Genomic DNA, 57,671 nt, shown 5'->3' on the forward strand with positions numbered 1-57,671 from the left:
TATCAATTCGAAATTAATAAAGAGAAAGCCATGCTTTATGGTGTTGCGCCACAGCAAATTGCTTATACCATGAATATGGCCTTATCCAATAGAGCTATCACCACTTTATATGATGAAAATGCGAGTAATCAGGTAGGTTTGGTATTGGCTTTAGATGAAAAGGAAAAATCAACGCTTACAGATATTTCGCAGTTAAAAGTGAAATCTAAGCAAGGCAATATGGTACCAATTGCAGATCTGGTAACTATAAATGAAACAACAAGCGCAAAAAGTATTTATAGAAAAAACCAAAAACGTGTGGTTTATGTCTTGGCCGATATGGCTGGAGAATTAGAAAGTCCTGCCTATGCTATTTTGGGCATGGAGGAGAAATTAAAAGACATTCCTTTGCCACAAGGCTATGAATTGAATGAATTGTATTTAGGACAACCAGATTTTGAAGATAATTATACGGTAAAATGGGATGGCGAATGGCAAATTACTCTAGAAGTATTTAGAGACTTAGGTATTGCCTTTTTAGGTGCTATTATTCTAATCTACATCTTAATTGTGGGCTGGTTCCAAAACTTTAAAGCTCCAATTGTTATGATGGTGGCTATACCATTATCCTTAATAGGAATTATTTTAGGTCACTGGATCATGGGCGCCTTCTTTACAGCAACATCATTTATTGGTATGATTGCTTTGGCAGGAATTATGGTTCGAAACTCGGTGTTATTAATTGACTTTATAAATCTGCGTACAGCCGAAGGGGTGCCTCTTAAGCAAGCAGCTATTGAAGCCGGAGCTGTTAGAACAACCCCTATTTTATTAACAGCAGGAACGGTTGTTATTGGAGCTTTCGTGATTTTATTTGATCCAATTTTCCAGGGATTAGCTATTTCATTAATGGGTGGTACTATTGTTTCAACCGTATTAACCTTGTTGGTTGTACCATTAGTGTATTATATGATTGAAAAGAAGAATTATAAATAAAAGAGAAGCATATGAAATTAGTTATAGTTACCTCAGTCGAAGAATTTCAAAAAGATATTTTGAAACTTTTTAAAGATGCCGATATCCATAATTTTAGTAGTTCGGAAATTGATGGATACAAAAACGGATCTTCCTTATTAATGGCTACCAGCTGGTTTCCAAGTGTAAAAGGAGGAAATGAATCCAGCTTATTCTTCTCGTTTACAGAAGATGAAAAGATTGATACTTTATTCAGTTTAATAAAAGAGTTTAATTCAAATGTAGAAACCAATAACGCTGTAAGAGCAGTTGTGGTTCCAATTGAAAGACATGTATAAATTTAAAAATTAGAAAAAATGTTAAATACGTATTTTAGAGTTATAGTAGGTACCATGGTACTTTTAAGTGTTGTTTTAACTGTTTACGTAAATCCAAATTGGATGTGGTTTACAGTATTTATTGGAGTGAATTTAATCCAATCGGCCTTTACAAAATGGTGTTTATTGGAAACTATTCTCATAAAGTTGGGTATAAAAAAAGGTGAAGCTAGTTGTTCTGTTAAATAATTGAATCTATCTCTTTATTAAGTGTAACATTTTAATAGATTGAACGTCTTATATATGTACATCAATCATTAAAAATCACACCATCATGAGAAAAGATAATCAATTAATAGTCATTACACATCTAAGTCAGTTATTGACTTTTATTACAGGATTTGGAGGGCTTATTGTTCCTCTAATTTTATGGGCCACGCAAAAAGAGAAAGTGCTTGAAATGGACGAACAAGGAAAGCAAATTATAAACTTTCAGTTAAGTATGCTTATCTATGCTATTATTTGTATTCCAGCAATTTTGCTTTTAGGACTAGGCATTGTAGGCCTCATTGTTATAGGATTTATTTCTTTAATATATCCAATAATTAATGCTATTAAAGCCAACAATGGTGAATCTCCATCATACCCTTTATCTTTTAATTTTATTAGTTAAAAAAATATTTATACAGGAAATTAAAATGCTCACTGAAAAGTGAGCATTTTTGTTTTTATGTGTATAGACTTAAAGCAAGGTCTTATATAAATCCGGCTCTATAATTTATTCATTTTTATAAAGATATATTTATTATTTAAAGCGATAAAAGCGTGTGTTTCGAAGGCAGTACATGTAAAAATCTTTTCTTTAAAACCTTCGAACTCTAACAGTTTTCAATTGTATTTTATGTATTTTGAGTCTATGAAGTTAATTTTTTTGTTTTCTTTGTGACAAATATTTATACGCTAGAATGGTTATTTCGTTATTAATAGGAAGTTTTATTATTATGATAAGTGTGCTTGTTCAAGCGTATGGTAACATTCTATGGTTAAAAAAAATACTGGCTTCTAAAAATTTTCAATCCCCATATTCTATAACCCGACCTTTGCGTTTATTGAGTTATTCATTTATTTTTTTTTCAATAATTCATTTTATACAAACAGGTTTCTGGGCCGTAGCTTACATGCTTATTCCAGAAACAACCGGTGTTTTTTCCAGTGCTTCAGAAGCATGGTATTTTTCTATGGTTACTTTTACTTCTTTGGGTTATGGCGATTTGACTTTAACTGACGATTGGCGTTTACTCTCAGGCATTGAAGCTATTAACGGCATTATGTTAATTGGATGGTCTACAGCCATGATGTTTTCCTTAATTCAGCAAATTTATAAAAGTCAAAATCCAAATTAATGAAATCAAAAAAGGCTTCAGCAAAAAAAATCAGCATCCTAGTAATTGTTTTAACTTTTATTATCATGTTGTTTAATGTGCTTTCAAGTAGATTTACACCTTCCACCAATCAAACACGAGTTCATGGATTAAACTTGTCATTAGCTCCAATGGTTAGCGGTTATGTAACACGTGTTGATGTAGCCTTGCATTCTAAAGTCAAAGAAGGAGATACTTTATTTATTATAGATAGAAAGCCTTATGAGATTGCTGTAACTCAGGCTGAAATTAATTTGGAAAATGTAACACAAAATTTAACGGCAGGACTCTCGGGGTTAAAAGCTGCAACAGCACAGTTAAATAGTGCTCGTGTAAAATTAGATCGAGCTAAAAAGAATTGGGACCGTACTCAACGGGTTATGGCTCAAAATGAAGGAGCTTTATCTGAAGCTGATAGAGACCGATCTGAATCTTCTTATCTAACTGCTATTGAACATGTAGCTACTGCCAAAGCAAATCTTGAAGGACAAAAAACAGCTTTAGGACCAACAGATGCCAATAATCCTTTAGTAAAGGGAGCTTTAAATCAATTAGAAAAAGCCAATTGGGATTTAGAACACACCGTTATTACTGCGCCATCAGATGGAGTTATTGAAAGTTTTAATGTAGAAACAGGCTATTTTGCTTCGGCAGGACGTGCAATAGCCTCTTTGATTTCAAATAAAACAATTTGGATCCAAGCTAATTTTACTGAAAATAACCTAACCCATTTAAAAGTTAATGATGAGGCTGGAATTACTTTCGATATAGATGCAGGAGAGGTTTATAAAGCTAAAGTTACTAGCATTGCTTATGGTGTAAAAACACAAAATACGAATGCGGGCGACTTGCCAACTGTAAGAAGTCAGCAAGGCTGGCTACGTGAACAGCAAAGGTTTCCAGTTATTATAGCATTGGAAGATCAAGAAGTTTATAAAAAATTAAGACAAGGAAGTCAAGCTAACGTTGTGGTTTATACTGGAGATAGTTTTATTTTAAATAGCCTAGCAAAACTTAAAATTTGGTTTATTTCAAAAGCTTCTTATGTTAGATAAGGTAGAATCAAATATTAAACAGTCTCAACAAACAAGAGCTATAATTAGATGCTTACTGGGTGTTGTTTCAGCTTTGTTAATAGCGACTATTAACGATATCCTATTGCCACAAATCTCTGCCATATTTGCTTTAATGTTACTTGATAAGGGGAAAAATGCATTGGGAATTAAGAAATCTGTTGCAGCAATTTTAGGATTGTACTTTCTTGGTGTTTTTGGTTTGGTTTTAAGTGGTTTTGTACAGGATTACGCCATGGTAACTATATTGGTATTGGGGCTTGCAATTTTCTGGTCCTTTAGATTAGTTAACATTCCTGAACCCGTGCGATTATTATTTTTAATACTAACTCTATTATTGCCATTTTTAAGCTTAACAGCCGAACCTTTAGGAGATATTATATTATTAGATATGGTGTTAAACCTCGCCATTGCATTAGGTGTTACCCAATTGGCATATCTATTTTTTCCAGAAGTTAAAACTACGGAAAAGGCATCTAAAGAAAATAAGGAGGCAGACACAAAGTATAACTTAGATAAGATAGCATTAAATGGCTTGCTAGTCCTTATGCCTGCTGTTTTATATTTTTATTATTTTAGACCAAATGCCCTGGTTTTAACCTTTGTGTTTATTCTACTTTTAAGTTTTGACCCTATGATTTATAAGTCGAAAAAAGGGCTTGTTTTAATCCTAGCAAATCTGGTAGGAGGTGTTTTTGGTATTATTGCTTATAATTTATTGACTATAACGCCAACTTTCTTTTTTTATATATTTATTACGCTGGCTATTGGCTTATTTTTTACGTATCAAATATTTTCTGATAAAAAAACTGTACCAATTTATACAATAGCTTTTCGAACATTTTTCTTAGTTATGGGCGTTATTTCTAGTTCTAGTGATTCGGCTGGAGATACAATAGTAGAACGTTTAATAGGCATTGGTATGGCCGTAGTTTATGTAGTTTTAGCATATAAAGTTGTTACTTATTTTAATGATCCAAGAAGGTATGAGAATGAAATGGTATAACTTATTTTATGTATTCTTTTTACTGCTTATCATGTCGTTCTTTGGCTGTAAGGTTCAAAATGATTATGTAGCTCCAGAAACTGAAAACCCGACATCATTTTCAACACAAACTACAGATACTTTAAGTTTAGCAGATGCAGATTGGTGGACGTTTTTTAACGATCCTGTTCTTACAGATTTAATTTCAGAAGGATTAAACAGTAACTTATCTCTTCAAAATATTATTATTGGAATCAAGCAGTCTCAATTACAATTGGATATTGCTAAATCTCAAATGTACCCTGAAATAAACTATGGTTTATCTGCTGAAACTTCGAAAACCTCTTTAGTGCCTTCGTTTAAAAATTCGATAACGGCGGTTGGACAAGTATCTTATACTTTAGATGTTTGGGGACGGATAGCGAATCAAAACGAAGCAGCATTGCAAGCATATTTAGCTACTGAAATGGCTGTGTTTGAAGTTAAAGCAACCATGGTGTCTCAAATAGCAGAATTGTATTTTACACTTAGAGATATAGATAATAAAATCTATGTGTCTGAACAAATGGAAACTTCCATGGAAAAGTATAAAGGGATTATTGATGCGCGTTACGATGGTGGTTTTATTTCCAAAGTAGATGTCAATCAAATAAGTATTAGTTTAAAAGATGTACAAGTAACTATGCAAACCTTGTTTAGATTGAGAAAACAAGTGGAAAATGCCATTAGTACGGTTTTAGGAAGCTTGCCAAAAGATATTCCTAGAGGAAAGAAGTTAGAAGATCAAGTATTTTCTTCCGAATTACCAGTTGGGGTTCCAGCTGGATTATTAAGACGTCGTCCATCTATTCTAAAATCAGAGCTTCAGCTAAAAGCACAATTAGCAAAACTTGGAGCAACTGAAACGTTTAAATACCCAAACTTTCAGATAGATTTTAATTTAGGTGCTCAATTACTAGATCCTTCTGCTGTATTTGGAAATTTAATGGGAAATATGGTTGGGCCTATTTTTAATGGCAATAAAATTGATAATACCATTGCTATTGAAGAAGAGCAATATAATAGAATGGTGTTAGATTATAAACAAGCCTATTTAATAGCTTTTCAAGAAGTTGAAGATGCGCTTATAGCTATAGAAACCTATAAAGAGGAAGTTGTCATACGTTCGCACCAATTAGAATTAGCCGAAGAAGCTTATAACCTGGCTTGGGTGAGATACAATGAAGGAGCCACTTCTTTTTTAGAATTTTTAAATGTACAAACCACATTTTTTACGGTTCAATTAACAGCTTCGGAAAGTTATAAGTCGCAACTGCAATCGGTTGTAAAATTATACTTAGCTTTAGGAGGTGGATGGAGTCAAACAAACTAATCAAACTATAATATTATGAAATCGTTTACAATTACAGAATTTATTAGACTAATAGTTCTCTCGTTAATACTTCTTTGGGGGTTTTTTCTTTTAAAACCTTTTATAGGAATTTTTACCTGGGGAATAATTTTGGCAGTTGCTTTATTTCCACTTTTTCAAAAGCTTCAAAATGTATTTGGTGAGAAACATAAAAAGAAAGCTACTTTTATTTTTACCATTATTGCCGTGGCCTTATTAATTGTACCCACCTATATGATGGTGGACTCTTTGTTTTCCAATTTAAAAGATACTTTTACAGCCATTCAGAATAATGAATTAAAAATTACACCTCCCACTGAAAAAGTAAAAGACTGGCCAGTTATTGGAGAACGTGTTTATGATAATTGGAACTCTCTTTCAGAAAATTCAAAAACATATGCCATTGAACATAAAGACTATTTATTAGAAAAAGGAGGTAATGTTTTTAAACAATTTACAGGACTTATAGGTACGGTTTTATCTTTTTTATTATCGTTTATAATTGCGGTTGTGTTTATGTCTAATTCCAAAGGAGCATTCGAATCTTCTAATCTTTTTGTTAACAAACTTGTGGGCGGAAACAAAGGTGTTGATATGTTACTAATGGGAAGAGATACAATAAGAAATGTAGTAAAAGGTATCTTGTTTGTAGCTATCATACAAGCTTTTCTTTGCTTTATAGGTTTTAAACTAATGGGGATTCCTGGTCCGGCCATTTTTGCTTTTATAGTAATGATAGCTGCCATTGTTCAGCTTCCAGTTACTATTGTTGTAATACCAACAATACTTATTGCTTATTCAACTTCAGATAGCACATTAGCTGCTACTGTGTTTACAGTCTATATTGTTATTGTATCTTTATTAGATAATGTTTTAAAGCCTGTTTTATTATCAAAAGGCTTAAAAACACCTATGGTTTTAATAATACTTGGAGCCTTGGGAGGGATGCTGTTACATGGAATAATTGGTATCTTTATTGGAACCGTTCTACTATCTGTTTTACACCAATTATATTCTGCCTGGGTAACTAGTAAAGAAGAGATTGTTTTAGCCGAATAATTTTTTCTGAAATAAAATTATATTAAATAGAACCATATTTAGGTGTTTCAAGACATGAATATGGTTTTTTTTATTACTTTTAAAAAAATATAACCTACTTAAAATGAATAAAATTCTATTAGTTTTCTTTTTGTTTCAATTTCAGTTTATTGTTAGTCAGGAAGTTATTATTAATGACAGTTTGAGTATTGAGTTTTTAAAAACAAAAAAGACCTCAAAGAATTTTAATACACGTTCTAATGTAAAAGTTAAAGGAAATCAATCCAAACGCATTCTAACCAGATGTAAGGTTAAAGCCTTGTACGATCAACCTGTAGATATTAATGCCTTTAGTTTGGTAGATACTATAAATAAAATGAGATATCGTATCAACGAATATATAGGCTATCAAGCTGTTTCTGTATTTGGGTCCGGTTATACCAGTAAAATGTATCTTAAAAAGAATTTAAAAAATAGGAAAGGAAAGCCTTATAAAGGCATTCCTGAATATGATAAAAGCGTCAAAGATAGTTTTGAAGATTTTATTTTTGAAGGTTATACCAATATAGAAGTTCCACTCAGGTTTGGAACCAATAGATCACTTGCGGGAGAATTTTCCGGAAAAAAAAAGGAGATCATTTCAACCGTATATTATTCACCTACACAATTGGACCAGTTTACGGCTGAAATATATTTTATAGTTCACAATTCCTTTCCTGAAAGCCATTTAGAACTGTATTATGGAAAACAACTTATTTCTGAGATAGAAACAGACTAAAGAAGAGCTTAGCGGTTGGAGGATAAGATAATGTCAATGCTAGCTAAAACCCACTAGAATGAACTAAATTATATGACAAAAAAAATACTCATCCGGGATGAGTATTTTTTATAATTTACAGGTGTTTTTTTATAATCTGAGATTCCTGCTTTCCTGTCTACCTAAAGGCTGATGCAGAAACTTATTAGCTATTCAGCATTACTGGCATTACAAGCATTGTTACTCGTTCCCCTTCATCTAAACCATCTGTTGGAGTTAAAATACCAGCTCTATTTGGTAAGCTCATTTCCAACTGTACTTCATCTGAAGTTAGATTGTTCAACATTTCTGTTAAGAAACGAGAGTTAAAGCCAATTTGCATGTCGTCTCCCTGGTAATCACAAGTTAAACGCTCTTCAGCTTTGTTGCTATAATCGATATCTTCGGCCGAAATATTTAATTCTGCTCCAGCAATTTTCAATCGGATTTGATGTGTGGTTTTGTTTGAGAAAATACTCACACGACGAACAGAGTTTAAAAACTGTGTTCTGTCTATAACCAGTTTATTTGGATTCTCTTTAGGAATTACGGCTTCGTAATTAGGGTATTTCCCATCAATTAAACGACAAATTAATACAATGTTTTCGAAAGTGAATTTTGCGTTAGAATCGTTGTATTCAATATTTACTTCCTCATCACTGGCAGCTAAAATTCCTTTTAAAAGATTTAAAGGTTTTTTAGGCATAATGAATTCTGTGGTTTGACTAGCCGAAATATCCTCTCTTGAATATTTAACCAATTTATGAGCATCTGTTGCCACAAAAGTTAAACCTTCAGTAGAAAACTGAAAAAAGACACCACTCATTACAGGGCGTAAATCGTCGTTTCCAGCAGCAAAAATAGTTTTGCTTATAGCTGTTGCCAAAATGTCTCCAGTTATGGTTGTTGAGGTTGCATCTTCTAAAGAAACAGCTTTGGGAAATTCGTTGCCATCGGCGTAAGCTAAAGCATATTTACCGTGGTTAGAGCTAATTTCTATGGTATTATTATCTTCTACAACAAAAGTTAAAGGTTGCTCCGGGAACGTCTTTAGCGTATCTAAAAGTAATCTTGCAGGAACTGCAATACTACCAGTATTATCACTTTCTACTTCTAATTTTGAAGACATAGTAGTCTCCAAGTCGCTGGCAGAAATAATGAGTTCTGTATGGTCTAATTCGAATAAGAAATTATCTAAAATAGGAAGCGTATTCGAGTTGTTTATAACACCTCCAAGAACTTGTAGCTGTTTAAGTAAATAGGTGCTTGATACTATAAATTTCATGTATATTAAGTTCGTTTAATTACTATTACAAATATATCGTTTAGCTCTTAAAATAGGAAACAAACTTATTAACAAATCATTCCATTAAAAAGGCGGTTCTACAGGTGATTTTTTAATTCTATTTTGCGTATTTCTTCTTTCTGTAAAAGTTGAATAAATATCCGAAAACGCCTAGTATTACTAAGGGTAACAGAATATTAATTAATTGCCATTTTGTTTTTTCTGAAGCAGCTTTCTTATAATCTAAGAAGGATACAACAATTTCTTTAGAACGAATGTTTATAAGTCCATTATCGTCTAATAGGTAATTTACGGCATTCAATAAAAATTCTTTATTACCATAGAGTTGTCCAGAACCCCGATCGAAACCTAATTCAATAGGCCCATTTTTGCCCAATTCATTCTTAATAACATCGCCGTCAGCAATCACAATCATTTTAGTGGGTTTGCTTTTGTTTCTTTCTTTTGAAAGCGAAAAAGGCTTCACACGATTGTTGTAAACTGAGGTAAATTCGCCTTCCAACAAAACAGCTAAGTTTTGATGCGGATTTTTATATACATTAGGATCTGGCTCTTCAGAAGTCATTTCTAGACTAATCTCTCGTGGTGTGCCATCAATTTTTGAAAGAATAGAGCTTTTAAGAAGAATGGTCTTTTTTATATCGTTTTTTAAAGTGTCTATCTGATTGGCAAAATCAAATTTCACTAAATTTAAATTATTGACTATAGGATGGTGACTTTCCGGATTAACTAGAGGCGAATAAAACCAGGGAAATTGCTGAAAACGCGCTTCACTGCCTTCGCCAATAGCTAGTGTTATTGGTGCAGAATAGAGGTCGTTTACCAACACGGGGTTAATTCTAACACCGTATTTAAAAAAGAAATCGGTTAGATTTAAATCTCGTCCAATGGCTATGCTTTTTCCAGTGCTATAAAGACTGTCCTTTTCCATAGCAACAGCATCTATTAACCAGAGGCTTTTACCTCCAGCCATAGTAAATTGATCTAAAACCAGTTTTTCATTTTCTGTAAAGGCTTCGGTTGGTTTAGCAGAAACTATTAAATCGAAATCTTTTAACTGATCTAAAGTTTGTTGAGGCTTATTTGCAACGCTGTCTAAAGTAAAAGGAGCCAGGTTATAGTATTCTGAAACTGTTTTAAGAAAATCTTCAATATAGCGTCCTTTTAACTCGCCATTCCCAATTAAGAAAGCAATTTTTTTGTTTCTTGGATTAATTAATTTACTAAATCCATCCGCAAAGGCATATTCTAAATGTTGTACGGAATGGTTGACTAACTCTTGTTGCGTAGCTCCAATCTTATTTTTTACTAAAGGAATTTTCACCGTTATATCATTATAACTGGCTAATGCCCATGGAAAAATAACAGCTTGACTACTTTTTCCTTTTTCTTCAACAGTTAATTGCATGGGAGTTAAGCCACGCTCGTTAAGTTTTTGAATATTGGCTTCTCTGTTTTTTTCGTCCGCTATGGGATTAATAAAATGAAAAACAATATTTTTATTATGCGCTGAGAATTCTTCAAGAATTTGCTTTGTTTCTGTTTTAAGACGTCTAAACTCTGAAGGAAAATCTTCTCCTTCCAAAAATACATCTATAATAATTGGAGATTGAACTTCGTCTATAATTCCTAAAGCAGATTCGCTAATGGTATAGCGTTTATCTGAAGTTAAATCGTAACGCCCATAATAATTATTGCTAACCGTATTAAGAGCAAATAAACCTATAAATAGTCCAATTAAAACCAGAGATTCTTTTTTCTGAAGTCCTTTGGTTGTAATCCGTTTACTGGTAAGAAAAATAAAGAATATGGTGATGCTTAAAAAGTATATTATATCGCGAGTATCCAAAACGCCACGACTCATACTTTTATAATGCGCATTCATTCCTAGTTGCTCTATAAACGAGCTAGAGAGTATGTCTGCAATTCCTTCAAAACCTGTATAAAATATAATACATAGAAATACGGCAACTATAAAAGACACTATTTGGTTATCTGATAAGGTTGAAGCAAAAACCCCTATAGAAGTATAAGCTGCCACCAAAAACAATAATCCAAAATACGAGCCTAGCGTGCTGCCCATATCAATGTTTCCTACGGGACTTCCTAATTGATAAACTGTATATACGTATAAAAGTGTTGGAATTAAGGCAATTAAAATTAAAATAAAAGCGCCTAAATATTTCCCTAAAACAATATTGATTAAAGAAATGGGTTTTGTAACTAAAAGCTCTAGAGTTCCTTGTTTTTTCTCATCGCTAAAACTACGCATAGTAACTGCAGGAATCAGGAAGTTTAAAACCCAGGGTGCTAAAAGAAAAAATAAAGATAAATCGGCAAAACCACTATCTATAATATTGAATTCTCCTTTAAAAAGCCATAAAATCAAACCATTTAATAAAAGAAACAGAGCAATAACCAAATAGCCAATTGGCGAGGCAAAAAATGAGTTGATTTCTTTTCTTAATATAGCAAACATTTATTTTAGGTATTAGGTATTAGGTATTAGGTATTAGGTATTAGTGAGAGTTTTAGGTTAATTGTTTATAATATTTTTAATTAATTTACTTTTCAATATCTCGACCATTTAGCTTTCTTAATTCTTAATTCTTAATTCTTAATTCTTAATTCTTAATTCTTAATTCTTAATTCTTAATTCTTAATTCTTAATTTATTGAAGTGAAACCAATTTATCCACGCTCCAAGCTTCTGGTTTGGCATTAAAAAGTGGTTTTGTTTTGCTCCACACATTTTTAAATAATTGGGAATGTCTGTAAGCTTCTAAATCGGCTTCTTTATCCCAGTAACTATAGGTAAAAAATATATTAGTATTTGTTTTATCTCTGTACAACTCTAAAAAACGACAGCCTTCAAAGTTTCGTATCTTTTCTTTGTTTAAATTAAAATTAGCTAGAAACTCAGTGATGTGTTTTTCTTCAAAACTCATTTTAACAATTCGTACAAACATAGGGTTTTTAGTTTTTTTTATTTATAAACTTAACACTTACAGCGTCTAATATATCTAAACCTAATAGGGTAGATGCACTCCCAGAAGTTTTACTATTGCTTTTATAAACGGCAATTTCTAAATAGTTAGAAGAGTTAAAAACAACTAATTTTTTTCCTTCGTCATTTCTTTTTTCAACGGGAGTTTCAAAATTAACTACATCGCTATATTTGGAGTAAATTTCCTTAAATATATATTGTCTTGCTGAAATTTTAAAATCTCGACCTTTTTGAATTTTTGTAAAAAAGTCTTTTTTAATATTGGTAATAACATTTCCATAATTATCAATATAAATCACACTCCCAACAATTTGGGTTTGTTCGTCGTTTATATATGGGATAATATTTCTGATAGGTTTAATAGATCCTATAGTTTTTCCTATTACATCCAGAGTCCCACCTCTAGCTATATGGCATGCTACTTTAACAAAGACTTCTAAAGCTGGAAATTTGGTTTCAATATGGTCGTGGATATTAATTTCTACAATTTGTTCCGGAGTAATTTCGGAACAAATCATACTCATTATACCATTGTTTGCACAAATAAAATAATGGTCGTCTAGCTTTATGGCAATATGCTTATTTTCTTCATTTATTTCAGAATCTATTCCAATAATATGGATGGTTCCTTTTGGAAAACTGCTGTAAGCATTTTGAATAATATAAGCAGCTTCGGGAATGTTGAAAGGAGATACCGAATGTGAGATATCAACAATTTTTACATCTGGTAATTCGCTATAGATTGCTCCTTTTACGGCGCCAGCAAAGTGATCTTTCTCTCCAAAATCTGTAGTTAGGGTTATGATTGGCATGAATTAATTGTTGATATTTTTTTAACAAAACTCACGTGAAAATTGTGTAGCTTTGTTTAAGCACAAATCTAATAAATCTTAATTGATTAATTTTAATTAAATCACACAGCTTTTGAACGAAATCATAATCGAACTTGAAGAAGTTTCTCCAAAAGAATTTTTTGGAGCACAAAACGCCAATATTGAATTATTAAAAAAATACTTTCCAAAACTTAAAATTGTTGCCAGAGGAACTAAAATCAAAGCTTATGGCGACGAAGATCTTCTAGAGGAATTTGATAGACGTTTTAATATGCTCATGGAGCATTATATAAAATACAATAAATTAGATGAAAACGTTATAGAACGTGTTCTTACTAGTCAGAGTAAAGCTGATTACGCAACTAGTGAAGCCAGTGGTGCCACTATTGTTCATGGAGTTAATGGACGTTTAATTAAGGCTCAAACTGCTAATCAACGTAAATTGGTAGAGCTTATGCGTAAAAATGATATGGTTTTTGCCATTGGACCAGCCGGAACAGGAAAAACTTATACAGGCGTTGCTTTAGCCGTTCAAGCTTTAAAAAATAAAGAGGTAAAACGTATTATTTTAACCCGTCCAGCAGTAGAAGCAGGCGAAAATTTAGGGTTTTTACCTGGTGATTTAAAAGAAAAACTGGATCCGTATATGCAACCATTGTACGATGCCTTACGCGATATGATTCCTCCTGAAAAGCTAACACATTATATAGAAAACGGTACAATTCAAATTGCTCCTCTAGCTTTTATGCGTGGTCGAACTTTAGATAATGCTTTTGTTATTTTAGACGAAGGACAAAATACCACCCATGCCCAAATGAAAATGTTTTTAACTAGAATGGGAAAAAATGCTAAGTTTTTATTAACGGGAGATCCGGGACAAGTAGATTTACCAAGAAGAACTATTTCTGGATTAAAAGAAGCTTTACTTATTTTGAAAAATGTAGAAGGCGTAGGAATTGTGTTTTTAGACGATAAAGATGTCATTCGTCATAAATTAGTCAAAAAAGTTATTGAAGCTTATAGAAGTATAGAATCTGAAGCCTAAAAGAATTTGAATTTAGTTTAAAATTCAATCCCTTCGATACCAATTAAAATTTATAAAAGTATTTAAAGCCAGTTTTTAACTGGCTTTTCCTTTTTAAGTGTGTTTCTGTTTTAGCTGAAAATCAGAGTGTTATTCTACTTCTCTAATAGTTCTATAATATTTTCCAAAAACCATATAACTTATTTTGTGAGAAGTTTCCGAGGTTTGTGATGTAATCATAAAACAAAACAAAATGAAAAATTTATTTTTAGTAGCTATTATATTAGGATTCAGTCCAATTTTTGCCCAGCAAACAGATGTAGACGTCACTCCAGATAACTCTTGGTTAAAGGTGGGATTAACTGCTGGTATACCAGTAGGAGATGCTAGCGATGTTTCCTCATTTGCTTTAGGAGCAGATGTAAGAGGACAATATTTATTTAATCCCAATATAGCCATTGGTGTAGCTTCTGGTTATACAAATTACTTTGGAAAAGATGATTTTGACGATTTTGGTATTGTTCCTTTAGCTGGATTCTTCCGTTATTATTTTACACCCGACGGATTGTTTTTAGGGACTGATGTTGGATATGGATTTTTAACAAACGTTGACAATAATGAAGGTGGATTGTATGTAAATCCGCAAATTGGATACCATAATAGAGATTGGAATTTCTACGCTTACTATCAAAACACTTTTGCAGAAAACGAGGTGGATTTGCAAAACGTAGGAGTAGGAGTTACGTATAACATTAGATTTAAATAATTAAAAATTAATTTTATTAAGACCCAAAAAGGAGAAACAGGCGTTTCTCCTTTTTTTTATTTAGATTTTTTTGGCGATAGTTAACAAATCAAATTACATTTGTAAAATAAACAATAGCTTACTTCTAATGAACACCATAACAGATACCAATTTTAATTTTCCAAACCAAAAGAGTCTTTATAAAGGAAAAGTAAGAGAGGTTTATAATATTAACGATGAGCAATTGGTAATGATTGCCACCGATAGACTTTCAGCTTTTGATGTTGTCATGCCAAAAGGCATTCCTTATAAAGGTCAAATCTTAAATCAGATTGCTACAAAAATGATGAAAGCTACAGAAGATTTAGTACCAAATTGGCTCTTGGCAACGCCAGATCCTAATGTGGCAGTAGGTTATTTATGCCAACCTTTTAAGGTAGAAATGGTTATTCGAGGCTATATGTCTGGGCATGCAGCCAGAGAATATAAAGCGGGTAAACGTTTGCTTTGTGGTGTTGAGATGCCAGAAGGAATGAGGGAAAATGACAAATTCCCACAACCAATTATTACTCCGGCTACAAAAGCTGACATGGGAGACCATGACGAAGATATTTCGCGTGAAGATATTCTTAAAAAAGGTATTGTTTCTGAATCTGATTATGTGGTTTTAGAAGATTATACACGCAAATTATTCCAGAGAGGATCAGAAATAGCAGCTTCAAGAGGCTTGATTTTAGTAGATACCAAATACGAATTCGGGAAAACAAAAGATGGAAAAATTGTCTTAATTGATGAAATTCACACCCCAGATTCTTCTCGTTATTTTTATGCAGATGGTTATCAAGAACGTCAAGATAAAGGCGAAGATCAAAAACAGCTTTCTAAAGAGTTTGTGCGTCAATGGTTGATTTCTAATGGGTTTCAAGGTTTGGAAGGACAAACAGTTCCAGAAATGACAGATGCATATATTGCAACAGTAAGTGAACGCTATATAGAGTTATACGAAAATATTACCGGAGAGACTTTTGTAAAAGCAGATGTTTCTGAAATTCAAAATAGGATTGAACAGAATGTTCTGGATTATTTAAATAAATAGATATTTAGAGTTCACATATAAAATAAAAGACCTTGGATTTCCAAGGTCTTTTATTTTTGAAATTTTACAATTTTTAAGAATTAATTTGATCTTCAATTTCTGATTGTATTTGACGCAGTCTTTGCTTTAATTCACTAGATATTTTGTTAGGAAAATCTTTTAGTTTTTTAAGTTTTAGAGATAACATGGCATTGAAAAGGCCTAATATTATTAGTGCCATTCCAACCCAAATTACAGCTGTCATTCCTGCAAATGCAGGATTCCAAAGTAGGATAAAAGAAAAAATAACACCAAGAACTCCTAAGGTCAGTAAAAATCCCCAATCAGTTATTCCATAGCTTCTTAAATCTATGGAATAACTGATGGCGCCAATCGATCTAAAGAGTACTATAAATCCAATATAAAGAGCTAAGGTTAATGCCGAAATATCAGGGTTCATTATTAAAAGTAATCCAATTAAAGCAGTCATAATACCTAAGGCTAAAGACCAGCCCCAGTTTTCAATTTCATCTTTATTAGAAATGGAAAAAATAACTTCGCTCATTCCAGAGAAAAGAAAAGATAAGCTAAAGAATATAGTTAGGGCAGCAAAAGAAACTTGAGGAGACATAATGCTGTAAATACCTAGAGCTATAAAAATAACTCCAATAATTAAAGGAAGATACCAGTGTTTAATTGAAGTTTGAACAGTTTTAATAAATTGATTTCTCATTGGTTAGTAGTTTTTTAAGTGATTAGTAATATTAAATATACACAATATTTCTTCTTAATTGCATAAAAGCAAAATTGAACCCCAAGAAATTGAAATAATTAAGAACTTGATTTAAAAAAAAAATATAGCACCAATAAGAACCTGTTATGGCTTTGGTTGATTTTAATATAAATATATCTTTCTTAGGATATCTTCATGCAACATTAATTAGATACATATTTTTATAAATTCGCTACGCATTTCGTTTGCTTTTAATACATTTATGGAACTTTAAAAACACTATGGAACTACTCAACCAACTTATTTCCGACTTTGCTTCCTTAGTTTGGGGCTTACCTTTATTAATTCTTCTAATTGGTGGTGGATTGTATTTATTAATACTTTCTAGATTTCTCCCATTTAGGTATTTAGGTCATGCGTTTCAGGTGTTACGAGGAAAATATGATAACCCAGATGATGCTGGTGAAATAAGTCATTTCCAAGCTCTAACTACAGCTTTGTCCTCTACTATTGGGATGGGGAATATTGCTGGGGTGGCGGTAGCTATATCTATTGGAGGACCTGGAGCCGTATTTTGGATGTGGGTGAGTGCGGTAATTGGTATGAGTACAAAATTTTTCACTTCTACTTTAGCTATTATGTATCGAGGGAAAGATAGTCATGGACATATTCAAGGTGGTCCCATGTATTTTATTATGGAAGGTTTGGGGAAAAAGTGGAAACCTATGGCTGTATTTTTTAGTTTATGTGGATTAGTAGGAGCTTTGCCGGTTTTTAATGTAAATCAATTAACCCAGGCTGTTAATGATATTCTATTGGAGCCAAATGGTTTTGAAGTAGGCTTTTATTCCAATTTAGTTATAGGAATTGTTTTAGTAAGTATTACCTCGATTGTTATTCTTGGAGGTTTAAATAGAATTAGTAAAGTGGCCTCTAAAATGGTTCCAAGCATGGTTTTATTATATTTTGTTTTAGTGTTATTTATTCTAATTGTCAATTTTGATGTGGTACCCAAATACTTTCTAATGATTTTTACAGATGCTTTTGCAGCTAATAATTTTAAGGGAGATTCTTTTTTAGGAGGACTTGTGGGAGGATTAATTCTTTTAGGGGTTAGACGTGGTGCTTTTTCAAACGAGGCTGGAATTGGAACAGCTCCCATGGCTCACGGAGCAGCAAAAACTAATGAACCTGTACGTGAAGGCTTGGTTGCCATGTTAGGACCAGCCATCGATACCTTAGTGGTTTGTACTTTAACAGCTTTAGCCATTTTGGTTACTGGGGTTTGGCAAACTACAGATGCTAACGGGGTAAGTTTAACAGCGTCTGCGTTTGCAACTGCTATGCCTGGAATAGGGAAGTATCTTTTGCTAATTTGTATTGCTGTGTTTAGTATTTCGTCTTTATTTTCATTTTCTTACTATGGTTCTAAATGTATGTCCTTTTTATTTGGAGAAGACAGAAAGCACTATTATAATTATATTTATATAGCTAGTATTATTATGGGGGCAACAACCTCTTTAGCAATGATGATTAATTTGATTGATGGCTTTTTTGCCTTGATGGCTATTCCAACTATGACAGCCACTTTAATTATGGCACCACGAGTTGTTAAAGAATTTAAAGCCTATAAAAAGCGGACTTTTAAATAGCAAAAAAAAAGTCGCAACCTAAATTGCGACTTTCTCATTGAAATAAAATTTAACTTTTCTTCAATAATATTTTTTCATTGGTAAATTGAAAAGCTTCGTCTAAAAACTCCATCATTAATGGCCAATCGGCATTATCTTCATAATTGTTTTTATATTGTTTTGTAGTAGTAATAATTATTTGATTACCTTCAATAGTTGCACTACTTATAAACGCACCTGTTTTATTTTCAATTGATTTATTCAATTTTTCTAATCCAGAAACCGAATAACCTTCGGGAATATTTACCGTAATATTATAGTTATAGCTTCTTGGATAATTCATATAAATATTTTCTACGCGCTTACGGTCTTCATCTGTTAAATCTACTTGTCCGCCAATAAACTTACCCACTTCCAGAATGTAATTAGGACCTGCTTTTTTTATAAATTGATCTGAAGTATTAAAACTTTCGTTATAAGTAAAATAGGTATCAAAACCATATCGTCCTGTTTCTTCAATAGAAAAGGTATAATCTGTAACATCTTCAATGTCTAATTCCGATGCTACACTTTCTTTTAGGTTTTCTGATTGCTTTTCACGTAATTTTACAACCAAAGCATCAAGTTCTTTCTTTGTTTTAGCGCGTGATTTTTTGTTTCTAATTTGTTCAATAAACGGTTCGGTTTCATATTTTTCATAATCTTCAACTACATAATCCTTAAACATAAGTTTGTCAAATTGATGGCCTACTTTTTCGTAGCCTTTGTACTTATTGATTCCTTGATAATTAAAACCTGAAAAGTCATCGTTTAAGCTAATTGTTACTTCTTTATAAGACTCGTTTTGGTCGTAGCTAGTCTGTGGTAGTTTTCCAGTTGTAATTTGATCTAAACGTTTCTTTTTAGCTGATAGCTCGTACACATCGGTGCCTTCCATTAAATAATTAAACTGATTAACATCTGAGTGAATTTTAAAATTATCTAAATACACCGGAGGACTTGTGTTTACTCTAAGTAAAATATTGGCATTTTTCTGAATTAGTAACTCGTTTAAATCCCCGTCGTAACGTTTTTTACCAACTATCACGTCGTAATCATATTTAAAATCATAGAGAAAAGCCATAAAGTGTCTTACAAAGTACTGATCATTTCTAAATAAATGTGGGTTGGTTTTTGTGGCTATAAATGGGTTGGCTAAAATTTCGGCTTCATTTACAATAATAGCTTCAACATACTGAGTTAAAAACTTATGACGCGCAAAATAATATACGGCAATTACTTTTTCGCGCTCACTTTCAAAATTATTATCTTTTATAAAACGCTCTATAGAACCTAAATCTCCAAGGGGTGTATATTTTTCGTAATAATCTAAAACCTCTTCTTTAGAAACAGTTTTTTTTATGATATCTTCTTTCTCTGGAAGAAAGGCTAAAGCACGATCCTCAAATTTTCCAGATCTTGCAAAATACACCTGAAACTTATAGGTAGGAAGTTCTACCAACGGATAAAACCAGCGTTCGTATTTGTGTTTTTCAATATTGTTAGCAACTAACTCATAACGTCGTGTATTATTCTTTTTAACAGGGATTTCAGTAAGTTCCGGTGCTCCATTATAAGAATTGAAATTAATGAAAAAATCGTTTTCTGTTTGGAAGTATAATTTGTAATCCATAATTGGATACTCTTCCCCAAGGGTTTGTTCTACCGGTTCGAAACCAAAAGCTTGAATAGATTTAAACGGTTCTACGCTGTAATAATAGAAGTCCAGAATATCGCCTATTTCTAAATTGGCAATAGCTATTTTAGTTTCGCCATCTACTTCCACAGCTTCTTTTTCAATATCGACAATAGTTTCGGTACCGTCTTGTTTAACTACTTTAAGTCCTACAATAGCGTGAGAAGCCTTGTAGCCAGAATAACCTTTAGATGAGCTAAATCTTTTTTGATAAGTAAAGGTTGAAAACTCCGTTACCGAGGCTTGATCTAGTAGTTTAATTCGCTTGCGTAATGAAGATTTATATTCCACACGTTTCCCAAACTTATGAAAATCGTAGTTTTCATTTTTATAAATAATTACAGCCGATTCATTTTGCCATTTTTCAGGAATATCAACAGCGTTTTTATAATTATCGTTTTCTCCCCAAAAAAAATCTTGTGCTTCAATTTCTAATTTAGATTGTGAGATAAGTAGGGTAGGATATGCGATTAAGCATATAAATAGGAGTTTGAGTTTCATTCGTTTCTTATTGTTTTATTAGTGTAATCTGTTCGTTGTAAATGGTATTTAAGTTTTTTATAAAACCATTCCATTCATTAAATTCTGTTTTGTTAATAACGTTTTTCGTGATTTCAAAATCCTTTTTATAAACAATTTTATTATCTATTTCTGTAAATGAAACTTTTAAATTAAAGTTGTCGTTAGCAAGTGAAATATCTTCTGGAAGACTACCAATTTTATAGCCATCAGGAATATCTAAAGTAGTTGTAGATTGTAAATGTTTTTTATAGTCAAAAACAAAATCGGTGTTTCGTTTTTCAAAATTATAACCAGACAATTCCTTGTCTAAATCTAAATCAATATAAATGGTGTCGTCAAAAGATGAAACAGCATTGTTAATAGTAATCCTATAATCAATATTAATAGGAATTTCTCTATCTCTTAAATTGGATGTGGAAATATCTTCAACTTTAGTATTAGAATCACCTCCATTTAAATACCATAATAAAAACTTGTCTTTTTTATCTGTTTGCAATTGATTTAAATATTGTAATAAACTCGAGCGACTTTCACCTCTAAATGTTTTAGAAACCGTTCCGCTTAATTGCTCATTCTCCAAACTTAATTGGTAATTTACCGTTTCTTTATTAAAATCGGCATCTACTTTAGGCACGACATTTAGTATAAATTCATCTCCATTTTCAATTAATACTTGTTTGCCTTGAATTCTATTAGCATATTCTTTATAGGCATTAAATTTCTCCGTACCGTCTAAATAAACTGGTTCGTTATTATTGTAGAGGGTGCAAATCATGTGGTTGTCTACAGACAGGCTAGGCGTCGAATAATCGTAAGCAATACGGTTAGTTCCAATCCATGTTAAACGAGCATCAAAACCTGCTTCTATAAGCATTTGTTTGGTAAGGTTGGCCATTCCTTTACAATCGCCATAACGTTTTTTAAAAACGCTAGAAGCTTCATCTGGTTTAAAACCGGCTATACCATCTACAAAAGCGATATAACGAATATTGTCTTGAACCCAGTAATAGATGTTTTTTATTTTCTCTTCGTCTGTTGTGGCGTCCTGGGTTAACTCTATTACTTTAGCTTGTAAATCGGTATTGTCATTTTCTAAACTATTAACCAGAGTTTTATACCAATTATATAAATCTTGAGTAGACTCAAAAATATTGGTTTTTTCACCATCATAAGTGTAAGATTTTGCTAATACTAAGATATGAGGATAAATATATGTTGGTCCGGGAGAGCTGGTGTCGTCAAACATTGCAGCTGCATTTTCTAAAGTAAATGTATGCGTTTTAGAATTGTTTTTAGAATCGGACTTTAAGGTTTTATTAATGGCAAAACCATTAAAATTCATTTCTTTTAATTCTAAATCTAACCAATTAGGAATATCTATTGTGAAGGTTTTTTTTACCGTTGGATAGTCATCGTTAAAATACAAACTAGTAAAGTATTTTATATCCTTATAGCGTTTAATTATTTCAACTTGGTATTTATAACCTTTTAGAGGAAAGGCTAAATTTGTGTATTTAACACGAGAGTCGTTATGAAATAAATCGTCACTTTTTATAGCTTCATCCTGGATATAGGAATCAGTATCTCGATTGGTTTTATATTTAATTTTAAAAGATTCAATTTCAGATTCGCCATTATAAAAGGAATACACCTGAATATTTGCCCTAGAGTCTAAGTTTATCAGGTTTTGAGTAATTTCTTCTACGACTTCAATTTTCTTTGTTCTTTTATTATATTCAAAACTTATATGATAGTTTTCACTTTCCGAAGCAACATGGTCATCAGGAAATGCTTCTTTTAGACTTTCTGCTAATTTTATTTCTTCGGGAGTTGGTTCTGTGTTTTTCTGAGCATTTGTAAAAAGGGAACAAGCTAGTATGATTAGAACTGTTAGGTAGTTTTTTATCATGAAATGGGGTTTAGATGGCTAATATATAAATTTTGTTAAAATTTTAACAATTTTTTTTGACAGTCTTTGTTTTGATTCTGTTGGACATTGTTTTATCTTTTCAACATAATAAATTTTAGTTATGAGTAACTACCACATAAAACATTTAGAAGAGTATTATCAGGTATATAGAAAGTCTGTTCGCGAACCAGAAAACTTTTGGGAGGAAGTAGCCGAAGAGCACTTTTTATGGCGAAAAAAATGGGATAAAGTGTTGAGTTGGGATTTTTCTAAGCCAGAAATAAAATGGTTTGAAGGTGCTAAACTCAATATTACCGAAAACTGTATAGATAGACATTTAGCAACTCGTGGCGATAAAACAGCTATTTTATTCGAACCAAATAACCCCGAGGAGCCTGCTGAACATATTACGTATAAGCAGCTTTACGAACGGGTAAACAAAATGGCTAATGTGCTAAAAGATCAAGGCATTAAAAAAGGAGATCGTGTTTGTATCTATGTTCCTATGATTCCTGAATTAGCTATTGCCGTTTTGGCTTGTGCCAGAATTGGAGCTATCCATTCTGTCGTGTTTGCTGGATTCTCTTCAACTGCTTTGTCAACCAGAATAAACGATTCCGATTGTAAAATGGTAATTGCAGCAGATGGATCTTTTCGAGGCAATAAAACTATCGATTTAAAAGGAATTGTAGATGAAGCTTTAGAATCTTGTCCTGGAATTGAAAGTGTGCTAGTTGTTAAACGAATTGACAGCGATATTAATATGAAAGAAGGTCGTGACAAATGGTTACAACCTTTATTAGATAAGGCGTCAACCGAATGTCCAGCTGAAATTATGGATGCAGAAGACCCCTTATTTATTCTATATACGTCTGGATCTACCGGACAGCCAAAAGGGATGGTTCATACTACGGCAGGTTATATGGTTTATACGGGATACTCTTTTAAAAACGCGTTTCAGTATCGGGAAAATGATGTGTATTGGTGTACGGCAGATATTGGTTGGATAACCGGACACAGTTATATTATTTACGGACCTCTGGCAAATGGTGCCACTTCTGTTTTGTTTGAAGGAGTACCACATTATCCAGATTTTGGACGCTTTTGGGACATCATAGATAAGCACCAAGTCAATCAATTTTATACGGCGCCAACAGCCATTCGTGCATTGGCAAAACAAGGTTCGGAGTTAGTTGAAAAATTCGATTTATCCTCCATTAAAGTGTTGGGCTCTGTAGGCGAACCTATTAATGAAGAAGCCTGGCATTGGTATAATGATATCGTTGGAAAAAACAAAAGTCCTATTATTGATACCTGGTGGCAAACCGAAACAGGAGCGATCATGATTACGCCTATTCCTTTTGTTACACCTACCAAACCAACCTATGCAACCTTACCATTTATTGGAGTACAACCTGCATTAATTAGTGAAACAGGTGAAGAATTAAAAGGAAACCAGGTAGAGGGAAGATTATGTATAAAATTTCCTTGGCCAAGTATGGCAAGAACTATTTGGAGAAACCATAAACGCTATAAAGAAACCTATTTTTCAACCTATAAAGATATGTACTTTACAGGCGATGGTGCGTTGAGAGATGAAGTGGGATATTATAGAATTACGGGCCGTGTGGACGATGTAATTATTGTTTCAGGACATAATTTAGGTACGGCACCAATTGAAGATGCTGTTAACGAACATCCAGCAGTGGCCGAAAGTGCTATTGTAGGTTTTCCGCACGACATTAAAGGAACTGCTTTATATGGCTATGTAACTTTAAAAGAAGCAGGAGAAGGAAGAATTCACGATAATGTGAGAAAAGAAATTAATCAACTTATTACGGATAGAATTGGACCAATTGCCAAATTAGATAAAATACAATTTACTCAAGGGCTGCCAAAAACGAGATCTGGGAAAATTATGCGACGAATTTTAAGAAAGATTGCAGAAAAAGATACTTCAAATTTAGGAGATACTAGCACCCTATTAAATCCAGAATGCGTTCAGAATATTATTGACGAAGCTTTATAAATTAATAGGGCCTAATAATTTACAAATCCCAATAAGCAATTTTTACAACTGCTTATTGGGATTTCTGTTTTAGACTCTTTTTTTAATACTTACTGTAAACCAGGGATATTTACCATTTCATCAGCATCAATATCATAATCTACTTCATCATAATTAAAACCAAATAGATTAAAAAACTCGGTTTTATATCCTTCTAAATCACCAATAGTAGGAAGTGTTTCAGTGGTTGCTTGTTCCCATAATTCCGAAACTTTTTCCTGAACATCGGCACGCATTTCCCAATCGTCAATTCGTATTCTACCTTCAGAATCTGTAGGGGTGTTTTCAAGGAATAGCCTTTCTGTATACAATCTATGTATTTGTTCTATACAACCTTCTTGCAGTCCTTTTTCTTTCATTACTTTATACAATAATGAAATGTATAGAGGAATAACCGGAATAGCAGAACTTGATTGTGTTACAAGTGCTTTGTTAACTGAAACGTAGGCTTTTCCACCAATATCTTTTAATGAGTCTGTGATGGTAAAGGCTGTATTTTCTAGATGGTCTTTTGCTTTGCCAATAGTTCCTTTTCTGTAAACAGCTTCAGTAAGTTGTGGTCCAATATAAGAGTAGGCCACTGTTTTAAAATTAGAGGCAAGTAGGTTTTCTTTTTTTAATTTATCTATCCACATTTTCCAATCTTCACCACCCATTACAGCAACTGTATTTTCAATATCATCTTCGGTAGAAGGTTCAATACTAATAGTATTTACTTTTCCTGTATGAAAATCTACAGTTTTGTTTGTATATGTATTCCCTATTGGCTTTAATGTTGATTTGTGTCGGATTCCAGTTATAGGATGAGTGCGAACCGGAGAAGCAAGACTGTATACAACCAGGTCAATTTGCCCAAGATCTTCCTTAATTAATTCTATTGTTTTCTCCTTTATTTCATCTGAAAAAGCATCTCCATTTATACTTTTAGCATAAATTCCTTCTTTATGAGCTTCTTTCTCAAAAGCAGCTGTATTATACCATCCAGAGGAGGCTGTTCTGCCTTCTAATGGAGGTTTTTCAAAAAACACTCCTATTGTAGATGCATTGGAACCAAAAGCACTAGTAATTCTAGACGCTAAACCAAACCCAGTTGAGGCTCCAATTACTAATACTTTTTTTGGACCATCAATTTTTCCTTTTGATTTTATATAATTAATTTGATTTAATACACTTCTTTCGCAACCTTTTGGATGAGAGGTTATGCAAATAAATCCACGAGTTTTAGGTTCTATTATCATTTTGCTTGGTTTTTGTGTTCTAAGAAAGATTTTCTCTGTAATCTATAAGTCTATTCTTTGTTAGATATTGATAAACTCTGTACTTCTTCTCTAGAAGTCTTATTCTTTGCTAAAGTAGCAACTACTTACTTCTCATCAAAAAAGAATCTTAAAAAACTATTACAATCCATATGCTTCTTATTAGCGCTTGGTTATTTTATTAGAATAAGGAATGCTATTTACTTAAGTGTTTTTTATAAAAAGCTTTTTATTCCAGGTTAAGATCATTATCGACCAAATGATAAAACAGATGATTGTAACATTTAAATTTTTGCTTATTAATAAGGCGTGAATTGCTGCAGCCACTAAAATTGAATTTGTTTTAGTGGTAGCAAAGCCTATAATAAAAGAAACAATTATAGAAAGCATTAAAAACACGTGAAAACCTCCCCATTGTTCAAAGTTATCGAAGATTAAGAAATGCCAGAAAGACCACAATATACCGGTTATTGTATATTTTATTGCTAAATGCTTTGGTTGTATTAAATCGTTTAGATATCCTCGCCAAAAAGATTCTTCCAAAACATCATATATCAAGGTTAAAGACACAAAGATTAAGGCCCATAAATGTGGATTAATTTCATATTTATTAGAAATACCTACTATGGCATAAGAAACTAATAAAATAAGGCTAAAAACAATACTTCTGACTTTGTTATTGCCTAAAAAGTTAGTTTTTCGCTCAGTTTTAAAAAAGGCATATCCTACAATAGCTGTCAAAAGTAAGGCAAATCCGTGATTCCAGTTAAATGGAATTTTGAAGTTAAAAATTAGGACTCCTAATGCCTGAATTCCATTAGGAAACTTAATTATGATAAAAGTTAATAACAGAGCAAGTCCGTAAATAAATAGAGTTATTCTTAAATAAGAAGGAATTTTATTTAAACTTTTATCCATTAAATCTAGCTGTATAAATGTGATTGATTACTACTTATTTTCAATAAAATTGAAATAAAAGATAGGCACTTATATTTTGGATAATTCATTATCGGAGCAATAAGTTATCCGTAAAAATTGAGAATAGAAGTTTTATCCAAGCTTTAGCACATGCTTGTTTTTATAAAGTAAGTAAACTGTTATTCTTAGAATTTACTTTTAATAAAAACAAAACAAACTCTAAGAACCTTTGTATGTTGGCTCACCGTCTTTAGACAAGGTTGAAGTAGCTGTATTAAATTTGTACTGCTGGTTTGTATAAATACCATCTTCAGACTGTATTAAAATAATAGAAGATATTTTATTCTGAGGTAAGAATAACTCGCATTTAGATTCGTCATCGTTAAAAATAACGAATGCGCTAAGTATGGTTTCACTTTCTTCTTGATTAATAGGATCTAATCTTTTTCCTACCTTAAAAACTTGAACACAATCTTGTTTTAATTCGCTCCATGTTTGTCCTGCAGCTGTTAAACAGCCATGAGAATCCTTGTCTCCTCCAATTCCAGATTCGGAGGTTTTGTTGTTTGCATTGTTGTCTTTACAAGAAATCATGGTAAGTAAGCTAAAAGTTAAAATTAGTAAGTGTTTCATATTCGTCTTTTAAATGTGATTTTTTTTAATTTTCTAAAATTATAATATTTTTATATAATAATAAGAATATTAACAAATTTGTAATTAAAAGTTAACTTTTACACTCTGAATTACTTTTTTTCTGCACGACTTAATTTTTTAACAATAGCTGTTGTACTATTGTCTGCATACATGCCATAGGCGTTTACTACAACGCCTTTCATATTATATTTTAGAGAAGAGATGGCATAAACTATCATCTCGTCTCCTGGATCTGTCATGCCTTCAAACCTATGGATTTCATCAATCTCAAAATCGTCTGGAGAAAGATGAACAGAGGTTTTGTGGCATACCAAACATTCTTTGTCGCTCATTAATGCAAAATTAGTGGTATAACCTCTTTGCATCAAGTCGTTTGTAGCTTCACTAACGGTATCATAACTTTTCTGTTTCATGATCTTATGTTTTTAATTAATATTTTAAATATATCTATTTTATAAAAAACCATCCATGGCTTCCGGCCACAGCACCAATTATGGTTATTAAACTTAAAATTAATAAAACCCAATGTGCACGATGCATAAATTGGAAGGTTTTTTCTGGGTTTTCCTCAGCATATTTTTTAAATAATCTATGTAAAACCAACGGTTCTAGAATATATAAAACCACAGTAAAAATAATCCAAACTAAAGTCATAGCATGAATCCACCAAAAGCGTATATCCAAATATCTGCTCCATGCATCCATTTCATATAACATATAGAAACCGGTAATTCCTGTTATTAAGGTGGTTATTTTTGCCTGAAGAGCAAATCTACCTTCAATTTGCTCAAAGGTGTGTATTCTATCTTCCTTCGATTTTATTTTTTTTATGGCAGGAATCAATACCGTTGTAACCATGGCTACACCACCAATCCATAAAACTACGGCAAGCACATGTAGAACACGTGCTAGGGTTATATACTCCATTACAATAATATTTCGATTAGAACATTATAAAAATACTAATAATCTAACTCATAAACGGGAAAAATAGAAAATATTTTAGAATCATTCTAAATAATAAACGGTTTGCTATTGCTAATATGTCATAGTTGTATAATATGGCATGTTAATTGACTGTTTTGGCCTTATACCAAAGGGGTTTTAACCTGTACACTATCTGCATGAAACACTATAAGAGTAAAACGAATAAATCTAAAGACAACAAAAGGAAAGTTACAATAGCTCAGGCTTTTAAAACGATTATTTGGCCAAGACGCAACCTGGTGTTTATTGGGTTGATTCTTATTGTTTTAAGTCGGTTGTCAAGTTTGGTTTTACCTTGGAAGAGTAAGGCTTTATTAGATGATGTAATTCCTAATAAAGATTACGATCAGTTGTATAGTTTACTATTAATAGTAGGCATTGCAATTTTAGTTCAGGCCATAACTTCATTTTTATTGACAAAAATTTTAAGCGTTCAAGCACAATATTTAATTAGCGAATTACGAGCTAAAGTGCAGAGGAAAGTTCTTTCCTTACCCATTCGGTTTTTCGATAATACAAAGTCTGGAGAATTAGTTTCTAGAATTATGACAGATGTGGAAGGGGTTAGAAACCTAATAGGAACAGGTTTGGTGCAAATGGTAGGAGGAACCATAACAGCCGTTATTTCTTTAATTCTTCTTGTAAATATTAGTTTGTCCATGACACTATTTGTTTTAGTGCCTGTCGCCATTTTTGGAATTATAGCTTTAAAGGCTTTTAAGTATATCCGACCTATTTTTAGAAAACGTGGTGTAATTAATGCCCAGGTTACCGGACGCTTAACAGAAACTTTGGCGGGAGTTCGGGTTATTAAAGCCTTTAATGCCGAAGAGCAAGAGAATAAAACCTTTGAAGCAGGCGTAGAAAGATTGTTCCAAAACGTGAAAAAAAGTCTAACAGCCACAGCGCTAATGACGAGTACTTCTACATTTTTATTAGGAATAGCCTCTACTGGGATTATGGGGATTGGTGGCTATAAAATAATGATGGGAGAATTAACTGTGGGAGATTTCTTGTCTTTTACCTTACTATTAGGATTTATGATTGCTCCAATTGTACAAATGAGTAATATAGGAAGTCAGCTTACCGAAGCTCTGGCAGGTCTTGATAGAACGGAAGAGCTGATGAATATGACAGCTGAAGAGGATCAGGAGAATAGAACCATTATCATGGATAAAGTGGATGGACACATCGAGTTTAAGGATGTTTCTTTTCAATATGAAGAAGACAAAGAGGTTCTTCATAATATAAATTTTTCTGTGCCCCCTGGGTCGGTAACTGCTTTAGTTGGAAGTTCTGGCTCGGGAAAATCGACTATTGCAGGTTTGGTAGCTACTTTTTTAAACCCCAAATCAGGAACAGTTACTATAGATAATCAGGACTTGTCTAAAGTAAATTTAAGTAGTTACAGACAACATTTGGGCGTTGTTTTACAAGATGAATTTTTGTTTGAAGGAACAATTAGAGAAAACATTCTTTTTCCAAAGCCACATGCATCCGAAGCTGAGCTTCAACATGCCGTAAAAGCAGCTTATGTCAATGAGTTTACCGATAGATTTGAGGATGGTTTAAATACTCTAATAGGAGAAAGAGGTGTTAAATTATCTGGAGGGCAGCGTCAAAGACTAGCTATAGCCCGAGCTATTTTATCAGATCCTAAAATAATTATTCTAGATGAAGCCACTTCTAATTTGGATACAGAAAGCGAAGGTTTAATTCAGAAAAGTTTGTCTGAATTAACTAAAAACCGAACAACTATTGTTATTGCTCACAGATTAAGTACCATAAAAAAAGCCGATCAAATTTTAGTGATAGAAGCAGGGCATATTGCCGAACGGGGATCTCACGAAGAGTTAATTGCAAAAGAAGGAAGGTATTTTGACCTTTATACCTACCAAGCAAAAATATAATTAAAGTATATTTGTTAACTATAATCTAAACTATGCCTTTTAAAAAATTAATAGAACCACTTCAAGACGTGTTAAAAAAACAAGGATTTGAAACAGCTTTGCCTTTTCAGAAAAAAACACTTTCAAAGATTAAGTCTGGTGCCAATCTCTTTGGAATTGCTCCAAAAGGTTCAGGAAGAACTACGGCTTTAATCTTAGGAGTGGTTCAGAAGTTAAAAGGAGAAGCTTTTGAAGATGCTCCAAGAGCTATTATTTTTGTAAAAGATAAAGAAGCTGTTTTGGAGCTAGAAAGTGAATTTAGAAAATACATATCTAGAACAGATTTACGCTTACTTGGTGTTTATGAACAGCGCAATATTGATATGCAACGAGATGAATTGTATAATGGAATAGATATTTTAATTACAACCCCTAAACGTTTTAATAAGTTATTCTTTATGAATAATGTGAACGTTAGAAAACTTCAAATGTTTATTGTTGACGATGCAGAGTTTTTATTTAGAGGTTCTCATCTAAGCGATGTATCTCGTCTTCCGGAAAGTCTAGAGAAATGTCAATATCTTGTATTTTCAACAAAATATGACGAACGTTTTGATAGATGGCAAGAAAAATTCATGTTTCAACCCCATATAGTTCATCTTAAATAAACACGGAGCTTTTTATATAACTGTACATAAATATGTATCTTTATAAACATTAAAACTCGCTTTGTTATGAGAACCGTAAAAGCTTATGCTGCTTTAAGTTCAGGCTCTAAATTAGAAGAATTCACCTATAAACTTCCCGAATTAGCTTCAGATCAGGTTGATATAAAAGTACATTATTGTGGCCTCTGTCATTCAGACTTAAGCATGCTTAATAACGAATGGGGAACAAGTAAATTCCCTTTAGTTCCTGGTCATGAGGTTGTAGGCGAAATTGTGGCTTTAGGCAAAGATGTCAAAAATTTAAAGATTGGAGACATGGTTGGCTTGGGATGGTATTCTGGATCTTGTATGTATTGCAATCAATGTATGGACGGCAGTCAGCATTTATGCCACACAGCCGAGCAGACCATTGTGGGAAGACATGGAGGTTTTGCAGATTATGTACGAAGTCATTGGTCTTGGGCTATTGCTTTACCAAAAGGAATTGATTTGGCTAAGGCGGGTCCTTTACTTTGTGGTGGTATCACCGTTTTTAATCCCATATTTTTAGCCAATGTAAAACCTACCGATAGCGTAGGAGTTATTGGAATTGGAGGTCTGGGACATATGGCTATAAAGTTTTTAAAAGCTTGGGGTTGCGAAGTGATAGCTTTTTCTTCTAACCCAGATAAAGAATCACAAATTTTAGAAATGGGCGCATCAAAAGTTATTGATTCCACAAATCCTGAAGCCCTAAAAAGTATAAGAGGAAGCTTAAATTTTATTCTAAACACAACAAATGTAACTTTGGATTGGGATTCTTATTTAAAAACTTTAGCACCACAAGGTTGTTTTCATAATGTAGGAGGTGTTTTAGAACCTATGGCAATTCCGGCGTTCTCACTAATTGGTGGTCAGAAATCGGTAGGAGGAAGTCCGTTAGGCGGAATAGGTCTAACTAGAACCATGTTAGATTTTTGTGTTAGACATGACATTTATCCAAGCGTTGAAGCCTTTAAATTAGAAGATGTTAATCGAGCTATAGCACATTTAGAAAACGGAAAAGCTAGATTTAGAATTGTTTTAAACGTATCATAAAATTTAAAGATGACTCAAAAAATTTCAGCAGAAGTTAAACTTAATGAACGGATAAAGGAGTTAACCTGCTTATACAATGTGAGCTCGTTTATAGCCAATTCCGATTTGGAAAATTTAGAACCTACATGGCAAGCTATAGCCTATAGTTTACAAGGTGCTATAAGATATCCTGAAGATGCTTCTGTAGAGCTTAAAATTGAAGACGAGATTATTTCGGCTGGTGCGTATTCTACTGAGAATGTCTATATTGTTTCTGCTATTAAGACTTTTAATATTCCCATAGGCTCGATTAAGGTTGGGTATACAAAAACCAAATTCAATCAGAATAGTTTTTTAAATGAAGAGATTCAATTACTCAATAAAATTGCTTTAGAAATAGGAAACCTCTTTGAGCGAAAACAAATTATAGAAAGTGAAGCTCAAGCTAAACGTCATATCGAAAGAGTTGATAGACTTGGTATTTTGGGTGAAATTACAGCCGGAATAGCACATGAATTGAATACACCACTTGCGAATATTTTAGGTTATACGGAATTGCTTAAAGATCAGTTTAAAGATAATAAGCCAGTTTTAAATGATTTAGATAAAATAATAAATAGTGCCATTTATTCTAGGGAAGTTGTTAAGAAACTCATGTTCTTTTCATGCGATATGCCACATCAAATGGAATTTTCAAATATTGTTCCTATTATAGAAGATGCCATTGGACTACTAAATCCTAATTTCACTAAAAAAAATATTAATTGTCAGCTGGATATTGAAAAAGAAGAAATCCTATTGAGGGTGGATGCCATTCAGCTTACTCAAGTTATCTTTAACCTAGTTATTAATGCCATTTATTTTTCCCCAGAAAAAGGAAAAATTCATGTTCAGGTTTCAGACACAGATAAGATAGTAACCTTAAAAATATCAGATCAAGGTCCTGGAATTAAAACCTCCAGTTCAGAAAATATATTTAATCCGTTTTTTACAACCAAACCTGTAGGTGAAGGGTCTGGGCTTGGATTAAGTGTGGTGCATGGTATTGTTAAGAGTCATAAAGGGAGTATTACTTTTGATATAAATAAACCGAATGGCACAATTTTTACCATTAAATTACCTAAAAATTAATCGATGGTGTTAAACAATGAAAATATATTATTGGTCGATGACGATATTCACATTCTAGAGCTTATCCAACGTCATTTACAATCCTTTAATTATCATACCTATAAAGCAGTTTCTGTAAAAGAAGCCATAGAGATTTTAAAAGATAAAAATATCGATTTGCTAATAACAGATCTAAAAATGCCTGGAGTGGATGGTTTGGAATTGGTAAAATTCGTTTCGGAGCACTATCCAGAAATACCTAAATTGGTTGTTACCGGTTATCCATCTATTGATGGTGCTTTAGAAGCTATGAAATCTGGGGTTATGGATTATTTAACCAAACCTTTTACTAAAGAAGAATTGAGAAAGGCAGTATCAAAATCTTTAGAATTAAAGCCTCAAAAGCACATTCCAGAAAAAACAGAAAATAAAGAAGATTCTGGTTCTTATGGAGAATTAATTGGAAATTCTGATGCCATAAAAAAAGTAACTGAAGTTATTGAGCGGGTTAAAAGCAATCGAGCTACTGTTTTTATTACAGGAGAAAGTGGTACCGGAAAAGAATTAGTGGCGCGTTCCATTCATTATATGGGTAAGTATGCCAGAGCTCCTTTTATAGCTGTAAACTGTGGAGCTATTCCAGAAAACTTACTGGAAGCAGAGTTGTTTGGTTATACTAAAGGTGCATTTACGGGAGCTAACGAAAATAGAATAGGTTTCTTTCAAGCTGCCAACAAAGGCACATTATTTTTAGATGAAATTGGTAATGCCTCAATGGCTACTCAACTAAGACTTTTAAGAGTTCTGCAAGAAAAGGAAGTAACTAGATTAGGATCTCAGAAAGTGGAGAAAGTGGATGTTAGACTAATTGCTGCAACTAATATAGATTTAAAAGAACTTATAAAGAAGGGTAAATTTAGAGAAGACCTGTATTATAGGTTAACTGTTGTGCAAATAGATGTACCACCTTTACGGGAACGTTTGGAAGACGTAGCTTTATTAACCGAAAAGTTTTTATTTAAATACGGTGTTGAATATAAAGACCGGTTGTTAAAAATTACTCCCGAAGCTCTAGAAGTCTTAGAACGGTATTCCTGGCCAGGAAATATTAGAGAGCTAGAAAATGTTGTGCAACAGGCTATTATTATGTGCGATAAACAAGTTGAAGTAAAAGATTTACCCGATTATTTAAAATATAAAATAGATTTTCCTACCGAGAACGAACTTTTACCTTTAAAAGAAGTAGAGAGGAATCATATACTAAAAGTGCTAAAAGCAACAAACAATAATAAAACTCAGGCAGCAAAAATTCTACAAATAGATAGAAAAACACTCAGCGAGAAAATTAAATAACTTAAAAGCTATGGGTAGATTTACCACAAGTGAGTAAAAACTCCCCACTCTTATAAAAGAAAGTAATTTGGTGTCAATGCAAGTAAAAGCCTGAAAAACAATGGTTTGTTAATTATTTTTAAAAATATTTAGATAGTTGGCACAGGAGTTGCTCTTAGTAGCATGGATTAAAAAATTGGTTTATGGATACTATAGAAAGAAGTTTATGTAATACCTGTAAGTATGTAGACTCCTGTAGTTTAACTTTAGACAAAAATTTTATCTGGTCTTGCAGTGAATATAAATTAGCCAAAGATTTAAAACAAAATAATTACCCTCAAAAATTAACAAACGAGTTCAAATTAGTTAGTAAAGATACTAGTGTAATAGAACTTAATTAAATTAAATACAAATGACATTAACAAAAGAAGTGAAAAAGCCGCAACCAAAGCAAGGCATGCTAGAAAATGTTATGAAGCAGTTTAATCATGCTGCAGATTTGGTTGAACTTAACCCAAATATCAAAAAGATACTTGCGGTTACAAACAATGAATTAATCATTCATTTTCCAGTAAGAATGGATAATGGAGATGTGGAAGTTTTTAAAGGTTACCGTGTTCAGCATAACAATGCTTTAGGTCCATACAAGGGAGGTTTAAGATACCACCCAACTATCGACATTGATTCTGTAAAAGCTTTAGCTATGTGGATGACTTGGAAAACATCCTTAGCGGGTCTTCCTTATGGAGGTGCTAAAGGTGGAATTCAAATTGATCCAAAAAAATACTCCAATGCAGAATTAGAGCGTATTACAAGAAGATTTACTTATGCTTTAGGAGAAAACATTGGGCCAGAGCATGATATTCCTGCGCCAGACGTTAATACAAACTCTCAAACAATGGCTTGGATTGCAGACACATACATGTCTACAAAAGGTCCATCAGAGCGTTCAAAAAACCATCACGTAGTAACTGGTAAACCAGTTGGATCAGGAGGTCTTGAAGGACGTGATAGAGCTACTGGATTTGGAGTTTATTTAAATATTAAATTCTGGGCAGAAAATAAGGGTATCGATTTAAAAGGAAAAAGATTTATTGTTCAAGGTTTTGGTAACGTGGGCTATTGGGCTGCACACTTCTTAGAAGAGGATGGCGCGAAATTAGTTGGTGTTCAAGATGCTTTTGGAAGTATTGCTAACCCAGAAGGATTAGGAGCTGAAAGCTTAAAAGAATATATTGAAGGAAACAACGGAAGTCTTGTTGGTTATACCAATGGAAAATCTATTGAAAAAGGAGATTTCTTTGGTTTAGATTGCGATATCTGTATTCCTGCAGCTTTAGGAAATCAAATTACTGAAGACAACGCTAATAATATAAAGGCAGTTTTAGTTGCAGAGGGTGCAAATGGGCCAACAACTGTTGAAGCTGAGAAAATTTTATTAGATCGTGGTGTAGATATTATTCCTGATATTTTATGTAATTCAGGGGGTGTTATTGGTAGTTATTTTGAATGGCTACAAAACAGAAACGGAGAACTTTGGGAATTAGATGAAATTCTAGCTAAAATAACTAAAAAACTAGCTGAAGTTTTTAGAAGAGTCCTAAAAACATCTAATGAAAAAGAATTAGATATGCGTTCTGCTGCCTATGTATTGGCTATTGAGCGTATTGAAAAAGCCTATGTACAAAGAGGTATTTTCCCTTAATTAATACTTAAATTTTTTATAATGAAATACGGAAGTTTAATATTAGAAAAAAAGGAATTTGTGACCTTAAAGCGTCTCCTAAGTTTAGCTGGGAATCATAAAGATGCTGCTAGAAAGAATTCAGTTCTCAGATTACAGAGTGAAATGGAGACTGCAATTGTTTCTGATGAAGAGGATATGCCGGATGATGTTATTAGATTTAATTCTGAAGTTACTGTAGTTTCGGGTGATGGTTGGGAGAATAATTTTCAACTTGTAGCTCCAACTGAAAGTAATTATTCTAATAAAAAATTATCTGTATTAACAGCTATGGGCTTGGCCGTAATGGGGTATGCCAAAGGCGACGTTATTGATTGGGAATTTCCTGGAGGCGCAAAGTCTTTAGAAGTAAAAGAAGTAAAACAAGTAAAAGTAGAAAGTAATCAAATCAAATTATAATGGAATTAAATACGTTTTTTTCACACGATACAGATGAAGAGATTATCCACGCAAAACGATTGCAAGATTTAAATATTTGGATCTCTCATTTAAGTTATGCTACCAATGAATGCGATTGGTTGACTAAAATAGCATCTAATAAAATTGGAGACAAAGTTTTAAGAGATAAGCTTTTAGAAAAAAATGAAGTTAATTCGGCATTGCTAAACGAACTGTATAACTACAAAAGTTCTATAGGAAGTTTTCACGAATGCGATGATTTAGAATGCGACTTGTTTTATATCAATCAACACGATGTGTTTTATGCCAAATACGTAAAACATATAGAAGAATATAGAGCTATAAAAAGTCAAGTTTATTTAAAAATTTTAGAATAAGTACGATAGTTTGTTAGTTTGTATTTAATTTAGCCACGGGAACTTCGGTTCCTGTGGCTTTTCTAATTTTCAAACCAAATAGTAATTAGAAAAGTTTAGCTAATATTCAAGTAAGTAAAAAACATTGATTTTTTAAAAAGGTATGGAGTTATTTTTATTAAGTTTTGGAGCGCTTTTTTCTATTATGAACCCTTTAGGAACGCTTCCAATATTTGTTGGGTTAACGGACGATTATACTAAAAAAGAAAGAGCTTTAACCGCATTTTGGACAGCAATTGATGTTTTAGCCATATTGGTACTTTCCTTTTTTGCGGGAAAATTTATCCTTTCTTTTTTTGGAATTAGTTTAAACGCACTTAAAATTGCTGGAGGACTTATTATAGCAACTTCTGGATTTGCTTTATTAACAGGTAAATTTCGTGAGCATAAAGGAATGAAACGCGAACGTGTAAAAGAAATTATTGAAAGTAGAGATCCTATTTCTTTAACGCCATTAGCTATTCCCATGTTAGCTGGTCCAGGAACTATTTCCTTGTTAATTGCGTATAACCAAGAATATACTTCAACTCAAGAAATCTTAATTATTTTAGGCGCTATTTTTACGGCATCTTTATTCATTTATTTCATATTAAAAAGTGCTCATTTTATCGTGAAATTTTTAGGAGCTTCTGGAATTAATGCCTTGTCTAGAATTATTGGATTTATAGTTATTGCTATTGGAGTAGAATACATAATAGGCTCTGTAGTTGCTATACTTTCAACTATATTATAAGTCTAACATCTCCAAGCTCATTTATTCTATAAGGGAAATTATCTCCCGGTGAACCTATAAACATAAAGTTTATGGGAATTTTATATTTTTTTGATAATTCTTTTATTTTCTCCGGATTAAAATGTCCTTGCTCTTCCACAAACTCTATATGAATATTGGGGTAAGCTCGATCTAGCACTTCAATATCCGATTTTAATTTTGGAGGTAGAATAAAATCAGGCTTTATAACGGATACTATTTTGAGTCGTCTTGTATGTTCATTTTGAATAATATATAAAATAGCTTTGTTAATAGTGGCAGCATTATCATGATTGGTGAAAAACACAAATTCCTGACTGTTAATACGGAGTATTAATTTTTTTACAAGCGTATTTATACCTCTAAAAACAGGCGTATTAGAAGGAATAAAATAGGCAACAATTTTTAGGAAGCCTCGTAAAATTCGAATGCGATACAACATGAATAATACCACTAAGGAGGTGGGAATTAAATACTGAAGAAAGATGCCAAAGTAAGGCGGATTTAATATCATATTTCCTATTAAAGCTAAATCCACTCCAAGAATTCCAAAAAACAATGCCCCAACACTCGCTCGCTCTGGTCGAGGGAGATTCTTTCTGTTTATTTTTAATAAAATATTACCTATTGCAAATAATATCATAACACTTAAAAAGGCAATAGTATAAACTCCAGCCAAGGCTTTTAGGTTTCCTTGTGTAAAAATTAAAATGGTAACACAGAGTATAAAAAAGCTGATGAATATAAGATATGAACTTCCTTTTTTGTTCTTTTTTAATAAGAATTTAGGGAGTATTCTATCTAAGGTCATCCGTTCTACCAGACCTCCAACGCCCACAAAAGAGGTTAAAACAGCGCCGCTTAATACTAAAACGGCATCTATAGAAATAATATAAAATAACCAGTTTCCACCAGAGGTTTGCCCCATAAAAGAAAGTAAGGTTTCATTATTGGTGTCTATACTTGCCATGGGTAATATAGCTAAGGCTAAAAAAGCTATTAACGGATTAAAAACGGTGACTATAATCCACATGTTTCTAAGTGTTTTTGGAAACACTCCGTCCTGTTGTTCTTCTACATAATTTGCAGAACTTTCAAAACCGCTAATTCCAAGCATGGCAGCTGCAAATCCAAAAAATAGAGCCGTAGTAATACTGCCTTCTATAGGGTTTCTGAAATTTGTAAGAAGGGTATCGAATCCGTTTTGAAACAAATAAACACCACAAAACACACATAAAAGTGTTAATGATATCAAATGAAAAATGAAGATCGCAGTAGCTACCTTGGAAGACTCCCCAATTCCCATAATAACAATAATCATAAAAACAGCTAATAGGCCAATAGTTGTATAAATAATAGGAATTCCGTGCCAAAGACTATGAGCATATTTTACAGATTCGCTGGCAGAAATTACGGCTGTTGCCATATAAGATAAAACTGTTAAGGTGGCAGCAAAAGAAGCAGTAGATTTTTTTGTTGTATTTAAAAGCGCATTATAAGCGCCTCCATTTAAAGGTAGAGCTCCAACAACTTCCCCATAAATTTTTCGAAAAAAGAAAAGAACTAAAGCTACCATTAATAACGAAATCCAAGCGTATTGCCCTGCATAAACAATAGCTAATCCCGAAACATATAAACATGAAGAACTAATGTCGTTACCACAAATAGAAGTTGCAGCTAATTCATTTAAGCGTTTTTTCATTTGTAAGTATGTTAGATTACTTACTTAAAGGTAGAAAATAAATGAATAACTTATTTACAAGTTAGTATTAAATATTAAAAAAGTAATATTGAAGAGTTGTGACTTCCTATTTCTAATCTATTTGTTATTAGATATATAGTAGGTGTTCTATAATTGGAATCTAAAATTATTTTCGGGTTGTTGAGGTTTTAGTTTTTGAGTTTGCCCTAAATTAAAGAGCGGTTTCAATTTAAAACGTAGAGTTATTTTATGGCGTGAATAACCTGTATCTCGTTGTTTCTAAGAACCTGCATGCGTAGGAAAATAAATACTGAAAAGGCCCCAAAAACAGAGAAGCCTATAAATAGGGGCAGAGCTGTAGAATTAATAAAGCCACCAATAAAATTGGCAATAGGCACGGCCATCATGGTAGAGATAAATCCAGTGATTGCCGCTCCAATTCCAGCAATATGTCCAATAGATTCCATAGCAATTGCTCTAATATTTCCAAAAATAAAACCAATTGTAGAAAATTGAATCGCCATAAAAGCTAGTATAACGACTAAGGTTGGATTTTCTGAATTCCAGAATAATAACACATATAATAAAGCATTCAAACTAAATATGACTAAAGCTATAAACGATAAACGCCACATTCCCAATCGCATCACCAAGGAGCCGTTTAAAAAAGTGGATAAGCCAACTCCAATGGCTAAGCCTGCAAATATGTATGGAAACTCATCCACTAGGCCATATTGCTTTTCAAAAATTATTTGCGACGCACTTAAATACACAATAAACACCCCAGAAATAAACCCGGAAATTATAGTAAAACCTAAAGTGATTTTGTGTTTTAATAACTCTTTAAAGCCATCTATAAATAAACGCTTATTAAATGTTATTTTATGTTCTGGCTTTAAGGTTTCAGGTTGTCTTTTCCAAAACCAAAAACACACTAGAAATGCCATGATAATTTGAATATAAAAAATCCCTTTCCAATGGTAAAAATTTAATATGAACTTCCCCATAACTGGAGCAATAACAGGAACCAAAATAAAGAAAGTAGTTATAAAAGACATGATTCTTGCCATATAATCGCCTTTGTACATATCTCTAATAATGGCAATGGCAATAGTTCTTGGAGCGGCCAAACCAATTCCTTGTAAGACTCTACCAAAAATCATCCATTCTAAAGTTGGAGAAAGCACGCAAACAACACTAGCTATAACGAAAATACTAAAGCCAATATACACCATGGGTTTTCTTCCAAGACTGTCAGAAAGAGGGCCAAAAAGTAATTGACCTACTCCCAATCCTAAAAAGATCATGGTAATTAGTAGCTGATTATTGTTGCTATCTACACTGTTTACAGAAACCCCAATGGCAGACATTGCTGGTAAAATAGCGTCTATAGCCAAAGCAACAATAGACATTAAAGATGCCATTAAAGCTATAAATTCTAATTTTACAGATTGATTTTCTTGCATTCTGCAAAAGTAGACTTTTGCTATTGAAAGCGCTATTTTAGTTTCTTAATTTAAGTTAAATTATAGTAAATAAAATATAAAGGTTATTTGATTTGATTATTAAAGAGGAATATTCCCATGCTTTCGTTTTGGTTTTTCAACTTCCTTGCTTTCAAGCATAGAAAAAGCTTTTATTAATTTCCGTCTGGTATCTTTTGGTAAAATCACTTCATCTATAAAACCACGCTCTGCTGCACTATACGGGTTGGCAAATAACTTGGCATATTCAGCCTCTTTTTCTTTCCATTTAGCGTCCTTATCTTCTGCAGCGTTTATTTCTTTTTTAAAGATAATTTCGGCAGCACCTTTAGCTCCCATAACAGCTATTTCTGCACTTGGCCAGGCAAAATTCATGTCGGCTCCAATATGTTTAGAATTCATTACATCATAAGCACCTCCATAAGCTTTTCTAGTAATTACAGTCACTCTTGGTACGGTTGCTTCACTAAAAGCATATAATAATTTTGCGCCGTGTACAATAATTCCATCCCATTCTTGATCGGTTCCTGGTAAAAACCCTGGAACATCTTCTAAGACTAACAATGGAATATTAAAAGCATCACAAAAGCGTACAAATCGCGCTGCTTTTTTAGCACTGTTAACATCTAAAACTCCTGCAAGATACATAGGCTGATTGGCTACAATTCCAACACTTCTTCCTCCTAAACGCGCAAAACCGACAATAATATTTTCTGCATAATCCTTATGAATTTCGTAAAACGAATCTGCATCGATAATCCCAGAAATCACTTCATGCATATCGTAGGGCTTATTGGCATTATCTGGAATAATGTTAGAAAGATTCTCTCTAACTTCATCTTTTAATTCAAAAGGAAAGCGGGCAGGAGTCTCCGTATTGTTTTGAGGTAAATAACTTAATAAGCGTTTAATATCTTCTAAGCATTCCACATCATTAGTAGAGGTAATATGTGCCACTCCAGACTTTGTTGAATGTGTACTGGCACCTCCCAGCTCTTCTGAGGTCACTTCTTCATTAGTTACTGTTTTTACTACATTTGGTCCCGTTACAAACATATAGCTGGTACCTTCAACCATCATGGTAAAGTCTGTCATAGCAGGCGAATACACAGCACCTCCAGCACATGGTCCCATAATAGCCGAAATTTGGGGAATGACTCCAGACGCTTGTACATTTCTGTAGAAAATGTCTGCATAACCTCCAAGAGAGCGAACTCCTTCTTGAATTCTTGCCCCTCCGGAATCGTTTAAACCAATCATTGGAGCACCAACTTTTACAGCCAAATCCATAACTTTACAGATTTTCTCAGCATGTGTTTCGGATAAAGAACCTCCAAAAACCGTAAAATCTTGAGCAAAAATATATACTAATTTCCCATTTATAGTTCCGTATCCGGTAACCACCCCATCGCCATAAAATTTTTGTTTTTCCATCCCAAAGTCTTTTGTTCTATGGGTGACTAAAGCACCAATTTCTTCAAAAGAACCATCGTCTAACAAGTAATTAACACGCTCTCTGGCAGTTAATTTTTTCTTTTCATGCTGCTTGTCTATACGTATTTGTCCGCCACCCAAATAGGCCTGGTTTAGTTTGTTGTTGAGATTATTTATTTTTGATTCCATAGTAGTTTAATAGGTAAAACACTTCGCCAAGCTCCGTGTGACAGTAATAATTTTAGTTATTAGGTACTCTTAATAATTTCTGGTCTTCTAAATATTGTTTTAATGCTAAAGTCGCTGCAATTTTTGCTTCCTCTTTTTGCTCTTCTAATAAGGCTTCTGGCGAATAATACTTTTTTACAAAATGCGTATCAAAATTTCCAGATCTAAAAGCATCGTGTTCGCATACAAACGTTCCAAAAGGTAAGGTGGTTTGAATCCCTTCTACCTGATAGTTTTCTATGGCAGATATCATTAATTCAATGGCTTCTGCCCGCGTACTTCCGTAGGTGATTAATTTAGAAAGCATGGGGTCGTAATAAATTGGAATATCCATACCTTCTTCAAAACCATTATCCACTCTAATATTTTTGCCAACAGGTAATTTATAAACTTCTAAGTTTCCAACACTAGGCAGGAAGTCGTTTAAAGGGTCTTCAGCATAAACACGTAGTTCTAAGGCGTGACCATTTATTTTTAAATCTTCTTGTGTTATAGGAAGTGTCTCTCCCCGAGCTACCCGAATTTGTAATTCTACCAAATCGGTACCCGTTATTAATTCTGTAACCGGATGCTCTACTTGCAAACGGGTATTCATCTCTAGGAAATAGAAATTATGTTTTTCATCCAATAAAAACTCCACCGTTCCGGCTCCAAGATAATCGCAAGATTTTGCCACTTTAATTGCAGCTTCTCCCATTTGCTGACGTAATTCTGGAGTTAAAACAGAAGACGGAGCTTCTTCAACTACTTTTTGATGGCGACGTTGAATGCTGCATTCTCTTTCAAATAAATGAATGATATTACCATGGGCATCTGCCATGACCTGAATTTCGATATGTCTTGGAGAACTCACATATTTTTCAATAAAAACAGAACCATCGCCAAAAGCATTCACCGCTTCACTGATGGCACGGTCCATTTGCGATTCGAAATCGGCTTCTTTTTCTACCACACGCATGCCTTTTCCGCCACCACCAGCTGAGGCTTTAATAAGAATTGGAAAACCAATTTCTTTTGCAATATTTTTAGCAACAGGGATATCTGTAATGGCTTCGTCGGTTCCAGGAACCATAGGGATATTATAGGCTTTGACCGCTTCTTTAGCTGCTAATTTAGACCCCATTATTTTTATGGCTTTGGATTTAGGACCAATAAAAGTGATATTGTTTTCTTCGCATAATTCGGCGAAGTGCGCGTTTTCACTCAAAAACCCGTAGCCCGGATGAATAGCATCTACCTCTAAGCTTTTAGCTACTTCAATAATCTTATCTCCTAATAAATAGGATTGATTGGAAGGGGCTTCTCCAATTAAAACAGCCTCATCAGCATATTTTACATGTGGTGCATGTCTGTCTGCTGTAGAATAAACTGCAACCGTTTTTATGCCCATTTTTTTTGCAGTTCGCATCACGCGAATGGCTATTTCTCCTCTGTTTGCTACTAGTAACTTCTTCATGTTATTCAAGCTCTATTAATAATTGGTTTTTATCTACGGTATCACTTTTAGAAACAGAAATTGATTTTACAATCCCATCTCTAGGAGACGTTAATGCGTTTTCCATTTTCATAGCTTCAAGAATTAAAAGCGGATCATTTTCCTTAACTTCTTGTCCCACTTTTACATGAACATCTAAAATTAACCCTGGCATGGGCGCTTTAATCTCGTTGACTTTCTTAGAAGCACCAATCTCAAATCCCATTTCTTTTATAAGAACATCTAAATTGTTAAAGATGTCCACCTGATAGATGTTATTATTAATCTTTACCTGATATAATTTTGAATTAAAATTGGATGATATTATTTCGCATTTATAAGATTTGTTATCTCTTAAAACATGAAATTCTGAGGGAGAAACAGCTACAGAATCAAGTTTTGATATATCTTCAGAAGGAATATCAAAATCGAATGTGCTGTTTACATTCACTTTGTATGATGGATTCATATATTTTTATTTGAAGCTGTAAATATATGAATTTATGAAAGACTCTTAGAAGACAGGGTTTAAAATAAGCTGCTTAAAATTTAAAGAATGAATTTTTTTGATGTTTTTTTATGGCTTTTCGTGCCAGATAAATTCCAACACCTAATGAAATAAAGGCTCCAATCCACACCCCTGGAATAAAATTTATAAAGAGGAAGAAATCGTAAGATCCATGAAATAATACCGCCAGAAAAAGACCTAATAAGTTATATTTAGAAGGGTGTTTGGTAAATTTTGCCTTTCCCATAAAATAGCCCATAAGCACGCCAAAGGTTGCATGAGCCGGAACTGCAGTAAAAGCTCTTAAAAGTGCAACCTGATATCCGCCTTCTAGTACATACATGATGTTTTCTGTGGCAGCAAAGCCCATGGAAACCATTACGGCATATATAATGCCATCATAAGGTTCGTTAAACTCTTTATTGGGTTGCGCAAAATAGCGTACAATAATATATTTACTAAACTCTTCAATAATTGCAACCACTAAAAAGGCTTTAAAGAATTGCTGTACAATGCTAAATTCATCATCAAACTTTATAATAGCATCTGAGCCATAATACAAAATAGTGGCAATTAATATACTTACTATGGCGCCTAATAAAAAATTATAGAGTAGGAGTCTTCGAGGTTCTTTTTCGTATTCATCTTTACAATAAACATAAAGAATAATAGCAAATACAGGTGCAATAGCGGCTAGTAGTAAGTTCATAAATCAAAAGTAGCTAAAAAATTGATATCAGTTGCTTTCTGCTTTTTTTATCCAGAAAAACATACATAATGTTTGTAATAAAATGGCTTATTAAAACAGCTATGGCGGCACCTGTTACACTCCATACAGGAACTAATAAATAACATAAAAGTACATTTGAAACACAACCTATGGCAAAACGATAGACGTTTTTTTGTAGATTGTCTGAGTTTACAAGATGTTTTTCGTATACCATTCCTAAAAACACAAAAAGTGGTGCCCAGCAGAAAATTAGTAAAGGTAGTTTTGCTTCCATATAGCTATCGGAAAAATAACGGTCTAAAATAGCATTCCCAAAAAGAGTATAAAATCCACCAATTAGAAGACCTAAAATAAGCATGATTTTTAAAAGCTGTTTTATTTTTTCTTGGTAGAGAGTTTGGTTGGCTTGAAAGGATTCAGCTAAAGAAGGGTATAAGGCATTTATTATGGAAAAGCCAATATTCCAACTCAATCCTATTACTAAAAACTGAACACTGGCAAAGACACCGTTAGCGTGGTCGCCATGGAAATATTTTAGAAATAATTCGTCTATAGTTATATAGAACACAATTAAACTATTTGAAATAATTAACGGAAAAGACTTGGTTAATAATGATTTTGCCATAGGCCATGAAAATTGCCATTGCTTAAAATGAAGCTCGTTATTATACTTTAAAATAATAATGTAAATAAGTCCTTGAAGTAGAAAGTCGAGAACAATAAGTTTTGCGAAATAATAAACATCAAATTGATGTACTACGCCGTAGTATTGCAAGGAAACAATTACAATTAAAGTAGTAATCTTAGAAGTAAAAATAACTTTTGTTTGCTTTTTAGCCAATAAGTAGTATTCAAAAATATCGGTTAGTTTAAATAAATAACTAAAAGCAATAATTAGATATAAGCCTGATAAAGGGCTGTCTTTTGTAAACTTAAAATATAAGATAATACCAGTAAAAATAACAATCCAGCTTACTAATCTAAGGTAAAAAGCCGTGGCTAATATTTGCTGACTTCGTTTGGGATTAAAAACAATTTCTCTAATACAGATAGCAGATAGTCCTAGAAAAAACAAAGGAGTAAGCATTCCTAGGATGGCTTCTACAAACTTTAGTTTTCCAATATCTACACTACCAAGCGTACTAAAAATTTGAGGAATAATAAAGACACCTGTAATTAATTGAATTAATTTTTCTAGAGTAAACCATTTTGTAGCAATAAAATCCTTTTTACTAAAAACCGATGTCATGAATTGTATTTAGGGATTCAAATATATAAAAACCGAATCCTTTTAGCCATTTCAAAGTTTATTATTATTTTCGTTTTTCAATCGATACTATGACCCCAGAGTTTCTTCGTCGTTATTATATTTTACGTATTATTTCCAACCCTAAGGTTTATGGGGTTGAAAAAAATGGTTTTATACCTCTTGACGACTTACAGAATGCTCTAGATCAATTGCGTTTTGATAATATAGACGATCCTCTTTACGATAAATTAAATCAATACTCACAAAAAACTGTAAAGCGGGATTTAGAGAAAATTAAGTCTTATTACCAAACAGTTATTCTACATAAGCGTAATTATGGCTATTATCTGGATAGTTTTGAAGTAAGTGAAGCGATAAATGAAGTTTACGAAAAAACAGAACTTTACCTCTTGCATCATCACGCACATACCTGGAAAGATTATGTAAGCACAACACGCAGTTCTTTATGTTCGCAGGTAGATTTGGTTCCATTAATACATGCTATAGAACATCAGTTTTTAATAGATATAGAATATCAAGGTTGGTACGAGGATAACGGCTATCAAACAATTGCTGGTTTTTTTCAGCCTTTACATATTAAGGAAATCAATAAATCTTGGTATTTAATGGCACATAACAGTGTTTATGGTATTTATGCTTTTTGTTTAGACGATAGGATTAAATCTTTAAAAATAGGAAAACAGAAAGTCAAGAATCCTATTGTTTTTAATCAGTCGGAATATTTTAAAAATGCCGTCGGAATTTTAAAATCAGAACTAGAACCAGAGTGGATCCATATTCAAGTGGCTAATCATCATTTTAAATATTTGGAAATAAATCCTTTGCATCATTCTCAAGAAATTATAGCACGTCCAAAAGAAATGAATACAGATACATTAGATTATTCCAATCCAGATATTTGGGGTGAAATAAGAGTTTATGTAGAGCCAAATTACGAGTTTTTAATGGATATTCTAAGATACAATCTTTGGGTAAAGGTGGTAAGACCAATTCATATCAAGGAATATATAAAGCATCATTTAGGTTTGATGATAGCGTATTATTAAAATCTTAATTTGGACATAATCTAATACATGTTTTGTATAGTGTTTTGATTATAAGGGTTCTAGTTTTGTTTGTTTTCACTATGGACAATTTGAAATTTCATTTTTACTTCTACGCGATTAGTCGAATTTACAACATCTTTAAAATTATATTTCATTATAAAAAGTAAAGAGTTTTCAAACGGACAGGTTTTGACCATTTAAAAAATAGTTTTGGAATTAAAATAAAAGTAAAACCCCAAAATTACTAGACTATGGCAACCTATAAATGCTATAAATGTGGTATCCGCAAAAACGACACCCTAACTTCTCAATTAAATACGAGTGTAACCTGTATTACTTCAAGAAAAAGTGATGAGGTGGTACTGCATGAATGGAAGAAAGTTTCGGAGGAGGATTTGGTGTGTGATTAAGTCAGGTAAATTATAATGACAACATTTGAAATTATAACCAAGCAGGCTATGAACGTGCAAGGTGAGTATGTAGATGCAGGAAGTATCTATTTCATATATATCTTTAAAATATTATTCATAAGATAGCTTTTCTATAAGCCCCTCCAAAACCATCTCATAATAGTCACGGTTTGAAGCCACAAAATAAGCATTGGATTCGCTATTAGCCAAGAGGGACTTAAAGCTTTTTACTGTGACTAGTTCCAAAGCCTCAACCTCCCCAGGTTGGGGTTTTAATTTTTCTAAAGAGACTTTTAATTCTACCAGATAGGTATGATGAAACTCATTATCAACAATTCCATTCTCATAGCTTTGAAAGCAAGGAAACACCCCAATTTTAAACAAGTCATTTTCTTTAATAATCAAGCCTATTTCTTCCTGTGTTTCTCTTATAGCTGCTTCTTCAATAGTTTCTCCAGCATCTACATGGCCGGCAACAGACACATCCCAAAGTAAAGGACAAATCGATTTTGAAGCAGCACGTTGCGCTAATAAAATCTGTCCATCATGGGTGTAAAACCAAATATGAGCCGTATTGTGGTAAAGTCCTTTTCTATGAACTTCAGACTTTAAAGCTGTTTTTCCCGATGGTTTACCCTCTTTGGTTAAGATATCTATTAATTCGTCCATATTAAAAAAAAAACTGTCATTGAGAGGTTTTTAAATCGTGTAATCTGTTAATTAAAACTATCATGAATTAACAAACAGATTGCCACGTCATCCCAAAGTATCGGGATTCCTCGCAATGACAGATTATAGATTATTTAAAGTATGAAAATGTTTCTCCGTCTTCTATTTTTAGTAGTGTTTCGTAAATTAATTTAATCACGTTCTCCACATCGTCTTTATGAACCATTTCTACGGTGGTATGCATATAACGGAGTGGTAAAGAAATCAATGCCGATGCTACGCCACCGTTGCTATAAGCAAAAGCATCTGTATCTGTACCTGTAGCTCTAGAAAGGGCAGAACGTTGAAAAGGAATTTTCTTTTCTTCAGCCGTATCTGTAATTAGATCTCTTAGTTTTTGTTGTACAGCAGGAGCGTATGCAACTACAGGACCTAAACCAAGCTCTAAATGACCTTCTTTTTCTTTTTTAATCATTGGAGTAGTTGTATCATGCGTGACATCTGTTACAATAGCTACATTTGGTTTTATGGTTTGAGTTATCATTTCTGCACCACGTAAACCAATTTCTTCTTGTACCGAATTGGTAATATATAAACCAAAAGGAAGTTCCTTCTTGTTTTCTTTTAATAAACGCGCCACTTCAGCAATCATAAAACCACCCATTCTGTTGTCTAAAGCACGACAAACAAATTTATCACCGTTTAGAATATGGAATTCATCTGGATAGGTAATTACGCAGCCCACATGTACTCCCATTTGTTCTACTTCTTCTTTATTTTTAGCACCAATATCTATGCATATATTATCTGGTTTTGGTGCCTCTTCTTTGGCTTTGTTTCTGGTATGAATAGCTGGCCAGCCAAAAACACCTTTTACAATACCTTTTTTAGTGTGGATATTAACAACTTTACTCGGCGCAATCTGGTGGTCGCTTCCACCATTTCTAATCACATAAATCAAACCGTTATCAGTAATATAGTTGACGTACCAAGAAATTTCATCAGCGTGTCCTTCAATAACTACTTTATATTTTGCTTTCGGATTGATAACGCCCACTGCAGATCCATAGGTGTCTGTAATAAATTCATCTACATAAGGCTCTAGATAGTTCATCCAGATTTTTTGCCCTTCCCACTCATATCCGGTCGGAGAGGCATTATTTAAATATGATTCTAGAAAATCTAAAGATTTTTTGTTTAAAATGCTCTTTTTTGCCATGGTAAAATATTTTGCACTAAATTAATAATATTAATAGTATTTTAAGGTTAATGCTTTGGTAAATTATTAATTTTACCAATGTTTTTGGTATGATTTTAGATTCCTTAAAAACATAGATTTCTATTTTCTTATAGAAACTAATGATATTATAATTTAAATAGATTTCCGTTTGCACGGGAAGTAAACATGAAAAACCTAGTCTACCTACTTTTATTTTTACCTTTTGTTGCTCAAAGTCAGATAGATTCTCTTGAAACGACAGACTCCGATGTGGAATATATCTTTTTTGAGGGGGATTCCATTCCTCATACAGCTATTAATTTAAATGAAGTATTGTTGCTGCACAAACTTAAATTTGATAGTAACGAAGACAGAAAACGCTATTTAATTTTAAGAAGAAAAACTATAAAAGTCTATCCATACGCCAAATTGGCGGCCGAACGCTTGGAGTCTTTAAACGAACGTATGGCTTCTATAAAAAGAAAGAGCGATCAAAAAAAATATGCGCGAATTATACAGAGTTATATTGAAGATGAATTTGCAGAAGAACTCAAAAAGTTAACCAGAACAGAAGGTCAGATTCTAGTAAAACTTATTTACAGACAAACGGGAGAAACTACCTTCGATTTAATTAAAAGATTGCGAAGTGGTTGGCGGGCTTTTTGGTTTAATAGCACGGCAAACTTGTTTAATATTTCACTAAAGGAAGTTTACGACCCTGAGAATGTCAAAGAAGATTACTTAATAGAAGACGTTCTACAGCGTAATTTTCAAAGTGGGAAATTAGAGCGACAAGATGCCGCCATAAAATTTGATTTTTTAGAATTAACCGAAAAATGGCTCAAATAAAAGATCCGCATACACAAACCTTAGCAGAAGAACGCCTCAATGCCTTAACTCATGGAGTAGGAGCCTTAATGGGGATTGCAGCCTTAGTTTTACTCATAGTTTTTAATACGGGTAAAACCGACTGGAGTTTGTTTAGTGTTATAATTTACGGACTTTCAATTATTATTTTGTTTAGTTCTTCCACCTTATATCATGCAGTTCAAGCCGAGAAACAAAAGCATTATTTCCGAATTATAGATCATATTAGTATTTACCTGTTAATTGCTGGAACCTATACGCCAGTTGCTTTAATAGCTCTGGAACAAAGTAAAGGCTGGCCCATATTTTGGGTAGTATGGGGAATTGCATTATTAGGACTGGTATTGAAATTGTTTTTTACTGGAAAATTCGAGCTTTTTTCAGTATTACTATATCTCATTATGGGATGGCTAATTGTTATAGATTTTTCTAATCTTGCAGATTATGTAGGAGCTAACGGAACTTTACTTTTATTTGCTGGAGGTTTGTTTTACACCTTGGGTATTGTTTTTTATGCCGTTCATAAAATACCTTATAACCATGTTATTTGGCATTTATTTGTGCTTGGAGGTGCAATTTGCCACTTTTTATTGGTGTTTTTCTATGTGATTTAGATTATTTGTCTAAAAAATATTTTTCACTCACTTCTTTTTGCGAGTGAAAATCTTTCCCTTCAAATAGAATATAATCTGCTTCCACATTAATTACGGAAAAATTATTTTTTAGCTTGACAAAAATTCTGTCTAATATTATTTTTTGATTATTTATAGTAATATAAACAATAGGTTTTGAATTTGAATCTAGGGTGAGGAAAAACGGAGTTTTTTTGTTGGCAGCAAGATACATTTCAAAAAGATTATTAGAAATATAATTTGTGGTTAAACCATAAGCCATACGCTTTTGAAGTCCAGTTAAAGGTTTAATCAACCCTCCTTCTGTGTACACTATTCGATACTCTTTTACAGGGTCATCTTTGATTATGGAATCATCTTTTATATAAGCATCGTACACAAACGTATTGTGATTATTACTGTGTTGAATATAAAAAAGTCTTGTTGGTGTTTTGTTAGGGACAGGATAGCTTTCTTGTCCAAAAACATAAGTTGTTGATGAAAACAAAATTATAATAATACCACATATTTTTAAGAGTAAGTTTTTCATATTTAAACGTAATTAAACCAACTTTCTCAAACGTATTTTATTTGGCAAATCTGGTAAATCTTATGTCTTAATAATATCTTGATACTCCACAAAGAAAGCTTCTAATTTGCTCATAGTCTCATTAAAAAACTCCATGGTTATACGCCACGATTTTTTATTATGAATAGAGACTGGAGCGTCTAAAAGCACATAAACTCTAGAAATTTCTTTCCCATTTTCTAAAAAATATTCTTCTTCAAAAATAGCTTCGGGTAAAAAGTCATCTTTAAGAATGGATTTTAAAGCTAATATTTTTCCCCAATGGTTTATTCTATCCTCTAAATCGTCTTCTATGTCTAAAGCAACTAGTGCTGTTTTGGTATCGAAATGAAATTTAAGACTTAAACCTTTTATTTTAGTATTATATAAAATCCATTTTCTTGGAAAAGACTTCCCGAAACTGGTCCAAAAGTCTTGTTTTAATAATCTAGATTCTTCTTTACTGAACATGGTTATATGTGGTTAGCGGATAGTAAATAGAAAGTTGATAAAAATTAAAGATAATTAAAAAAAAGTAAAGAATAAAGAAAACACAAAAAGTCTACTATTTGATTTATAACAGTTTAATTGTTGGTATTCACGCTTTCCTAAAAGATATTAAGCTGTAAATACGAACTGTCTGGCTTATTATACCATATAGGCTATGGCTACTCCAAAAAATATAGCTAATAATTTAGATAAATTAAACTTATGTCCTTCACTACTTTCAAACAAAATTACTGTAGAAATATGAAAAAAGATACCAATAACAACAGCATTTATTAAATAAATATAATATTCAGGTATAGAAGCTGTATTCGAAACCAGCGTACCAAGTGGTGTCATGGCTGCAAAGAAGATTAAAAATCCTGCAATTTGTTTTTTATTATAATTAGATTGTACTAAAAAGCTGGTTATTAACGTGGCAATAGGTATTTTATGAATTAGAACGCCATAAACCATATCGTTGTGTTGGTGGATAGGGAAGCCTTCTAAAAAACTATGAATACATAAACTTATAAATAGTAACCAGGGAAAACCTGTACTGTTTTTTTCTATATGAATATGTCCGTGCTCAGCACCTTTAGAGAAAAATTCCAGAACAATTTGCAGTAAAATACCAAGCATTATAAACAGGCCTGTTTTCTTAGCTTCCACGTGGTTATAAACTTCCGGAAGTAAATCGAAGAGCGTTAATGCCAATAAAAAAGCACCACTAAAAGAGAGTAGAAGTCTGGTAAATAGACTGCGCTTTTGTTTTACAACTAAAACAATTAGAGCCCCAAGAACGACTGCAAATACTGGTAATAAGTATTGTTTCATATATGTTTTTCACGAATCCCGAAGTTTTCGGGAGAAATCTTATTAATAATTAGTCACTTGCAAAATACAGATTATTTAAAAACCATAATCAAGCGTTCAGATGTGTTTTTATGAAATTTATTCAATTTATAATCGCCAAAAATATCTAATAGATAAACTCCTGCCTGCTCAAAAAGCTGTTCAAAATCCTTTAGAGTAAAGGCTTTAACCCGTTCTTGGTATGAGAAGGTTTCACCTTTATCTTTAAAAGATATGTCTTTATATAAATAGCCGTCTTTAACATACCGCTTTTGGTGAAAGTCAATGCCTTCCACCGTTTTAATATCTTCCGGAACTAAATTGTTTAACACAAAATCGATATTCATAAAATCGATCACACCAAAGCCATACTCATTTAAATCGGCATGTATGGCCTCAATGGTTCGTAAATTATCGGCTTCATTTTTAAAATATCCAAAACTGGTAAACAAATTAAAAACGGCATCAAACTTTTTATCGTAAGGTTTACACATATCATGAACCTCAAAATGTAAATTATCTTTCTCAAATTGTTTGGCGTATGCAATGCTATTTTCAGATAAATCTACTCCGGTAACATCATATCCCAAAGAGCTTAAATACAGAGAGTGTCTTCCTTTTCCACAAGCCAAATCTAGAATTTTTCCATGTTCTGGCAGGTTTAAATAATTGGTAAGATTATCCATAAACACTTGCGCTTCCTCATGATCTCTGTCTTTATATAAAATATGGTAATAAGGTGTGTCAAACCACGAAGCATACCATTGTGTTGTGTTTTTTGTCATATAAACATCCCTAAAACAGGGAGGATTTTTATTTGGGGGTTCCTCCACTACGTTGTCACTCCGTAGAGTCAGGCTTTCGCAAGTCGCTTTTTTATTTTATAAAAAGATAAAATAAAAAGAGTTCCAACAATTGCTCAATCCTTAACCCAATTAATTTAAGTTGCCACAAAAATACTGTATTTTTGCATTCTATTTAATATCTACAATGGAGAATAATTTTAAAATGGTTGCCAAAACTTTATTTGGCTTTGAAGAATTACTGGCAAAAGAACTGACGCAACTTGGAGCACAAGATGTTAAAATTGGTGTTAGGAATGTGAGTTTTACTGGTGATAAAGGCTTTATGTATAAGGCAAACTTGGGGTTGCGTACAGCTATTAAAATTTTAAAGCCTATTGAAACATTTAAAGTACGCAACGAACAAGATTTGTACGATAAGATTTATAAAATGTCTTGGGATACTTATTTAAAGCCAACCGGAACTTTGGCAGTAGATGCAACCATTAATTCTGATGTCTTTACACATTCTCTTTATATAGCTCAAAAAACAAAAGATGCTATTGTAGATAAATTTAGAGAAACTTCAGGGCAAAGACCTAATGTAGATTTAAAGTTTCCTGATTTAAAAATTAATGTTCATATAGATAGAGAGGTTTGTAATATCTCTTTAGATTCTTCGGGAGATTCACTACATAAACGAGGATATAAAACAGCAACTAATATTGCTCCAATAAACGAGGTCCTTGCTGCTGGAATGGTCATGCTTTCTGGCTGGGATGGGCAATCTGATTTTATGGATCCTATGTGTGGTAGTGGAACTATTTTGGCCGAGGCAGCAATGATTGCCTGTAATATTCCTCCAAATTTAATGCGAAAAGAGTTTGCTTTTGAACGTTGGGCAGATTGGGATGTAGAATTGTTTGAAAAAATTGAAGATTCTCTTTTAAATAAAACCAGAGACTTTCATTATAAAATTATGGGTTTCGATAAGTCTCCTTCAGCGGTAGCAAAAGCCACGGAGAATATTAAAAATGCGCATTTAGAAGAGTTTATTTCCATAAGACACGAAGATTTTTTCAAGACTCAAAAAGCTGGAGATAATAAATTACACATGGTGTTTAATCCTCCTTATGGCGAACGTTTGGATATTGATATGGAAGAATTCTATAAAAATATTGGCGATACTTTAAAGCAAGGTTACCCCGGAACAGACGCTTGGTTTATTACCTCTAATTTAGATGCTTTAAAACATGTAGGCTTACGTCCGTCAAGAAAAATACACTTAGTTAATGCTAAGTTGGAAGCCAGATTAGTTAAGTACGTTATGTATGAAGGTTCTAAAAAGGCAAAATTTAATAAGTAATGTTTATTTAGTTGCTAGTGGGTAGTTTTTAGAGGGTAGAAGTACGTCTTAGTATTAGTTCAAATTTCGAGGTTTAAAACTTAAAACTGGATTAGTTTTGAAAATGTATCCTTGTTCAAGTAATAAGCACAGCAAGGTTTTATTAGGTGATTTTAGCATCAAACTCCGGACAATCTATTCTAATTTCTGAATCGAGAAGCGCTTTTTCTAACAGGTTACAAAAATGTGTTGTTCCTTGTTTTTCATAAAATTTACAACCATAACAAGTGCGTTGAACCGTTAAAATTCCCGTTTGGTTTAATTTGTAAATGACCTGACTTAAGGTGCTGAACAAATCTTCTAATTTTGTGTCTTCAATGGTATTTAGATTAGATTTTATAGGATGGGCAAAGTCTTCAGTTTGTTTTATCAAGTCTTTTCCCGAGGAAGTTAAAATAATAGAATAGCTTCTACTATCTGAAGATGATAAATCTTTTTCAATATGACCTTTGTTAAGTAATGCTTTCACAGCATCACTAACTGTAGGTTTTGTAATGTTGAATTCCTGAGCTAAATGACTTACGTTACACAGCTCTTGTTTGTGATAAGCCACAAAAATTAAAATTTGAATCTGAATGGGACTTAAGCCAAATTCTTTTGCCTTATTCCAAAGAAGTACCTTAAAAGCCTCTGAAATACGCTGTAAAGCAGCAATAATTTTGCTGGATGTGTGCTCATTTTGAAATTCGGGGTTAAAAATGGAATTACTCATATTTTTATCTATAAAATTGCCTATCTAGATAACCAGACAGGCAAAGTTAGTTATCCTAATTAAATTAATTGCAGTTTTCCATTTCAATAATATGAAACCCTACTTTTTTAATATTATTAGTAATCTCTTCTGTAGCTTGTTCTATATGACAAAACTGACATTCAGACGATGATAGTTGTCCGGTTTTAAAAGGTTTACTTTTTATATAAGATTTGCCATAATTAAAGATGGTTTCTTCATCAGTTACATTATTTTCTACTAAAATATCGAAATGCATGATCCTGCCATCTTGGCGTTGTACATAGGTGTCCCAAACAGATACTTTCATCTTAACCTTTTACTTCTGCCATGGAAGCTCCATGATTAATATGAAGAACATTTCCAGTAGTAGTAACCATGGCTGGAACAGATTTTACACCAGCCTTTTCTGCTTCTTCAATTCGGTTTCTGTCTTCCCCAATATTGACAACCTCTACGTTGTTTTTTCCAATTAAATCAATAATGTCGTGTTCAGCACTTACACATACCGAACATCCTGCGTGATAAAAAATAGGCTTTTTCATGATTATAGTTTTAAATTAATGATATTATTATCATTTCAAAGATAGTAAGGAATCCTAACTAAATATAATTTATTGTGAATTTTAACATTTTTTGTGGTGTTATTTAGTAATGAGTGGTGAGAGGTGATTGACTGTGATGATTGGTCGTATTTTTGTTTTGGTAATTTAAATTTATGACGCGTTCAACTTCATCTTCAATTTCAAAGGCTTACTTATCTCTCTTATAAAAAGGAATTAAGTAAGAAATTGTGTATCCATAACCAAAGCCAAAGCCACCACTATCATAGGTTTTTTGGAAACCAGGAATAAAGAGATTTTCAAAATTTTCAGGTTGATCGTCACTTATCATATATTTAAATTGCGCATTTAATCCTAAGTATAAATTATTTAGAACCTCTACTTTAAGTCCAATAATAACTTCTCCCCACATAGCGGAAAGTCCGCCAAATTTTTCACCGTCTTCAGTTGTAAATTGAGGCGTCCAATATTGATCCTGAGAATATACGCCATAGCTATTTAGTGTCTGACTAAAAGTACTGGCGCCTATTCGGAAACCTCCGTATATCATGTTTTCCATTCCATACCAGTTTTCATACGCATTATAATCAACTCCAGCTTTAAAATAACTTCCTTGAGTTGTTACGTTTAAATAATCGTTAATGGTCTGTTTTTCTTCGGTTCCAATTTCTCCAGCTATATACCATTTTTTAGTTAATCTATAGTCTCCATTTATTTCAAAACCTTTATATTCATCGTCTATAAGCGTTCTAATTATTTTACCTAAATCGCCCCCTAAACGCAGGCCGTAACTTTCTTTAAATTTTATAGAATCTGTTTTTTTTACGATTATAGAATCGTTTTGTGCTTGAGTAGTGGCACAAAAAAACAGACATATAAAAAGTGGGTT

General features: G+C 32.8%; 59 protein-coding genes (3 of these 59 running past the window's edge). 29 read left to right on the forward strand and 30 right to left on the reverse strand.

The features are described from left to right. The 10 genes from OS188_RS11650 to OS188_RS11695 form a co-directional block, all read left to right on the forward strand. On the forward strand, window positions 1–975 hold the 3' portion of the coding sequence (locus tag OS188_RS11650) for an efflux RND transporter permease subunit (RefSeq protein WP_267149017.1). 2,220 nt of this gene lie to the left of the window's left edge; only the last 975 of its 3,195 coding nucleotides appear in the window; its start codon lies off the left edge, out of view; its stop codon occupies window positions 973–975. An 11-nt stretch (window positions 976–986) separates the two neighbouring features. Beyond that, complete coding sequence (locus tag OS188_RS11655; protein ID WP_267149018.1) at window positions 987–1,292, forward strand: hypothetical protein; 306 nt, start codon at window positions 987–989, stop codon at window positions 1,290–1,292. An 18-nt stretch (window positions 1,293–1,310) separates the two neighbouring features. Continuing rightward, window positions 1,311–1,520: a YgaP family membrane protein gene (locus OS188_RS11660; protein WP_267149019.1), complete on the forward strand. Its 210-nt coding sequence runs from the start codon at window positions 1,311–1,313 to the stop codon at window positions 1,518–1,520. Between the two features lie 85 nt (window positions 1,521–1,605). After that, window positions 1,606–1,944, forward strand: a complete 339-nt coding sequence (locus OS188_RS11665; RefSeq protein ID WP_267149020.1) for a DUF4870 domain-containing protein — start codon at window positions 1,606–1,608, stop codon at window positions 1,942–1,944. Window positions 1,945–2,236: 292 nt separating this feature from the next. Then, window positions 2,237–2,674 carry a potassium channel family protein gene (locus OS188_RS11670; RefSeq protein WP_267149021.1) on the forward strand — a complete coding sequence of 146 codons (438 nt, stop codon included), beginning with the start codon at window positions 2,237–2,239 and terminating at the stop codon, window positions 2,672–2,674. Beyond that, complete coding sequence (locus OS188_RS11675; protein ID WP_267149022.1) at window positions 2,674–3,747, forward strand: HlyD family secretion protein; 1,074 nt, start codon at window positions 2,674–2,676, stop codon at window positions 3,745–3,747. Before OS188_RS11670 ends, OS188_RS11675 begins: the two co-directional genes overlap by 1 nt. Further along, window positions 3,737–4,771 (forward strand): hypothetical protein, encoded by a 1,035-nt coding sequence (locus OS188_RS11680; protein ID WP_267149023.1) that lies wholly within the window; start codon window positions 3,737–3,739, stop codon window positions 4,769–4,771. The genes OS188_RS11675 and OS188_RS11680 overlap by 11 nt, the downstream gene beginning before the upstream one ends. Then, window positions 4,758–6,122: an efflux transporter outer membrane subunit gene (locus OS188_RS11685; RefSeq protein WP_267149024.1), complete on the forward strand. Its 1,365-nt coding sequence runs from the start codon at window positions 4,758–4,760 to the stop codon at window positions 6,120–6,122. Before OS188_RS11680 ends, OS188_RS11685 begins: the two co-directional genes overlap by 14 nt. Window positions 6,123–6,137: 15 nt before the next feature. Further along, window positions 6,138–7,199: an AI-2E family transporter gene (locus OS188_RS11690; protein ID WP_267149025.1), complete on the forward strand. Its 1,062-nt coding sequence runs from the start codon at window positions 6,138–6,140 to the stop codon at window positions 7,197–7,199. Window positions 7,200–7,302: 103 nt separating this feature from the next. Further along, complete coding sequence (locus tag OS188_RS11695; protein ID WP_267149026.1) at window positions 7,303–7,956, forward strand: hypothetical protein; 654 nt, start codon at window positions 7,303–7,305, stop codon at window positions 7,954–7,956. A gap of 184 nt (window positions 7,957–8,140) precedes the next feature. On the opposite strand, the gene dnaN is transcribed toward OS188_RS11695, so the two are convergent. The 4 genes from dnaN to OS188_RS11715 form a co-directional block, all read right to left on the reverse strand. After that, window positions 8,141–9,259 carry a DNA polymerase III subunit beta gene (dnaN, locus tag OS188_RS11700; RefSeq protein ID WP_267149027.1) on the reverse strand — a complete coding sequence of 373 codons (1,119 nt, stop codon included), beginning with the start codon at window positions 9,257–9,259 and terminating at the stop codon, window positions 8,141–8,143. A gap of 118 nt (window positions 9,260–9,377) precedes the next feature. After that, window positions 9,378–11,759 (reverse strand): gliding motility-associated ABC transporter substrate-binding protein GldG, encoded by a 2,382-nt coding sequence (gene gldG, locus OS188_RS11705; protein WP_267149028.1) that lies wholly within the window; start codon window positions 11,757–11,759, stop codon window positions 9,378–9,380. 192 nt (window positions 11,760–11,951) lie between these two features. Then, window positions 11,952–12,248, reverse strand: coding sequence for a putative quinol monooxygenase (locus OS188_RS11710; RefSeq protein ID WP_267149029.1), 297 nt, complete (start codon window positions 12,246–12,248; stop codon window positions 11,952–11,954). A gap of 7 nt (window positions 12,249–12,255) precedes the next feature. Then, complete coding sequence (locus OS188_RS11715) at window positions 12,256–13,098, reverse strand: SAM hydrolase/SAM-dependent halogenase family protein (protein ID WP_267149030.1); 843 nt, start codon at window positions 13,096–13,098, stop codon at window positions 12,256–12,258. Between the two features lie 112 nt (window positions 13,099–13,210). On the opposite strand from OS188_RS11715, the gene OS188_RS11720 reads away from it, so the two are divergent. From OS188_RS11720 to OS188_RS11730, 3 genes are all read left to right on the forward strand, one after another. Next, window positions 13,211–14,164, forward strand: coding sequence for a PhoH family protein (locus tag OS188_RS11720; RefSeq protein WP_267149031.1), 954 nt, complete (start codon window positions 13,211–13,213; stop codon window positions 14,162–14,164). Between the two features lie 232 nt (window positions 14,165–14,396). Then, window positions 14,397–14,909: a hypothetical protein gene (locus OS188_RS11725; RefSeq protein WP_267149032.1), complete on the forward strand. Its 513-nt coding sequence runs from the start codon at window positions 14,397–14,399 to the stop codon at window positions 14,907–14,909. 127 nt (window positions 14,910–15,036) lie between these two features. Further along, entirely contained in the window at window positions 15,037–15,984 is a 948-nt protein-coding gene (locus tag OS188_RS11730) for a phosphoribosylaminoimidazolesuccinocarboxamide synthase (protein WP_267149033.1), read from the forward strand. A 73-nt stretch (window positions 15,985–16,057) separates the two neighbouring features. Here the strand turns inward: OS188_RS11730 and OS188_RS11735 are convergent, their stop codons facing one another. Next, entirely contained in the window at window positions 16,058–16,696 is a 639-nt protein-coding gene (locus OS188_RS11735; RefSeq protein ID WP_267149034.1) for an HdeD family acid-resistance protein, read from the reverse strand. A gap of 281 nt (window positions 16,697–16,977) precedes the next feature. Here OS188_RS11735 and OS188_RS11740 point away from each other — a divergent pair, with 281 nt between their 5' ends. Next, window positions 16,978–18,348: an alanine/glycine:cation symporter family protein gene (locus OS188_RS11740; RefSeq protein WP_267149035.1), complete on the forward strand. Its 1,371-nt coding sequence runs from the start codon at window positions 16,978–16,980 to the stop codon at window positions 18,346–18,348. Between the two features lie 49 nt (window positions 18,349–18,397). Here OS188_RS11740 and OS188_RS11745 read toward each other — a convergent pair whose 3' ends face one another. Together OS188_RS11745 and OS188_RS11750 are read right to left on the reverse strand one after the other, a co-directional pair. After that, a complete protein-coding gene (locus OS188_RS11745) occupies window positions 18,398–20,563 on the reverse strand; it encodes a DUF3858 domain-containing protein (RefSeq protein ID WP_267149036.1) in 2,166 nt (721 codons plus the stop codon). A gap of 7 nt (window positions 20,564–20,570) precedes the next feature. Next, window positions 20,571–22,493, reverse strand: coding sequence for a transglutaminase domain-containing protein (locus tag OS188_RS11750; protein WP_267149037.1), 1,923 nt, complete (start codon window positions 22,491–22,493; stop codon window positions 20,571–20,573). Between the two features lie 121 nt (window positions 22,494–22,614). Between OS188_RS11750 and acs the strand changes: the two genes are divergently transcribed. Next, the gene (gene acs, locus OS188_RS11755; protein ID WP_267149038.1) at window positions 22,615–24,522 is read left to right on the forward strand and encodes an acetate--CoA ligase; all 1,908 of its coding nucleotides are present in this window, start codon (window positions 22,615–22,617) and stop codon (window positions 24,520–24,522) included. 89 nt (window positions 24,523–24,611) lie between these two features. Here acs and fabV read toward each other — a convergent pair whose 3' ends face one another. From fabV to OS188_RS11780, 5 genes are all read right to left on the reverse strand, one after another. Then, a complete protein-coding gene (gene fabV / locus OS188_RS11760; protein WP_267149039.1) occupies window positions 24,612–25,799 on the reverse strand; it encodes an enoyl-ACP reductase FabV in 1,188 nt (395 codons plus the stop codon). A 222-nt stretch (window positions 25,800–26,021) separates the two neighbouring features. Then, window positions 26,022–26,735, reverse strand: a complete 714-nt coding sequence (locus OS188_RS11765; protein ID WP_267149040.1) for a CPBP family intramembrane glutamic endopeptidase — start codon at window positions 26,733–26,735, stop codon at window positions 26,022–26,024. A 219-nt stretch (window positions 26,736–26,954) separates the two neighbouring features. Beyond that, window positions 26,955–27,368: a hypothetical protein gene (locus OS188_RS11770; protein WP_267149041.1), complete on the reverse strand. Its 414-nt coding sequence runs from the start codon at window positions 27,366–27,368 to the stop codon at window positions 26,955–26,957. A gap of 110 nt (window positions 27,369–27,478) precedes the next feature. Next, window positions 27,479–27,802, reverse strand: a complete 324-nt coding sequence (locus OS188_RS11775) for a class II glutamine amidotransferase domain-containing protein (protein ID WP_267149042.1) — start codon at window positions 27,800–27,802, stop codon at window positions 27,479–27,481. 34 nt (window positions 27,803–27,836) lie between these two features. Continuing rightward, complete coding sequence (locus tag OS188_RS11780; RefSeq protein ID WP_267149043.1) at window positions 27,837–28,316, reverse strand: hypothetical protein; 480 nt, start codon at window positions 28,314–28,316, stop codon at window positions 27,837–27,839. Window positions 28,317–28,513: 197 nt separating this feature from the next. On the opposite strand from OS188_RS11780, the gene OS188_RS11785 reads away from it, so the two are divergent. The 10 genes from OS188_RS11785 (at window position 28,514) to OS188_RS11830 (ending at window position 37,723) form a co-directional block, all read left to right on the forward strand. Continuing rightward, window positions 28,514–30,286: an ABC transporter ATP-binding protein gene (locus OS188_RS11785; RefSeq protein WP_267149044.1), complete on the forward strand. Its 1,773-nt coding sequence runs from the start codon at window positions 28,514–28,516 to the stop codon at window positions 30,284–30,286. A 32-nt stretch (window positions 30,287–30,318) separates the two neighbouring features. Beyond that, entirely contained in the window at window positions 30,319–30,933 is a 615-nt protein-coding gene (locus OS188_RS11790) for a DEAD/DEAH box helicase (protein WP_267149045.1), read from the forward strand. Between the two features lie 66 nt (window positions 30,934–30,999). Continuing rightward, window positions 31,000–32,010: an NADPH-dependent aldehyde reductase Ahr gene (ahr, locus tag OS188_RS11795; RefSeq protein WP_267149046.1), complete on the forward strand. Its 1,011-nt coding sequence runs from the start codon at window positions 31,000–31,002 to the stop codon at window positions 32,008–32,010. 9 nt (window positions 32,011–32,019) lie between these two features. Continuing rightward, window positions 32,020–33,120 (forward strand): sensor histidine kinase, encoded by a 1,101-nt coding sequence (locus OS188_RS11800; RefSeq protein ID WP_267149047.1) that lies wholly within the window; start codon window positions 32,020–32,022, stop codon window positions 33,118–33,120. 3 nt (window positions 33,121–33,123) lie between these two features. After that, entirely contained in the window at window positions 33,124–34,452 is a 1,329-nt protein-coding gene (locus tag OS188_RS11805) for a sigma-54-dependent transcriptional regulator (RefSeq protein ID WP_267149048.1), read from the forward strand. 182 nt (window positions 34,453–34,634) lie between these two features. Then, a complete protein-coding gene (locus OS188_RS11810) occupies window positions 34,635–34,832 on the forward strand; it encodes a hypothetical protein (protein WP_267149049.1) in 198 nt (65 codons plus the stop codon). An 11-nt stretch (window positions 34,833–34,843) separates the two neighbouring features. Next, complete coding sequence (locus OS188_RS11815; RefSeq protein WP_267149050.1) at window positions 34,844–36,136, forward strand: Glu/Leu/Phe/Val family dehydrogenase; 1,293 nt, start codon at window positions 34,844–34,846, stop codon at window positions 36,134–36,136. A 21-nt stretch (window positions 36,137–36,157) separates the two neighbouring features. Then, entirely contained in the window at window positions 36,158–36,574 is a 417-nt protein-coding gene (locus OS188_RS11820) for a GreA/GreB family elongation factor (RefSeq protein WP_267149051.1), read from the forward strand. Beyond that, window positions 36,574–36,951, forward strand: a complete 378-nt coding sequence (locus tag OS188_RS11825) for a hypothetical protein (RefSeq protein WP_267149052.1) — start codon at window positions 36,574–36,576, stop codon at window positions 36,949–36,951. Before OS188_RS11820 ends, OS188_RS11825 begins: the two co-directional genes overlap by 1 nt. A gap of 142 nt (window positions 36,952–37,093) precedes the next feature. Beyond that, a complete protein-coding gene (locus tag OS188_RS11830) occupies window positions 37,094–37,723 on the forward strand; it encodes a MarC family protein (protein ID WP_267149053.1) in 630 nt (209 codons plus the stop codon). Here OS188_RS11830 and OS188_RS11835 read toward each other — a convergent pair. The 7 genes from OS188_RS11835 to OS188_RS11865 all read right to left on the reverse strand — a co-directional run bounded on the left by OS188_RS11835 (window position 37,713) and on the right by OS188_RS11865 (window position 46,550). After that, on the reverse strand, window positions 37,713–39,443 hold the full coding sequence (locus tag OS188_RS11835; RefSeq protein WP_267149054.1) for an APC family permease: 1,731 nt from the start codon (window positions 39,441–39,443) through the stop codon (window positions 37,713–37,715). The two genes, OS188_RS11830 and OS188_RS11835, sit on opposite strands and share 11 nt — an antisense overlap. Window positions 39,444–39,685: 242 nt before the next feature. Next, window positions 39,686–40,909 (reverse strand): multidrug effflux MFS transporter, encoded by a 1,224-nt coding sequence (locus tag OS188_RS11840; protein ID WP_267149055.1) that lies wholly within the window; start codon window positions 40,907–40,909, stop codon window positions 39,686–39,688. A gap of 99 nt (window positions 40,910–41,008) precedes the next feature. Continuing rightward, window positions 41,009–42,550 (reverse strand): acyl-CoA carboxylase subunit beta, encoded by a 1,542-nt coding sequence (locus OS188_RS11845; RefSeq protein WP_267149056.1) that lies wholly within the window; start codon window positions 42,548–42,550, stop codon window positions 41,009–41,011. 52 nt (window positions 42,551–42,602) lie between these two features. Then, a complete protein-coding gene (gene accC / locus OS188_RS11850; protein ID WP_267149057.1) occupies window positions 42,603–44,045 on the reverse strand; it encodes an acetyl-CoA carboxylase biotin carboxylase subunit in 1,443 nt (480 codons plus the stop codon). 1 nt (window position 44,046) lies between these two features. Continuing rightward, window positions 44,047–44,532 (reverse strand): acyl-CoA carboxylase biotin carboxyl carrier protein subunit, encoded by a 486-nt coding sequence (locus OS188_RS11855; protein ID WP_267149058.1) that lies wholly within the window; start codon window positions 44,530–44,532, stop codon window positions 44,047–44,049. Window positions 44,533–44,605: 73 nt separating this feature from the next. Beyond that, window positions 44,606–45,280 carry a PrsW family intramembrane metalloprotease gene (locus OS188_RS11860; RefSeq protein WP_267149059.1) on the reverse strand — a complete coding sequence of 225 codons (675 nt, stop codon included), beginning with the start codon at window positions 45,278–45,280 and terminating at the stop codon, window positions 44,606–44,608. 13 nt (window positions 45,281–45,293) lie between these two features. After that, window positions 45,294–46,550, reverse strand: coding sequence for a flippase (locus tag OS188_RS11865; RefSeq protein WP_267149060.1), 1,257 nt, complete (start codon window positions 46,548–46,550; stop codon window positions 45,294–45,296). An 89-nt stretch (window positions 46,551–46,639) separates the two neighbouring features. Here OS188_RS11865 and OS188_RS11870 point away from each other — a divergent pair, with 89 nt between their 5' ends. Then, entirely contained in the window at window positions 46,640–47,617 is a 978-nt protein-coding gene (locus OS188_RS11870) for a helix-turn-helix transcriptional regulator (RefSeq protein WP_267149061.1), read from the forward strand. A gap of 521 nt (window positions 47,618–48,138) precedes the next feature. Here the strand turns inward: OS188_RS11870 and OS188_RS11875 are convergent. Beyond that, complete coding sequence (locus tag OS188_RS11875) at window positions 48,139–48,696, reverse strand: NUDIX hydrolase (RefSeq protein ID WP_267149062.1); 558 nt, start codon at window positions 48,694–48,696, stop codon at window positions 48,139–48,141. Between the two features lie 130 nt (window positions 48,697–48,826). After that, window positions 48,827–49,915 (reverse strand): M42 family metallopeptidase, encoded by a 1,089-nt coding sequence (locus OS188_RS11880; protein ID WP_267149063.1) that lies wholly within the window; start codon window positions 49,913–49,915, stop codon window positions 48,827–48,829. 186 nt (window positions 49,916–50,101) lie between these two features. On the opposite strand from OS188_RS11880, the gene OS188_RS11885 reads away from it, so the two are divergent. Then, window positions 50,102–50,764 (forward strand): DUF4294 domain-containing protein, encoded by a 663-nt coding sequence (locus tag OS188_RS11885; protein ID WP_267149064.1) that lies wholly within the window; start codon window positions 50,102–50,104, stop codon window positions 50,762–50,764. After that, the gene (gene trhA, locus OS188_RS11890) at window positions 50,752–51,396 is read left to right on the forward strand and encodes a PAQR family membrane homeostasis protein TrhA (protein WP_267149065.1); all 645 of its coding nucleotides are present in this window, start codon (window positions 50,752–50,754) and stop codon (window positions 51,394–51,396) included. Before OS188_RS11885 ends, trhA begins: the two co-directional genes overlap by 13 nt. A 1-nt stretch (window position 51,397) precedes the next feature. Here trhA and OS188_RS11895 read toward each other — a convergent pair whose 3' ends face one another. The 4 genes from OS188_RS11895 to OS188_RS11910 form a co-directional block, all read right to left on the reverse strand. Beyond that, window positions 51,398–51,943 carry a DUF4833 domain-containing protein gene (locus tag OS188_RS11895; protein ID WP_267149066.1) on the reverse strand — a complete coding sequence of 182 codons (546 nt, stop codon included), beginning with the start codon at window positions 51,941–51,943 and terminating at the stop codon, window positions 51,398–51,400. A gap of 60 nt (window positions 51,944–52,003) precedes the next feature. Next, window positions 52,004–52,432 carry a DUF4268 domain-containing protein gene (locus OS188_RS11900; RefSeq protein WP_267149067.1) on the reverse strand — a complete coding sequence of 143 codons (429 nt, stop codon included), beginning with the start codon at window positions 52,430–52,432 and terminating at the stop codon, window positions 52,004–52,006. Window positions 52,433–52,609: 177 nt separating this feature from the next. Next, on the reverse strand, window positions 52,610–53,284 hold the full coding sequence (locus tag OS188_RS11905; protein ID WP_267149068.1) for a ZIP family metal transporter: 675 nt from the start codon (window positions 53,282–53,284) through the stop codon (window positions 52,610–52,612). 71 nt (window positions 53,285–53,355) lie between these two features. Beyond that, complete coding sequence (locus OS188_RS11910) at window positions 53,356–54,087, reverse strand: class I SAM-dependent methyltransferase (protein WP_267149069.1); 732 nt, start codon at window positions 54,085–54,087, stop codon at window positions 53,356–53,358. 205 nt (window positions 54,088–54,292) lie between these two features. Between OS188_RS11910 and OS188_RS11915 the strand changes: the two genes are divergently transcribed. Beyond that, entirely contained in the window at window positions 54,293–55,450 is a 1,158-nt protein-coding gene (locus tag OS188_RS11915) for a THUMP domain-containing class I SAM-dependent RNA methyltransferase (RefSeq protein WP_267149070.1), read from the forward strand. Between the two features lie 142 nt (window positions 55,451–55,592). Here OS188_RS11915 and OS188_RS11920 read toward each other — a convergent pair whose 3' ends face one another. Further along, window positions 55,593–56,201 carry a MarR family winged helix-turn-helix transcriptional regulator gene (locus OS188_RS11920; RefSeq protein ID WP_267149071.1) on the reverse strand — a complete coding sequence of 203 codons (609 nt, stop codon included), beginning with the start codon at window positions 56,199–56,201 and terminating at the stop codon, window positions 55,593–55,595. A gap of 64 nt (window positions 56,202–56,265) precedes the next feature. Continuing rightward, window positions 56,266–56,529 carry a DUF2024 family protein gene (locus tag OS188_RS11925; RefSeq protein WP_267149072.1) on the reverse strand — a complete coding sequence of 88 codons (264 nt, stop codon included), beginning with the start codon at window positions 56,527–56,529 and terminating at the stop codon, window positions 56,266–56,268. Between the two features lies 1 nt (window position 56,530). After that, the gene (locus OS188_RS11930) at window positions 56,531–56,764 is read right to left on the reverse strand and encodes a thioredoxin family protein (RefSeq protein WP_267149073.1); all 234 of its coding nucleotides are present in this window, start codon (window positions 56,762–56,764) and stop codon (window positions 56,531–56,533) included. A gap of 208 nt (window positions 56,765–56,972) precedes the next feature. Next, window positions 56,973–57,671, reverse strand: the 3' portion of a protein-coding gene (locus tag OS188_RS11935; RefSeq protein WP_267149074.1) for a DUF6048 family protein. 33 nt of this gene lie beyond the right edge of the window; the window shows 699 of its 732 coding nt (coding positions 34–732); the start codon falls outside the window, past its right edge — the gene reads right to left on this strand; its stop codon occupies window positions 56,973–56,975. Next, window positions 57,670–57,671: a 2-nt sliver of a DUF6452 family protein gene (locus OS188_RS11940; protein ID WP_267149075.1), read on the reverse strand. Its footprint extends 535 nt past the window's final position; a 2-nt sliver of its 537-nt coding sequence is all that appears in the window; its start codon lies off the right edge, out of view — the gene reads right to left on this strand; the stop codon is cut by the window's right edge — 2 of its three bases fall inside, at window positions 57,670–57,671. The genes OS188_RS11935 and OS188_RS11940 overlap by 35 nt, the downstream gene beginning before the upstream one ends.

It is taken from the genome of Xanthomarina sp. F1114 (genome assembly GCF_026410255.1).
Taxonomy (GTDB): Bacteria; Bacteroidota; Bacteroidia; order Flavobacteriales; family Flavobacteriaceae; genus Xanthomarina.

Bases quoted from the DNA above. Each gene is read 5' to 3' on its own strand.
- OS188_RS11710 (WP_267149029.1), bottom strand. From the start codon at position 12,248: ATGTTTGTACGAATTGTTAAAATGAGTTTTGAAGAAAAACACATCACT.
- OS188_RS11880 (WP_267149063.1), bottom strand. From the start codon at position 49,915: ATGGCAAAAAAGAGCATTTTAAACAAAAAATCTTTAGATTTTCTAGAA.
- OS188_RS11670 (WP_267149021.1), top strand. From the start codon at position 2,237: ATGGTTATTTCGTTATTAATAGGAAGTTTTATTATTATGATAAGTGTG.
- OS188_RS11735 (WP_267149034.1), bottom strand. From the start codon at position 16,696: ATGAGAAATCAATTTATTAAAACTGTTCAAACTTCAATTAAACACTGG.
- OS188_RS11660 (WP_267149019.1), top strand. From the start codon at position 1,311: ATGTTAAATACGTATTTTAGAGTTATAGTAGGTACCATGGTACTTTTA.
- OS188_RS11685 (WP_267149024.1), top strand. From the start codon at position 4,758: ATGAAATGGTATAACTTATTTTATGTATTCTTTTTACTGCTTATCATG.
- trhA (WP_267149065.1), top strand. From the start codon at position 50,752: ATGGCTCAAATAAAAGATCCGCATACACAAACCTTAGCAGAAGAACGC.
- OS188_RS11835 (WP_267149054.1), bottom strand. From the start codon at position 39,443: ATGAAAAAACGCTTAAATGAATTAGCTGCAACTTCTATTTGTGGTAAC.
- OS188_RS11855 (WP_267149058.1), bottom strand. From the start codon at position 44,532: ATGAATCCATCATACAAAGTGAATGTAAACAGCACATTCGATTTTGAT.
- OS188_RS11740 (WP_267149035.1), top strand. From the start codon at position 16,978: ATGGAACTACTCAACCAACTTATTTCCGACTTTGCTTCCTTAGTTTGG.
- OS188_RS11730 (WP_267149033.1), top strand. From the start codon at position 15,037: ATGAACACCATAACAGATACCAATTTTAATTTTCCAAACCAAAAGAGT.
- OS188_RS11745 (WP_267149036.1), bottom strand. From the start codon at position 20,563: ATGAAACTCAAACTCCTATTTATATGCTTAATCGCATATCCTACCCTA.
- OS188_RS11915 (WP_267149070.1), top strand. From the start codon at position 54,293: ATGGAGAATAATTTTAAAATGGTTGCCAAAACTTTATTTGGCTTTGAA.
- OS188_RS11770 (WP_267149041.1), bottom strand. From the start codon at position 27,368: ATGAAACACTTACTAATTTTAACTTTTAGCTTACTTACCATGATTTCT.
- OS188_RS11805 (WP_267149048.1), top strand. From the start codon at position 33,124: ATGGTGTTAAACAATGAAAATATATTATTGGTCGATGACGATATTCAC.
- OS188_RS11885 (WP_267149064.1), top strand. From the start codon at position 50,102: ATGAAAAACCTAGTCTACCTACTTTTATTTTTACCTTTTGTTGCTCAA.
- dnaN (WP_267149027.1), bottom strand. From the start codon at position 9,259: ATGAAATTTATAGTATCAAGCACCTATTTACTTAAACAGCTACAAGTT.
- OS188_RS11785 (WP_267149044.1), top strand. From the start codon at position 28,514: ATGAAACACTATAAGAGTAAAACGAATAAATCTAAAGACAACAAAAGG.
- OS188_RS11765 (WP_267149040.1), bottom strand. From the start codon at position 26,735: ATGGATAAAAGTTTAAATAAAATTCCTTCTTATTTAAGAATAACTCTA.
- OS188_RS11680 (WP_267149023.1), top strand. From the start codon at position 3,737: ATGTTAGATAAGGTAGAATCAAATATTAAACAGTCTCAACAAACAAGA.
- OS188_RS11750 (WP_267149037.1), bottom strand. From the start codon at position 22,493: ATGATAAAAAACTACCTAACAGTTCTAATCATACTAGCTTGTTCCCTT.
- OS188_RS11790 (WP_267149045.1), top strand. From the start codon at position 30,319: ATGCCTTTTAAAAAATTAATAGAACCACTTCAAGACGTGTTAAAAAAA.
- OS188_RS11690 (WP_267149025.1), top strand. From the start codon at position 6,138: ATGAAATCGTTTACAATTACAGAATTTATTAGACTAATAGTTCTCTCG.
- OS188_RS11840 (WP_267149055.1), bottom strand. From the start codon at position 40,909: ATGCAAGAAAATCAATCTGTAAAATTAGAATTTATAGCTTTAATGGCA.
- OS188_RS11870 (WP_267149061.1), top strand. From the start codon at position 46,640: ATGACCCCAGAGTTTCTTCGTCGTTATTATATTTTACGTATTATTTCC.
- OS188_RS11865 (WP_267149060.1), bottom strand. From the start codon at position 46,550: ATGACATCGGTTTTTAGTAAAAAGGATTTTATTGCTACAAAATGGTTT.
- OS188_RS11695 (WP_267149026.1), top strand. From the start codon at position 7,303: ATGAATAAAATTCTATTAGTTTTCTTTTTGTTTCAATTTCAGTTTATT.
- OS188_RS11715 (WP_267149030.1), bottom strand. From the start codon at position 13,098: ATGCCAATCATAACCCTAACTACAGATTTTGGAGAGAAAGATCACTTT.
- OS188_RS11830 (WP_267149053.1), top strand. From the start codon at position 37,094: ATGGAGTTATTTTTATTAAGTTTTGGAGCGCTTTTTTCTATTATGAAC.
- OS188_RS11900 (WP_267149067.1), bottom strand. From the start codon at position 52,432: ATGTTCAGTAAAGAAGAATCTAGATTATTAAAACAAGACTTTTGGACC.
- fabV (WP_267149039.1), bottom strand. From the start codon at position 25,799: ATGATAATAGAACCTAAAACTCGTGGATTTATTTGCATAACCTCTCAT.
- OS188_RS11655 (WP_267149018.1), top strand. From the start codon at position 987: ATGAAATTAGTTATAGTTACCTCAGTCGAAGAATTTCAAAAAGATATT.
- ahr (WP_267149046.1), top strand. From the start codon at position 31,000: ATGAGAACCGTAAAAGCTTATGCTGCTTTAAGTTCAGGCTCTAAATTA.
- OS188_RS11775 (WP_267149042.1), bottom strand. From the start codon at position 27,802: ATGAAACAGAAAAGTTATGATACCGTTAGTGAAGCTACAAACGACTTG.
- OS188_RS11910 (WP_267149069.1), bottom strand. From the start codon at position 54,087: ATGACAAAAAACACAACACAATGGTATGCTTCGTGGTTTGACACACCT.
- OS188_RS11905 (WP_267149068.1), bottom strand. From the start codon at position 53,284: ATGAAACAATACTTATTACCAGTATTTGCAGTCGTTCTTGGGGCTCTA.
- OS188_RS11930 (WP_267149073.1), bottom strand. From the start codon at position 56,764: ATGAAAAAGCCTATTTTTTATCACGCAGGATGTTCGGTATGTGTAAGT.
- OS188_RS11810 (WP_267149049.1), top strand. From the start codon at position 34,635: ATGGATACTATAGAAAGAAGTTTATGTAATACCTGTAAGTATGTAGAC.
- OS188_RS11815 (WP_267149050.1), top strand. From the start codon at position 34,844: ATGACATTAACAAAAGAAGTGAAAAAGCCGCAACCAAAGCAAGGCATG.
- OS188_RS11665 (WP_267149020.1), top strand. From the start codon at position 1,606: ATGAGAAAAGATAATCAATTAATAGTCATTACACATCTAAGTCAGTTA.
- OS188_RS11925 (WP_267149072.1), bottom strand. From the start codon at position 56,529: ATGAAAGTATCTGTTTGGGACACCTATGTACAACGCCAAGATGGCAGG.
- OS188_RS11780 (WP_267149043.1), bottom strand. From the start codon at position 28,316: ATGGAGTATATAACCCTAGCACGTGTTCTACATGTGCTTGCCGTAGTT.
- OS188_RS11895 (WP_267149066.1), bottom strand. From the start codon at position 51,943: ATGAAAAACTTACTCTTAAAAATATGTGGTATTATTATAATTTTGTTT.
- gldG (WP_267149028.1), bottom strand. From the start codon at position 11,759: ATGTTTGCTATATTAAGAAAAGAAATCAACTCATTTTTTGCCTCGCCA.
- accC (WP_267149057.1), bottom strand. From the start codon at position 44,045: ATGAAGAAGTTACTAGTAGCAAACAGAGGAGAAATAGCCATTCGCGTG.
- OS188_RS11725 (WP_267149032.1), top strand. From the start codon at position 14,397: ATGAAAAATTTATTTTTAGTAGCTATTATATTAGGATTCAGTCCAATT.
- OS188_RS11920 (WP_267149071.1), bottom strand. From the start codon at position 56,201: ATGAGTAATTCCATTTTTAACCCCGAATTTCAAAATGAGCACACATCC.
- OS188_RS11825 (WP_267149052.1), top strand. From the start codon at position 36,574: ATGGAATTAAATACGTTTTTTTCACACGATACAGATGAAGAGATTATC.
- OS188_RS11675 (WP_267149022.1), top strand. From the start codon at position 2,674: ATGAAATCAAAAAAGGCTTCAGCAAAAAAAATCAGCATCCTAGTAATT.
- OS188_RS11845 (WP_267149056.1), bottom strand. From the start codon at position 42,550: ATGGAATCAAAAATAAATAATCTCAACAACAAACTAAACCAGGCCTAT.
- OS188_RS11820 (WP_267149051.1), top strand. From the start codon at position 36,158: ATGAAATACGGAAGTTTAATATTAGAAAAAAAGGAATTTGTGACCTTA.
- OS188_RS11800 (WP_267149047.1), top strand. From the start codon at position 32,020: ATGACTCAAAAAATTTCAGCAGAAGTTAAACTTAATGAACGGATAAAG.
- acs (WP_267149038.1), top strand. From the start codon at position 22,615: ATGAGTAACTACCACATAAAACATTTAGAAGAGTATTATCAGGTATAT.
- OS188_RS11875 (WP_267149062.1), bottom strand. From the start codon at position 48,696: ATGGACGAATTAATAGATATCTTAACCAAAGAGGGTAAACCATCGGGA.
- OS188_RS11860 (WP_267149059.1), bottom strand. From the start codon at position 45,280: ATGAACTTACTACTAGCCGCTATTGCACCTGTATTTGCTATTATTCTT.